This window comes from Nonomuraea sp. NPDC059007 (assembly GCF_042740555.1).
In the GTDB taxonomy this organism is placed as follows: Bacteria; Actinomycetota; Actinomycetes; order Streptosporangiales; family Streptosporangiaceae; genus Nonomuraea.
In genome coordinates this window covers 394,599-440,252 of sequence record NZ_JBHYJD010000003.1, presented here as the reverse complement: position 1 = coordinate 440,252, position 45,654 = coordinate 394,599, and the positions used below count along the sequence as shown (strand labels likewise).

Annotated in this window: 42 protein-coding genes (1 of these 42 cut by a window edge); 21 read left to right on the top strand and 21 right to left on the bottom strand. The window is 70.4% G+C overall.

What is annotated here, in order from left to right:
- Positions 1–98: 98 nt before the first annotated feature.
- Entirely contained in the window at positions 99–1,103 is a 1,005-nt protein-coding gene (locus ACFWY5_RS07370) for an aldo/keto reductase (RefSeq protein ID WP_379630813.1), read from the top strand.
- On the opposite strand, the gene ACFWY5_RS07365 is transcribed toward ACFWY5_RS07370, so the two are convergent.
- On the bottom strand, positions 1,079–1,471 hold the full coding sequence (locus ACFWY5_RS07365) for an MmcQ/YjbR family DNA-binding protein (RefSeq protein ID WP_379630812.1): 393 nt from the start codon (positions 1,469–1,471) through the stop codon (positions 1,079–1,081). The genes ACFWY5_RS07370 and ACFWY5_RS07365 overlap by 25 nt on opposite strands.
- A 33-nt stretch (positions 1,472–1,504) precedes the next feature.
- On the opposite strand from ACFWY5_RS07365, the gene ACFWY5_RS07360 reads away from it, so the two are divergent.
- Entirely contained in the window at positions 1,505–2,128 is a 624-nt protein-coding gene (locus ACFWY5_RS07360) for a hypothetical protein (RefSeq protein ID WP_379621429.1), read from the top strand.
- On the opposite strand, the gene ACFWY5_RS07355 is transcribed toward ACFWY5_RS07360, so the two are convergent.
- Positions 2,119–2,532, bottom strand: coding sequence for a PPOX class F420-dependent oxidoreductase (locus ACFWY5_RS07355; protein WP_379621427.1), 414 nt, complete (start codon positions 2,530–2,532; stop codon positions 2,119–2,121). The genes ACFWY5_RS07360 and ACFWY5_RS07355 overlap by 10 nt on opposite strands.
- Positions 2,533–2,649: 117 nt before the next feature.
- Here ACFWY5_RS07355 and ACFWY5_RS07350 point away from each other — a divergent pair, with 117 nt between their 5' ends.
- On the top strand, positions 2,650–3,210 hold the full coding sequence (locus ACFWY5_RS07350) for a DUF4291 domain-containing protein (RefSeq protein WP_379621425.1): 561 nt from the start codon (positions 2,650–2,652) through the stop codon (positions 3,208–3,210).
- Here the strand turns inward: ACFWY5_RS07350 and ACFWY5_RS07345 are convergent.
- The 6 genes from ACFWY5_RS07345 to ACFWY5_RS07320 form a co-directional block, all read right to left on the bottom strand.
- A complete protein-coding gene (locus tag ACFWY5_RS07345) occupies positions 3,207–4,079 on the bottom strand; it encodes an aldo/keto reductase (protein ID WP_379630811.1) in 873 nt (290 codons plus the stop codon). The genes ACFWY5_RS07350 and ACFWY5_RS07345 overlap by 4 nt on opposite strands.
- Positions 4,076–4,375 (bottom strand): cupin domain-containing protein, encoded by a 300-nt coding sequence (locus ACFWY5_RS07340; protein ID WP_184960603.1) that lies wholly within the window; start codon positions 4,373–4,375, stop codon positions 4,076–4,078. The genes ACFWY5_RS07345 and ACFWY5_RS07340 overlap by 4 nt, the downstream gene beginning before the upstream one ends.
- A gap of 74 nt (positions 4,376–4,449) precedes the next feature.
- Positions 4,450–5,418 carry an aldo/keto reductase gene (locus ACFWY5_RS07335; protein ID WP_379621420.1) on the bottom strand — a complete coding sequence of 323 codons (969 nt, stop codon included), beginning with the start codon at positions 5,416–5,418 and terminating at the stop codon, positions 4,450–4,452.
- Positions 5,419–5,421: 3 nt separating this feature from the next.
- Positions 5,422–6,303, bottom strand: coding sequence for a carbohydrate ABC transporter permease (locus ACFWY5_RS07330; RefSeq protein ID WP_379630810.1), 882 nt, complete (start codon positions 6,301–6,303; stop codon positions 5,422–5,424).
- Positions 6,304–6,310: 7 nt separating this feature from the next.
- Entirely contained in the window at positions 6,311–7,192 is an 882-nt protein-coding gene (locus tag ACFWY5_RS07325; protein WP_184960606.1) for a carbohydrate ABC transporter permease, read from the bottom strand.
- On the bottom strand, positions 7,192–8,622 hold the full coding sequence (locus tag ACFWY5_RS07320) for an ABC transporter substrate-binding protein (protein ID WP_379630809.1): 1,431 nt from the start codon (positions 8,620–8,622) through the stop codon (positions 7,192–7,194). The genes ACFWY5_RS07325 and ACFWY5_RS07320 overlap by 1 nt, the downstream gene beginning before the upstream one ends.
- 220 nt (positions 8,623–8,842) lie before the next feature.
- On the opposite strand from ACFWY5_RS07320, the gene ACFWY5_RS07315 reads away from it, so the two are divergent.
- Genes ACFWY5_RS07315 through ACFWY5_RS07290 form a run of 6 tightly spaced genes read left to right on the top strand, consistent with a single transcriptional unit; the run spans position 8,843 to position 15,482 of the window.
- Entirely contained in the window at positions 8,843–10,582 is a 1,740-nt protein-coding gene (locus ACFWY5_RS07315) for a glycoside hydrolase family 97 catalytic domain-containing protein (protein ID WP_379630808.1), read from the top strand.
- Between the two features lie 15 nt (positions 10,583–10,597).
- Positions 10,598–11,920, top strand: coding sequence for a BNR-4 repeat-containing protein (locus ACFWY5_RS07310; RefSeq protein WP_379630807.1), 1,323 nt, complete (start codon positions 10,598–10,600; stop codon positions 11,918–11,920).
- Complete coding sequence (locus tag ACFWY5_RS07305; RefSeq protein WP_379630806.1) at positions 11,917–13,092, top strand: hypothetical protein; 1,176 nt, start codon at positions 11,917–11,919, stop codon at positions 13,090–13,092. Before ACFWY5_RS07310 ends, ACFWY5_RS07305 begins: the two co-directional genes overlap by 4 nt.
- A 9-nt stretch (positions 13,093–13,101) precedes the next feature.
- The gene (locus ACFWY5_RS07300; RefSeq protein ID WP_379630805.1) at positions 13,102–14,667 is read left to right on the top strand and encodes a right-handed parallel beta-helix repeat-containing protein; all 1,566 of its coding nucleotides are present in this window, start codon (positions 13,102–13,104) and stop codon (positions 14,665–14,667) included.
- 57 nt (positions 14,668–14,724) lie between these two features.
- The gene (locus tag ACFWY5_RS07295; protein WP_379621405.1) at positions 14,725–15,111 is read left to right on the top strand and encodes a VOC family protein; all 387 of its coding nucleotides are present in this window, start codon (positions 14,725–14,727) and stop codon (positions 15,109–15,111) included.
- On the top strand, positions 15,111–15,482 hold the full coding sequence (locus ACFWY5_RS07290) for a VOC family protein (RefSeq protein ID WP_379630804.1): 372 nt from the start codon (positions 15,111–15,113) through the stop codon (positions 15,480–15,482). Before ACFWY5_RS07295 ends, ACFWY5_RS07290 begins: the two co-directional genes overlap by 1 nt.
- On the opposite strand, the gene ACFWY5_RS07285 is transcribed toward ACFWY5_RS07290, so the two are convergent.
- Both ACFWY5_RS07285 and ACFWY5_RS07280 read right to left on the bottom strand, forming a co-directional pair.
- The gene (locus ACFWY5_RS07285) at positions 15,469–17,256 is read right to left on the bottom strand and encodes a glycoside hydrolase family 36 protein (protein ID WP_379630803.1); all 1,788 of its coding nucleotides are present in this window, start codon (positions 17,254–17,256) and stop codon (positions 15,469–15,471) included. The genes ACFWY5_RS07290 and ACFWY5_RS07285 overlap by 14 nt on opposite strands.
- Positions 17,257–18,441 (bottom strand): ROK family protein, encoded by a 1,185-nt coding sequence (locus tag ACFWY5_RS07280; protein WP_379630802.1) that lies wholly within the window; start codon positions 18,439–18,441, stop codon positions 17,257–17,259. It lies immediately after the preceding gene.
- 71 nt (positions 18,442–18,512) lie between these two features.
- Here ACFWY5_RS07280 and ACFWY5_RS07275 point away from each other — a divergent pair, with 71 nt between their 5' ends.
- Genes ACFWY5_RS07275 through ACFWY5_RS07265 form a run of 3 tightly spaced genes read left to right on the top strand, consistent with a single transcriptional unit; the run spans position 18,513 to position 22,926 of the window.
- The gene (locus tag ACFWY5_RS07275) at positions 18,513–20,558 is read left to right on the top strand and encodes an alpha-galactosidase (protein ID WP_379630801.1); all 2,046 of its coding nucleotides are present in this window, start codon (positions 18,513–18,515) and stop codon (positions 20,556–20,558) included.
- Entirely contained in the window at positions 20,555–21,787 is a 1,233-nt protein-coding gene (locus ACFWY5_RS07270) for a Gfo/Idh/MocA family protein (protein ID WP_379630800.1), read from the top strand. Before ACFWY5_RS07275 ends, ACFWY5_RS07270 begins: the two co-directional genes overlap by 4 nt.
- Before the next feature lie 5 nt (positions 21,788–21,792).
- Entirely contained in the window at positions 21,793–22,926 is a 1,134-nt protein-coding gene (locus ACFWY5_RS07265) for an ROK family protein (RefSeq protein WP_379630799.1), read from the top strand.
- Here ACFWY5_RS07265 and ACFWY5_RS07260 read toward each other — a convergent pair.
- Entirely contained in the window at positions 22,923–23,516 is a 594-nt protein-coding gene (locus ACFWY5_RS07260; RefSeq protein WP_379621391.1) for a TetR/AcrR family transcriptional regulator, read from the bottom strand. The two genes, ACFWY5_RS07265 and ACFWY5_RS07260, sit on opposite strands and share 4 nt — an antisense overlap.
- Before the next feature lie 70 nt (positions 23,517–23,586).
- Here ACFWY5_RS07260 and ACFWY5_RS07255 point away from each other — a divergent pair, with 70 nt between their 5' ends.
- A complete protein-coding gene (locus tag ACFWY5_RS07255; RefSeq protein ID WP_379630798.1) occupies positions 23,587–24,768 on the top strand; it encodes a cytochrome P450 in 1,182 nt (393 codons plus the stop codon).
- A gap of 10 nt (positions 24,769–24,778) precedes the next feature.
- Positions 24,779–24,967 (top strand): ferredoxin, encoded by a 189-nt coding sequence (locus ACFWY5_RS07250; RefSeq protein WP_184960620.1) that lies wholly within the window; start codon positions 24,779–24,781, stop codon positions 24,965–24,967.
- Positions 24,968–24,974: 7 nt separating this feature from the next.
- On the opposite strand, the gene ACFWY5_RS07245 is transcribed toward ACFWY5_RS07250, so the two are convergent.
- Positions 24,975–26,750 (bottom strand): bifunctional metallophosphatase/5'-nucleotidase, encoded by a 1,776-nt coding sequence (locus ACFWY5_RS07245; protein ID WP_379630797.1) that lies wholly within the window; start codon positions 26,748–26,750, stop codon positions 24,975–24,977.
- Positions 26,751–27,403: 653 nt separating this feature from the next.
- Between ACFWY5_RS07245 and ACFWY5_RS07240 the strand changes: the two genes are divergently transcribed.
- The gene (locus ACFWY5_RS07240; protein WP_379621385.1) at positions 27,404–27,850 is read left to right on the top strand and encodes an SAV_6107 family HEPN domain-containing protein; all 447 of its coding nucleotides are present in this window, start codon (positions 27,404–27,406) and stop codon (positions 27,848–27,850) included.
- Positions 27,851–28,571: 721 nt separating this feature from the next.
- Positions 28,572–29,039 (top strand): protein-tyrosine phosphatase family protein, encoded by a 468-nt coding sequence (locus tag ACFWY5_RS07235; RefSeq protein ID WP_379621383.1) that lies wholly within the window; start codon positions 28,572–28,574, stop codon positions 29,037–29,039.
- A 405-nt stretch (positions 29,040–29,444) separates the two neighbouring features.
- Here the strand turns inward: ACFWY5_RS07235 and ACFWY5_RS07230 are convergent, their stop codons facing one another.
- From ACFWY5_RS07230 to ACFWY5_RS07190, 9 genes are all read right to left on the bottom strand, one after another.
- A complete protein-coding gene (locus ACFWY5_RS07230) occupies positions 29,445–29,939 on the bottom strand; it encodes a transcriptional regulator (RefSeq protein ID WP_026214021.1) in 495 nt (164 codons plus the stop codon).
- A gap of 300 nt (positions 29,940–30,239) precedes the next feature.
- Positions 30,240–31,106 carry a universal stress protein gene (locus ACFWY5_RS07225; protein ID WP_379621381.1) on the bottom strand — a complete coding sequence of 289 codons (867 nt, stop codon included), beginning with the start codon at positions 31,104–31,106 and terminating at the stop codon, positions 30,240–30,242.
- Positions 31,103–32,524 (bottom strand): amino acid permease, encoded by a 1,422-nt coding sequence (locus ACFWY5_RS07220; RefSeq protein WP_379621379.1) that lies wholly within the window; start codon positions 32,522–32,524, stop codon positions 31,103–31,105. Before ACFWY5_RS07220 ends, ACFWY5_RS07225 begins: the two co-directional genes overlap by 4 nt.
- Positions 32,525–32,564: 40 nt before the next feature.
- A complete protein-coding gene (arcC, locus tag ACFWY5_RS07215) occupies positions 32,565–33,500 on the bottom strand; it encodes a carbamate kinase (protein WP_379621377.1) in 936 nt (311 codons plus the stop codon).
- A 5-nt stretch (positions 33,501–33,505) separates the two neighbouring features.
- Positions 33,506–34,510 (bottom strand): ornithine carbamoyltransferase, encoded by a 1,005-nt coding sequence (argF, locus tag ACFWY5_RS07210; RefSeq protein ID WP_379621375.1) that lies wholly within the window; start codon positions 34,508–34,510, stop codon positions 33,506–33,508.
- A gap of 27 nt (positions 34,511–34,537) precedes the next feature.
- Positions 34,538–35,782, bottom strand: a complete 1,245-nt coding sequence (locus tag ACFWY5_RS07205; RefSeq protein ID WP_379621373.1) for an arginine deiminase — start codon at positions 35,780–35,782, stop codon at positions 34,538–34,540.
- 15 nt (positions 35,783–35,797) lie between these two features.
- Entirely contained in the window at positions 35,798–37,189 is a 1,392-nt protein-coding gene (locus ACFWY5_RS07200) for an amino acid permease (RefSeq protein ID WP_379630796.1), read from the bottom strand.
- Positions 37,190–37,297: 108 nt separating this feature from the next.
- On the bottom strand, positions 37,298–37,540 hold the full coding sequence (locus tag ACFWY5_RS07195) for a DUF3040 domain-containing protein (protein WP_379621369.1): 243 nt from the start codon (positions 37,538–37,540) through the stop codon (positions 37,298–37,300).
- A gap of 67 nt (positions 37,541–37,607) precedes the next feature.
- Positions 37,608–38,513, bottom strand: a complete 906-nt coding sequence (locus tag ACFWY5_RS07190) for a F0F1 ATP synthase subunit gamma (RefSeq protein WP_379621367.1) — start codon at positions 38,511–38,513, stop codon at positions 37,608–37,610.
- A gap of 149 nt (positions 38,514–38,662) precedes the next feature.
- On the opposite strand from ACFWY5_RS07190, the gene pyrR reads away from it, so the two are divergent.
- The 5 genes in view from pyrR to carB are tightly spaced (at most 29 nt apart) and all read left to right on the top strand, a layout consistent with a single transcriptional unit that may run on beyond the window.
- Positions 38,663–39,196 (top strand): bifunctional pyr operon transcriptional regulator/uracil phosphoribosyltransferase PyrR, encoded by a 534-nt coding sequence (gene pyrR / locus ACFWY5_RS07185; protein WP_184960632.1) that lies wholly within the window; start codon positions 38,663–38,665, stop codon positions 39,194–39,196.
- Positions 39,193–40,110 carry an aspartate carbamoyltransferase catalytic subunit gene (locus ACFWY5_RS07180; RefSeq protein WP_379630795.1) on the top strand — a complete coding sequence of 306 codons (918 nt, stop codon included), beginning with the start codon at positions 39,193–39,195 and terminating at the stop codon, positions 40,108–40,110. Before pyrR ends, ACFWY5_RS07180 begins: the two co-directional genes overlap by 4 nt.
- On the top strand, positions 40,107–41,396 hold the full coding sequence (locus ACFWY5_RS07175; RefSeq protein WP_379630794.1) for a dihydroorotase: 1,290 nt from the start codon (positions 40,107–40,109) through the stop codon (positions 41,394–41,396). The genes ACFWY5_RS07180 and ACFWY5_RS07175 overlap by 4 nt, the downstream gene beginning before the upstream one ends.
- Positions 41,397–41,425: 29 nt before the next feature.
- The gene (gene carA / locus ACFWY5_RS07170) at positions 41,426–42,523 is read left to right on the top strand and encodes a glutamine-hydrolyzing carbamoyl-phosphate synthase small subunit (RefSeq protein WP_379630793.1); all 1,098 of its coding nucleotides are present in this window, start codon (positions 41,426–41,428) and stop codon (positions 42,521–42,523) included.
- A protein-coding gene (carB, locus tag ACFWY5_RS07165) for a carbamoyl-phosphate synthase large subunit (RefSeq protein WP_379616476.1) crosses the window boundary here: on the top strand, positions 42,516–45,654 show its 5' portion. Its footprint extends 149 nt past the window's final position; 3,139 of the gene's 3,288 nt are visible here — the first part of the coding sequence; its start codon is at positions 42,516–42,518; its stop codon lies beyond the right edge, outside the window. The genes carA and carB overlap by 8 nt, the downstream gene beginning before the upstream one ends.

Here is a 45,654-nt window from a genome sequence, read left to right as displayed (position 1 = left end):
CCTGCCTCACCCGCACATCCCGATCTTGCCTCTCCAGGCTCAGCAGCGCGCTCAGCCCCTGGCGTAACGGGAGTGCCTACTCAGAAAGGTAGGGCGGCATGAGGTACCGGCTGCTGGGGCGTACCGGGCTGCGGGTGTCGGAGTTGTTCTTCGGCGCGATGGGCTTCTACGAGGGCGGCGCGGGCAAGGAGCACCGCGCGATGCTCGACGCCTACGAGGGCGCGGGCGGCAACGTGATCGACACGGCCTCGGCCTACGGCGAGAGCGAGGGCGTCCTCGGCGAACTGCTGGCCGGGCGGCGCGAGCGGCTCGTCCTGGCCACCAAGTACTCGATCTCCCGTGACCAGACGGATCCGAACGCGGCGGGCAACCACCGCAAGAACCTCGTGCACTCGCTGGAGCGGAGCCTCAGGCGGCTGCGTACCGACTACGTGGACGTGCTCTGGGTGCATCTGTGGGACCGGCGCACCCCGCTGGAGGAGACGATGCGGGCGCTGGACGACGCGGTGCGCGCGGGGAAGGTGTTGTACGTGGGGATCTCGGATGCGCCCGCGTGGGTGGTGAGCCGGGCCAACACGCTGGCGGAGTGGCGCGGGTGGACGCCGTTCGCGGGGGTGCAGGTGCCGTACAGCCTGCTCAAGAGGGACGTCGAGCGGGAACTGCTGCCGATGGCGGGCGAGCTCGGACTCAGCGTGGCGGCGTGGGGGCCGCTGGCCGGGGGCGTGCTGTCGGGCAAGTTCAGCGGCGGCGAGGGGGCGGAGGGGCCTACCCGGGTGGATCCCGCGACGCTCGGCGACCGCGATCACGCCGTGGCGCGGGCCGTGCGGGAGGTCGCGGGGGAGGTGGGCGCGAGCCCGTCGCAGGTGGCGATCGCGTGGACGCGGGCGCGGCACCCGTTCGTGCACCCGATCGTCGGCGCCCGCGACGCCCGGCAACTGGCCGACAACCTGGGCGCGGCCGAGGTCGTGCTGGACGGGGAGGCGCTCACGAGGCTGGAGGCGGCGGCCGGCTTCGAGGCCGGCTTCCCCGGGGACTTCCTGGCCGAGTGCGAGGCCGACCCCTGGGTGTTCGGCGAGGGCTACCGGCGCCTGGACGCGTCGTAGGCGGCGACGGCGGCCCTGCCGGCGATCATGCGCCAGGCCTGCTCCAGCAGGGACGCCACCTCCTGCCAGTCGGGCTCCACCTCGTGCAGCTCGACGCCCACCCAGCCCCTGACGTACTGCGGGGTGAAGTAGCGCTCGGGGTCGGCGGCGAGCAGCGTCTCCAGTTCCCCGGGCGGCGCCTTCACGCACAGCGCGAGCCGCCCGTCGCCGTGGTGGTCGACCAGCACCCAGGCGAGGCGCTTGCTGCCCAGCCGGCAGGCGACGTGGCCGAACGACTCCTCGACCACCACCCCCGGCAGCCCGGCGGCCAGCTCCGCCACCCGCTCGCTCACCCGCCCGACGTCGGCGTCGGTCCAGCTTCGCGTCATGCCGCCCACCCTAGGACATTAGGATCCGGTGCCATGCGTTTCGTGATCTTAGGCGGCGTCGCCGCCATGGTGCTGTCGGCTACGCCCGCACTGGCCAAGCCGCCGGCCCCCGCCCAGCTCGCCGAGGCCGTCCTCACCCCCGAGGACCTGGGTGACGGCTACGCCGACAACGTCAAGCGCCCGCGTGAGGCGCTCGACAAGGACTCCGCGCACACCAAGGCCTGCCGGACGGCGATAGACAGGCTGAAGCCGCTGCTCAGGAGCAAGGCGGCCGCCTTCATCGACAAGCGGGGCAAGCCGTCCGGGCTGCGGCAGTTCGCGCTCGGCGCCACCCCGGCAGGGCTGGCCTCCTGGCAGGCGGCGGGCAAGGCGATGGCGCGTGACTGCGCCGGGGTGGACAAGAGCACCAAGAAGCGCAAGGAGGGCATCAAGCGGCTGTCCGTCGGGCGCGTGGGCACCTGGGTGTACGCGATCCGCTACAGCGACCATCCCCAGGAGTTCGCCCGCCCGATCCACGCCCAGGACGTCGTGCTCATGCGGGTCGGCCAGGTCGTCACGCTGGTCGTGAGCGACGGCTACTTCGGCACCTTCGACCCGGCGCTGAGCCGGCGCGCGGCCCGCCTGGCCGCGGCCAAGCTCAAGGAGGCTCAGGGCTGATGTACGGCGCGGCGGGACGGGTACCAGCTCTCGCCGACCGGCTCGCCGGCCAGATTCCAGCTCCAGGAGATCGTGGGCGTGATGCGCAGGTACACGCCGGGCCCGACCATGCCGGTGCGTTCGAAGGGCTGCTCGGCCACGCCGTACACGCGGATGCCGCGCGCGACGAACGGGTCGGAAGACGGCATGTCATCGACCACCAGCGCGACCTTGGCGCGTCCGGCGGCGACGTTGCGGAACTTGCGGGTGTCCACCACGCTCTGGCCGCCGCCGACCCAGAAGTACGTGCCGTCGAACTCGTAGGCGACCGGCATCACGTCGGGCTGGTCGCCGGCGTCGAGCGTGGCGAGGCGGGCGAGGGACTGGGAGCGCAGGTAGGCGCGCTCCTCGTCGGTGAACGTCATGGCAGGTCTCCCTTTCTGCGGCGGTCCTCTCCCTTTACACGATCGGGCGGCCCGCGTGTCGACAGACACGGGTAAATCGCGTTGCGGGGTGGACGCCGCCTTCGCCACGCTGGGCGGATGAACGTGCCCTATCGGCAGATCCGTGCCGTCTACACCGAGGAGACGATCACCGTCTACCAGGCCTACGACCCGGCCATCGCCGTTGCGGCGGTCGCGGCGCAGCGGTTCGTGGCGCCCTTCAAACGCGAGCGGATGACGTGGATCAAGCCGTCGTTCCTCTGGATGATGTACCGCTGCGGCTATGCCACCAAGCCCGGCCAGGCCCGCGTGCTGGCCGTTGACATCAGCCGCGACGGCTTCGCGTGGGCGCTGGCCAACGCGTCGCTGAGCCACCACGGCGGCGCGGAGGTACGCGGCAGGCCGGTGCGGGTGCAGTGGGACCCTGAGCGCGACGTGCACCACAACCCGCTGCCCCACCGCTCGATCCAGATCGGGCTGTCCGGCGAGGCCGTCACCCGCTACGCCGACGAGTGGATCACCGGTATCCGCGACATCACCCCGCAGGTCAAGGCCGTGCACGCGGCGCTGCGGGCCAAGCGGGACGTCACCGGGCTGCTGCCCGCCGAGCGTCCCTACCCGCTCGGCGCCGAGCTGGCCGCCGTCGTCCAGGCCTCCTAGAGCGCGGCCCACAACCCCTCGGGGACCGGGGTACGGAAGTCCGCCACGTTGGCCAGCACCTGGGCCGGAGTGTGGGCCCCGATGAGGATCGAGCGCACGGCCGGGTGGCGCAGCGGGAAACGCATCGCGGCGCCGGCCACCGGCACCCCGTACGCGGCGCAGGCGTCCACGATCGGCCGGACCTCCGGCGGCGGATCGGCGGGCGGCTCGGCCAGCAGGCCGCGGTGGAACAGACTGGCCGCCACCACCGGGACGCCCCGCTCGGCGCACAGCGGCAGAAGCTCATCGAAGGCGGTACGGCGCAGCAGCGTGCACTGGTTGGCGGCCAGCAGCACGTCGGGATCGGCGTTCCTGACGAAGGCGGCGAGCATCGCGGGCTGGTTCATGCCGACGCCGATCGCCTTCACCACTCCCTGCGCGCGCAGGTCGGCCAGCGTCGCGAACGCCTCGTCGAGGGCCTGGGGCCAGTGATGGTCGGGGTCGTGGACGAGCAGGATGTCGACATGGCCGGTGCCGAGCCGTTCCAGCGACTCCTCCAGGCTGCGCAGGACGCCGTCGCGGGAGAAGTCCCAGACGGCGTGCCGGTCGTCGGCCACGGCGAAGATCCCCGGGCCGCCGGGGCCCGGCCGGATCAGCCGGCCCACCTTGGTCGACAGCACGTACTCCGACCGGGGCCGTTCGCGCAGCGCCGCGCCGAGACGGCGTTCGGCCAGGCCGAGCCCGTAGTAGGGGGCGGTGTCGAAGTAGCGGATGCCCGACTCCCAGGCGGCGTCCACGACCGCGCGGGCCTGCCCGTCGCTGATGGGACGCAGGTAGTTGCCGAGCGGGCCGCCGCCCAGCCCCAGCTCGGGCAGGTGGGGCAGGGTCACGGGGCGGGTTCCAGGTGGAGCCAGGTGGTGACGACCTCGGTGACGGCCTCCAGGTGGTGGTCCTCGCCGGCCTCGACGATGAGCACGTCCCCGGCGGCGAAACCGGACACCTCGCCGTCGAGGTGGATCCGGCCCGTGCCGGACAGGATGAGGAAGATCTCGGGGTCGGGATGGGTGTGCGGGCCCCGGTTGTGGCTGATCTGCCCGGGGGGCAGGGTGGAGACGCCGCCGGACTCGACCCGGTAGCCGGGTAACGAGATCCCGTCGCCGTGCTCGGCCAGCGTGCTCCTGCGCATGGGGGGCTCCTTTGCGGAGAAGGGCGCGTGCGCGCCTCTGGCACCGGGCGCGCACGCGGTCTGCGGGAACGCCGTCAGCCGAGGACGCCGCTCTCCTTGGCCGCCCGCTCGATGGCGGACAGTTCGTCGGCGGTGAAGCCGAGGCGGTCCACGGCGGCGGCGTTGGCCGCGAGCTGCTCGGGGCTGGAGGCGCCGACGAGCACGGAGGTGATCCGCTCGTCGCGCAGCGCCCAGGCGAGGGCCAGCTGCGCCACCGATTGCCCACGATCAGACGAAATTTCCGACAATTGCCGTACGAAGGACAGCACCTCCTCCGTCACCCGGTCAGCCGTCAGGAACCGCCCCTCCGCCGCCCGCGAGTCCGACGGGATGCCCGCCAGATACCGGTCCGTCAGCAACCCCTGGGCCAGCGGCGAGTACACCACGCAGCCCACGCCCTCCCGCTCCAGCACCCCGAGCAGTTCCTCCTCGATGTCGCGCCGCAGCAGCGAGTAGACGGGCTGGTGCACCAGCAGCGGCGTGCCCAGGGAGCGCAGCAGCCCGGAGATGGCCTCCGTGCGGCCGGGGGAGAAGTTCGACACGCCCACGTACAGCGCCCTGCCGGTGCGGACCATGTGGTCCAGGGCCGCGGCCTGCTCCTCCAGCGGGGTGTCCCGGTCGTCGCGGTGCAGATAGTAGATGTCGACGTGGTCCAGGCCGAGGCGGCCGAGCGACTGGTCCAGGGTGGCCAGCAGGTGCTTGCGGGAGTTGCCCTTGCCGTAGGGGCCGTCCCACATGGGGTTGCCGCCCTTGGTGGTGACCACGATCTCGTCCCGCATGCCGCGCAGGTCGAGCTGGAAGATCGAGCCGAACGTGCGCTCGGCGGCGCCGAGCGGCGGGCCGTACCGGTCGGCGAGGTCGAAGTGGGTGATGCCGAGGTCGAGGGCCGCGCGCACGATCGCGCGCTGGCTCTCCGGCGTACGGCCGTCGCCGAAGTTGTGCCAGAGCCCGAGGGAGACAGCGGGCAGCAGCAGCCCGCTGCGCCCGCACCGTCGATAGTCCACGTACTACCTTCCTGCGATTCCGGTCAGAGTGACGCCCCTGATGAAGGTCTTCTGGGCGATGAAGAAGATGATCACGATGGGCATCATGGCGATCAGGGCCACGGCCATCATCTGGTTGTACTGCGTGGCGAACTGGTCGGTGAACAGCCCGAGCCCCATGGGCAGCGTGAACTTCTCGGTCGTCCTGATGTAGATGACCGACTCCAGGTACTGGTTCCAGTTGCCCACGAAGGAGAACAGGCAGATGGCCGCCAGCGCCGGCTTCGACAGCGGCAGCATGATCCGCCACAGGATTCGCAGCTCGGAGGCGCCGTCGATGCGGGCGGCGTCGATGAGCTCCTGCGGGATCGTGGTGAAGAACTGCCGCAGGAGGAAGATGTACAGCGCCACCCCGAAGAACTCCGGCACGATCAGCGGCAGGTACGTGTCCACCCAGCCGATCTTGGAGAACAGGATGAACTTCGGCACCAGCGTGATCTCGCGCGGGATCATCATGGTGGCCAGCAGCGCCCCGAACATCAGCGTGGCCGCCCGCGCCCGCATCCGCGCGAACGCGTAGGCCGGCAGGACGCACGAGATCAGGTTGCCCGCCATCGACAGCGCCGTGATCAGCACGGTGTTGAGCATGAACCGCGTGTAGTCCAGCGACCCGAACCAGCCGCGCGAGTAGTTCTCCCAGTGGAAGGAGTCGGGCAGCCACTGCGGCGGGAAGGCGAGGTTCTCCGCGTCCGACTTCAGCGACGTCGTGATCATCCACAGGAACGGCAGCACGAACACGACGGTGCTCGCGATGAGCAGCACGTACGCGCCCGCCCGCTGCGCCCGCCGGATCCGCTTGGTCTGCGCCGGGGTGAGGGTCCTCGGCTCCGCTCGTTTCAGCAGCATCGGGACCTCACTTGAACTCGTAGTGCACCCAGCGCCTGGCCAGGGCGAACTGGATGGCGGTGACGGCGATGATGATGGCGAACATGGCCCACGACAGCGCGGCGGCGTACCCCATGTCGAAGTAGACGAAGGCGTGCCGGTAGATGTAGAGGCCGAGCACCATCGTGGCGTTGCCGGGCCCGCCCTCGGTCATGGCCAGGATGAGCACGTAGCCCTGCAGGGCGCCGATGAAGCCGGTGACCACGTTGAAGAAGATGACCGGCGACATCATCGGCACGGTGACGCTCCAGAAGCGCCGCCACCAGCCGGCGCCGTCGATCTCGGCCGCCTCGTAGAGCGACTTCGGGATGCCCTGAAGCCCGGCCAGGTAGATGACGATGGTGTTGCCGGCGCCCCACACCGCCATGAGCACCAGCGCCGGGATGGCCCACTCCTGCGAGGCCAGCCAGCCGGGGCCGGTGATGCCGACCGTGGCCAGGACCTTGTTGATCAGGCCGTAGTCGGGGTGCAGGATGTTCAGCCACAGCAGCGCCGTCGCCAGCCCGGAGACCACGGACGGCATGTACATGACGGTGCGGAACAGGCCCTGGAAGCGCAGCGGCTGGTTGAGCAGCAGCGCCATCACGAACGTGAACGTGACGCCGAGCGCGACGTAGCCGACCCCGTACTGGACGGTGTTCTCGATCGACTCCCAGAACTCGGGGTCGCCGAACATGCGCTCGTAGTTGGCCAGGCCCACCCACTGAGGCGCTTTCAGCAGGTTCCACTCCATGAAGCTGATGACGATGGCCGCGATGATCGGGCCGGCCGTGAACAGGATGAACCCCAGCAGCCACGGCGAGACGAACAGGTGGAAGCGCCGCGCCTCGCGCTGGGCGAGCGTGGCCATCACGCGATCTTGTTCTCGGCGAGCAGCGGGCCGACCTTGGCGGCGATCTCGTCCAGCGCCGCCTTGGCGTCGATCTTGCCGAGCATCGCGCGCTCCCAGATGGGCTTGGCCGTGTCGACCGCCTTCTTGGTGGCCGGCAGGCGCAGCACGCCGTCACTGGTGGCGTAGTCGGCGAGGATCTCCTTGACCAGTTCCGCCGTTTCCTTCGGGATGCCGAGCGCCTCGGCGTTGGGCAGCCATGCCGACTGGCGCGCCGGGGCGCTGATGCGGCGGAACTGGTAGCCGGAGGACGACAGGTACTCGTAGATGTAGAGCCACGCCGCCTCCTTCTGCTGGGAGGCCTCGGTGATGACCAGGGCGCTGCCGACGGCGGGGGAGAAGCGGCCCTGCGGGCCCTTCGGCACGTGCGTGGCGCCCCACTTGAACGCCTTCTGCTTGGCCAGTTCCGTCATGATCCAGGCGCCGTTGATGTGCATGGCGGCGTGGCCGGACTTCCACGGGTCGACCTTCTCCAGCAGGAGCTCCTCGGCCAGGCTCGGCGTGACGCCGTCCTTGAGCAGCAGGTCGAGCCACATGCCGAGCGTCTTGACCGCCTCGGGGGAGTTGACCTGGACCTGGGTCTCGTCGGGGGAGAGGAACCGCCCGCCGTACGGCATCAGGAAGACCGTCGACAGGTCGGGGGCGGGCTTCGGGGTCGGCGAGAAACCGAAGATCTTCGTGGCGCCGGAGCCGCTCTTGAGCTTCTTCGCGGTCTCGATCATCTTCTCGAAGGTCCAGGTCTCGTCCGGGTACTTCAGGCCGGCCTTGTCGAAGATGTCCTTGTTGAAGAAGAGCAGCTTGGGTGCCATGTCGGTGGGCAGGCCGTACAGCTTGCCGTCGCGCTCGAAGTAGGCGAGCCCGGCCTTGGGCAGGTCGTCCCTGGCGAAGTCGGGGGACCTGGCGATGAAGTCCTCCAGTGGGGCGACGATGTTGTTGGAGATGAAGTTCTGGGTCCAGGAGTAGTGGTTGTACATGACGTCGGGCAGGGAGCCGCCCGCGGCCTGGGCCATGTACTTGGTGAGGAAGCCGTCGAAGGTCGAGGTCTCGCGCTTGATCTCGATGTTCGGGTGGCGCTTCTTGAAGAAGTAGTCGAACTGCATGTTGCGCACCTCGGCGATGACGTCCGAGGTGGAGGCGATGGTGATCGTCACCTTGGCCGCGGGGTCGGCCACGTCCGACTTCGGCCACCGCAGCGAGTTGTAGAGCTTCTCGGCCTCCTCGAACGGCCAGGTGTCGTTGCCCGGCCGGTTGGGGTCGATGGTCTGGATGCCCGTCTTGACCGGCGCGGCGGCCTGCTTCTGCTGGCGCGTGTCGCCTCCGCAGGCGGCGATGACGGGCATGGACGCGGCGGCCACGGCGAGGGCCAGCATCCGGCGGCGGTTCATGTCCATGGATGACCTCTTTCAGAGGAAGATCTCGATGGCCGCACCGGCGGTCGGAGGGTTGAGGTGCCGGGCGCACACAGGCCTCACGGTCAGTCTCGCCGCAAAGGTCCGATGACTCAGGGGCATGGCCGTACCGTAGACCTGGTAATTAACTTCGTCAAGAATTGAATTGCAATCGCTTGCAACCTAGGCTCGGGCGCACTGTGAGCTAGCCATGGAGGCTTTCGTGCCCAAATGGACCTGTGCTGCCGACGATCTGGAAGCAGTGATCGAGCTCTCGCCTGACGGCGAGCTTTCATGGGAGGTACGGCACGCCGGCCGGGTGGTCGTCAGCCCGTCCCGGCTGGGCCTGAAGGCCGCCCACGCCGACCTGACCCGCGGCCTGGCGTTCGAGGGGATCACCAGCCGGGCCGTCGACGAGACCTACGAGACCGTGACCGGCAAGAGTCGCGTGCACCGCTACACCGCCACCGAATGGACCCTCTCCTTCAGCCCGGGCCTGGAACTCCAGGTGCGGGTGGGGTCGGGCGGCGTGGCGTACCGGTATCGGGTCAGCTGGACCGGCCCCGTCACGATTTGCGATGAAATTTCGGAGTATGTGGTGCCGGCGGCGGCCCGCGCCATCCTCCTGCCCTACGAGAACGGCCGCTGCGACTACGAGGAGATCCACCACCACACCACCGTCGAGCGGGCCGAGCCGATCCTGTACGGCTACCCGTCGCTGTTCCAGATCGGCGAGAGCTGGATGCTGGTCACCGAGTCGAACCTGGACAGCGGCTACGCCGGCACCCGCCTCGCCTTCGACGGCACCGCCTTCCGCCTCGACCTGCCCGACCCGTACGTCACCGCCGCCTCCCCGCTGGTCACGCCCTGGCGTACGGCGATCGTCGGCGACCTCGCCGCCATCGTCGCCGGCGACCTGGTGACCGGCCTGGCCGAGCCGTCCAAGGTGCCCGACGCCTCCTGGATCAAGCCGGGCGCCGCCGCCTGGTCCTGGTGGTCGGACGGCCCCTCCACCCGCGACCTGGAGGCCCAGAAGGTCTGGGTGGACTTCGCCGCCGGGATGGGCTGGCCGTACGTGCTGGCCGACGCCGGATGGAACAAGGAGTGGATGCCCGAGCTCATCGCCTACGCCCGCGAGCGCGGCGTCGGCATCTGGCTCTGGTCGCACTGGCAGCACGTCGACACCCCGCTGGAGCATCGCGAGAAGCTCGCCCTCTGGAAGGAGTGGGGCGCAGTCGGCGTGAAGATCGACTTCACCGAGTCCGACGGCCAGGACCGCATGCGCTGGTTCGACTCCATCCTGGAGGCCACCGCGCGGCTGGAGCTGATGGTCGTCTTCCACGGCGGCACGATCCCGCGCGGCACCGAGCGCACCTGGCCGCACTTCATGACCGCCGAGGCGGTCAAGGGCGCCGAGTGGATCAAGCCGAAACCCGGCAAGGAACCGCTCTACCCGCCTGCGCACTACCTGTCGCTGGCCTGCACCCGCAACGTACAGGGCCCGATGGACTTCACCCCCGTCACCTTCAGCGCCGTGCGGAGCATCTCGGCCGGCTTCGAGCTCGCGCTCGCCGTCCTGTTCGAGTCCGGGGTGCAGCACTTCGCCGACAGCATCGAGGCGTACGGCGCGCGCCCCGAAGCCCGGCGCCTGCTCGCCCGGGTCCCCGTCGCCTGGGACGAGACCCGCCTGCTGTCCGGCGACCCGGCCGACCACCTCGTACTGGCCCGCCGCGACGGCGAGGTCTGGTACGTGGCCTGCGGTACGGCGGGCGAACCCCGCGTGATCACGGTCGCGCTCGACTTCCTCGCGGACGGCGAGTGGACGGCCGAGATCTACCAGGACGCCCCCGGCGACGGCGTCGCGGCCGAGGAGGCCGAGGTCGCCCCGGGCGCCAAGCTCGACATCCCCGTGGCCGCCAACGGCGGTTTCACCTTACGGCTGGCCCCGCGCCGGCCGTCATGACCGGAAAGAGGACCCGTGCACCCCACCCGGATCGGCGCCGCCACGGCGGCGGCCGCCCTCGCCCTCGGTGTCTTCACCAACGCGCGGGCCGAACCCCAGCACGACAGGGGCGGCACGCTCGTCGCGCAGACCACCGCCACCCACGCCCGCGTCCACAGCGACCGCCGCCCGATGGGCGCGGGCCTGTACGACCGCAAGGCGGACCGGACCTATGTCTCCTGGATGGGCAAGGACTCCGACGCCTACTTCCAGGACTACGACCACAAGGGCGGCCGCTGGAGCACGCCGGTCAAGATCGGCTCCTCCTTCAAGGACAAGCACAACTACCCGGTCATGGTCCAGGCCGACGACGGCAAGCTGCTGGTCTTCCACGGCGCGCACAACTCGCCGCTGCGCCTGGCCACGCGGGCGGCCGACGGAACGTGGAGCGACCGCGGCCTCGGTGACGTCGCGCCCTACTACGCCTCCTACCCGATGGCGCTGAAGGCCCGCAACGGCGACGTCTACGTCTTCTTCCGCGACACGCTCAAGGAGGACGACAAGACGGCCTTCGTCGACGACCGGCCGATGCAGTACCTCATGTCCACCGACGACGGCGTGACCTGGAAGAGCTCGGGCGAGCTGACCGGCCACCCGTACATCCTCGGTTCCGAGCGCGCGGACAACATGGACGAGGTCTACGTCGCCGAGATGACCGAGTACGGCGGCCGCTTCCACATGCTCTGGACGATGGCGGGCGGCGGCAAGCCCGACGTCCACGGCCACGGCACCCAGATCCACGACGTGTTCTACGCCGTCTTCGACCCGGCCACCCGGCACTTCTCCACGGTCACCGGCGAGGACCTCGGCACCCAGCTCGACCAGGCCGAGATGCTGGACAAGGCGATCGTCTGGCGCAGCAACAGGGAACTGCTGCACGGCACCGGCTTCACCCACTCGGTCCAGGTCATGGCCGACGGCAAGCCGGTGATCGTCTTCTACGACAACCAGACCGGCGGACAGCGCGCGTGGCTGACCGCGGGCCGCTGGAACGGCCGCTCGTGGGACTTCACCCGCCTCACCCAGGAGTACGGCCTGCTCGACAGCGAGAAGACCGGCCCCCACACGCTCCGGGTCTACACCACCAGGGGCAGCGAGCCGGGCATCACCGCCTTCACCCTCGACCGCGGCCGGAACTGGCGGCAGGGACAGTACATCTGGACCGACACCAAGCTCCAGAAGGGCAACGTGATCGAGGGCGGCAAGGACCCGGTCCGCATGCTCGCCGAGACCAACACCGGCACCCAGGACCAGACCGTGCAGACCGGAAACGTCTACGCCGTGGGAGAGATTCGATGATCAGGCAGCTCGCGGCGGCGCTCGTGCTGGTGGCCGCCTTCACCCCGTCCGCGGCGCAGGCCGCGGGCGATCGCTGGGAACTGCGCTGGAACCCCAGCCCGTCGCGCGACGGCGTCAACGCCTTCGAGGCGCTGGAGGACGACCGGCGCGGCTCGCACGCCGACGGCATGCCGCACGTCTCCGCCGGCAGGAACGCCTGGCGCTTCGACATGCACACCGTGGACCGCGACGGCTCCGACCGCCAGCGCAACGAGGTACGCGGCATGCGCGACGGCCGGGGCCGCGCCCTGGAGATGCGCAAGGACGAGACCTGGCGGATCAGCTGGCAGATGTACATTCCCGACACCCTGGACGCCACCTCCAGCTTCAGCCACATCTGGCAGCTCAAGACCTCCGACATCGGCACGCCGGTCGCCCAGCTCTCCCTGCCGATCAAGAGCGGCGTGCAGAAGATCGAGGCCCGCTACTGGACGCTGGCCGACAACGCCACGCACGGCTTCGCCTCCTACGACCTGGAGGCGATCCAGAACAAGTGGGTCACCACCACGATCGAGATCAAGTCCAGCGACAAGGGCTACATGCGCTGGGTGCTGAAGGACGGCCACCGCACGCTGGTGGACCAGCGGATCGACGACATCGACTTCTACTGGACGGAAGAGCAGTACAACCGTCCGAAGTGGGGCATCTACCGCAGCATCCGCAGCACCGGCCTGCAGGACACCCACATGCTGGTCAGGGACCTCAAGGCGTGGACGCTGGGGCCGGTCAACCCGCCGGTCCGGCTGCCGGCGCCCGACCCGGCCGCGTACGAGGCCGAGCGCAAGGGCACGCTCTTCGAGGGCGCGGCGGAACCCGTCTACTGCAAGATCTGCTCCGGCGGGCTCAAGACCATCCTCATCGGCGGCAACACCTACGACTACACCACGGTCAAGGGCATCCTCTCCGAGACCACCGCGACCAAGGAGATGACCGTCCACGCCGTCGTCAACGGCGCCCAGTCCTTCCGCGTCAGCGTGAACGGCGCAGACTCCGTCGAGGTGCCCATGACCGGCACCCCCGACAAGATCACCACGACGACCGTCCAGGTGCCGCTGATCGCGGGCGTCAACAACATCCGCTTCTTCAACCTCACCGCCAGGACGCCCGAGCTCGACAAGATCGTCATCAGGTAGGAGCGGAGCATGGATCTCACCAGGCGCGGGTTACTGGCCGCCGGCGGCGCGCTGGCGTTCGCCGCCGCGGGCACGGCCCCCGCACGGGCGGGCGCCCTCTGGCAGTCCGCCCTCGTGCGCTACGACCGCCGCGGCCGCCTCGTCTACACCGCCGACGCCGAGGGCAACCGCGTCCCGGACTTCAGCCACGCGGGCTACCGGGGCGGCGAGCGGCCCATCCCGCACGTGCGCGTGGTCAAGGTGATCAGGCCCGTCGAGGGCGACAACACCGCGCACATCCAGGCCGCGCTCGACGAGGTGGCGGCGCTGCCCCGGCGGCGGCGTGGCGCGCTGCTGTTGCTGCCCGGCCTCTATCCGGTCGCGGGCACCCTGTACGTGCGCGCCGACGGCCTCGTACTGCGCGGCACGGGCGACGGGGCCGACCCCGCGTCGGACACGATCATCAAGGCCACCGGCAACACGCCCAAGGACCGCAACGTCATCGTGGTCGGCGGCGTCGCGGGCGGCGGCTGGCGGGGTGAGGTTCCCGGCACCCGTACCGGCATCACGAGCGACTTCGTGCAGGTCGGCGCGCGCGAGTTCCGGGTCGCCGACCCGGGCGCGCTGCGGGCCGGGCACAACGTCGTCATCACCCACCCCTGCACCGAGGAGTGGCTGAAGGCGATCGACCACGGCGGGCACGACGTCGGCCCGCCGTGGAAGGTGGGCGAGCACCCGCTGTACTTCAACCGCTACGTCACCGACGTCTCCGGGGACGTCGTGACGGTCGACGTGCCCCTCTACAACCACCTCGACCGCGCCCACAGCCCGTCCTTCCTCTACACCTGGGACCGGGCCGGGCTGGTCACCGAGGTCGGCGTGGAGCGCCTGCGCGTCGACATCGAGTACACGGGCGATCCCGAGCAGGACGAGAACCACGCCTACAACGCGATCTACCTGCTGCGCTGCGAGGACGCCTGGGTACGCGACTGCACCGCCCTGCACTTCACCCAGGCCGGCTTCGCCACCCAGGAGACCACCCGCGCCACCATCCAGAACTGCCGCGCCGTCGACCCGGTCAGCATCGTCACCGGCAGCCGCCGCTACAACTTCAACACCTACACCTACTCGCAGCAGATCCTGTTCAAGGACTGCTACGCCTACAAGGCCAGGCACGCCTTCGTCTCCAACGGCCACAGCACGGTCTCCGGCATCGTGTTCCTGCGCGGCGTCTCGGAGTACGCGCTCAACTCCAGCGAGGGCCACCGCCGCTGGTCGCAGGGCCTGCTCTTCGACGGCCACCGCGATCTCGACCCGCACTACGACTACACGCTCGGCCTGTACAACCGCGGTCGCTACGGCACCTCGCACGGCTGGTCGGCGGCCCATTCCGTCGCCTGGAACTGCGACGTGTCCACCAGCAGGCTGATCGTCCAGAAGCCGCCCACGGCCCAGAACTACGCCATCGGCTGCCGCGGGACGATCACCGGCGACGGCCCGTTCGCCCAGCCCGCGGGCTACATCGAGGGCGCCAACCGGCCCGGCCTGCTGCCGCCCTCGCTCTATCAGGCACAGTTCCTCGACCGCCACCGATGAGTTCCGGCTTCCTCCGGGGTCTGCATAGGAAAGCGACCCACGACCCCGGAGGAAGACATGACCAGCCCCGCCCTGGACAGCATGCTGCTGGCCAGCACCGACCCGGTCCGGCTCAGCGACTGGTACGCCGCGGCGCTGGAGCCGGCCGAGACGGCCGACCTCGGCGACTACCGCTACCTGCGCTTCGGCACGTTCGGCGTGCTCTTCGACCGGCGCGCCGACGTGAGCGGCAAGAACCCCGAGCCCGCCAGGATGATCCTCAACTTCCAGGTGGACAATGCGAGAGAGGTCACGGCCCGCATGGAGGGCCTCGGGGTGACCTGGCTGGCTCCGCTGGAGGACCGCGACGGCAGCCTGTTCGCCACCGCGATCGACCCCGACGGCAACTACGTCCAGATCATCCAGCTCAGCCCCGAGCACCGCGCGGAAATGGAGGCGAAGTGATGTTCGGCCAGACCAAGGCGTTCAGCGGATTCTCCGTCGACGACGTGCCCAAGGCCAAGGCGTTCTACGAGGGCGTGCTCGGCCTGCGGGTCTCGGAGGAGAACGGGATGCTCACCCTGCACATCGCCGGTGATCGTGACATCCTCGTCTATCCCAAGGGGGAGGCGCACGAGCCCGCCGGCTACACCATCCTGAACTTCCCCGTCGACGACATCGACAAAGCCGTCGAGCAGCTCGGCGAGCGCGGCGTGGAGTTCGCCCGCTACCCGGGTTTCGAGCAGGAGGCCAACGGCGTCATGCGGGCCGGCGGGCCGCCGATCGCGTGGTTCACCGACCCGGCCGGCAACGTGCTGTCGGTCATCCAGATCTGACCAGCTGCAGCAGGCCGCCGGTGGGCACCGTGATCTGGTGCGTGCCGGCGGCCTCGAACGCGTGCGCGCCCCGGCCCACGACCTCGCCGCGGCAGTCGTAGACGGTGGCGCGGGCCGTACCGGCGAGGGCGGAGGTGAGCAGGACGGCGGTGTCGTCGTCGGCGTTGGCCAGCCACAGCGTGCCCGAAGAGGGCGCCGCGACCGGCACCGGCGCGTAGCGCGCGGCGATCACCACGCCGTCGCCCCGCGCGGTGACCAGCGGATACTGCAGGTCGGGCCGCGACGGCCGCAGCTGTCCACGCTGCAGCACCTCGGCGTGCTCCTTCACGAACGCCAGCCAGAAGCGCAGCGCCGCCGTCTGCGCGGCGCTCTGCGCGGTGAGGTCCACGGAGATCTGCGGCACCGCGAACAACACGTTGATCAGCTGCACGGCGACGCGCTCGGCGCTCTCCGCCGGGTGCCACATCATCATGTCCGCGTGTACGGCCAGCGGCCCCGCGACCAGGCGCAGGTCGATCGTGCGCTGGCGGTTGTGCAGCGCGCTGAGCGGGCAGTCGGAGGCGCGCACCATCGCGGCCTGCCCCCAGAGCCCCGGGCTGACGTACGGCTGCCGCAGCTCGATCGGCGCGTCCGCGGGCAGGCGCGCGCCCAGCTCGGCCAGCAGGAGGCGCACGCCCTCGTTGACGGTGGCGCAGTCGGCCTCGGGGCCGGGCTCCGGCGGGTCCTCGACGGCGAACTGGTCGATAAAGTCGATCTTGAGCCCGTCCATGCCCCACTCCTCGACGGCGCGGGCGAGGTTGTCGGTGAGCAGGTCGCGGATGTGGGGGTAGCGGGGGTCGACGACGACGGCGTTCATGTGGGGCTTGTAGGTGAGGCTGTAGTCCTGGACCTGGTCCCAGAGCGGGGTGTGGCGGCCGACGAAGGGGAGCGCGTACCAGAGCAGGTAGGCGAGGCCGTGGGCACGGACCTTGGCGACGTGTCCGGACATGTCGGGGAATGCGGTGGGGGAGGGGAGCCACTCGCCCACGTAGCCGTAGCCCCGGCCCCGGTCGTCGCTGTGCCAGCCGTCGTCCACGATGATCGCCTCGCAGCCCAGGGCGGCGGCCGCCGCCGCCTGGCGTTCCACGCTTTCGGCGCTCACGTGCTGCTGCATGGCGTACCAGGTGGAGTAGGCGGGCATCCGCGCGGCGCGCGGCACCTCCCGCGCGCCGCGCCCGGCCGACCACCAGGCGGCGACGCCGGCCAGCGTGTCGGCGAAGTGCCGGCCGCTGAGGTCGAGCCGCAGCACGAGGCCGGCCCCCGGGGCGGCCCGGTGCTCGGCCCAGAAGCCGAAGTCACCCGTCTCCTCGACCACGCCCGTGCGGATCAGCACCGGCCGCACGACCTCGGCCACCGCGTACGTGCACACCGACACGTCGCCCGCCCCGATCAGCGCGCCCACCGGCGCGCCCTTCTCCAGCGAGGTCTGGCGCGGGCGGCGCCAGAACGGCGGCAGGCCCCGGTGCTCGCCGCTGTCGGGCACCCAGAAGGCGGTCACGTCCACGCACGGCACCCGCCACGCCACGCGCACCGCCGCCGGCGCCCCGGGTGTCACCCGCACCTCCACCACGCCGTCGCCGGTGGGCACGACCTCCCACGCCAGCTCGACGGGCGCGCCGGCGGCGTCCGCCGCCACCGCGCTCGCCTGGGCCACCAGGCCGCCGAGGCCCAGGGGGATCTCCACCACGCCCGAGGCCGCGGCGGTGTCGTGGGGCTGCCAGATGGTCGCGGTCACTCATCTCTCCTGGAGGGTGAAGAGGGTCTGGATGGCCACCGCGGCGGCGCCGCGGGCCCACTGCTCGAACGGCGAGGGCCGCAGGATCAGGCGGCAGTCGGCCGCCGCGCCGAAGGCCTGCTGGGTGAAGGCCGTGCGGAGTTGGTCCTCGAACAGTTCGTAGGCGGCCAGGCCCGGCATGTCGCCGCTGACGATGATGCGCTCTGGGCCGATGAGGTTGGCCATGGCCGCCATCGCCCGTCCGATCGCCTCGCCCGCGCGGGCGAAGACCGCCATGGCGGCCGGTGAGCCCGAGCGCGCCGCGGCCATGGCGCCGTCGAGCGTCAGCGTGTCGTCGCCCAGCGCCGCGCGGGCCGCCGCGACGACGGCCGGGGTGCCCGCGATGGCCTCCACGCAGCCGTGGCCGCCGCAGTGGCACGGAGGGCTGTCGCCGCCGACCGGCACGTGCCCGATCTCGCCGGCCACGCCGCGCGCCCCGGCCACCAGGCGATCGTCCACGACGACCGCGCAGCCGATGCCGAGCCCGACCGTGACCAGCGCGAACGACGAGGCGCCCACGCCTTCGCCGAACCAGTGCTCTGCCACGGTGAGCGCCTTGACGTCGTTCTCCACGGTGACGGTCAGGCCGGTCGCGGCCCCGGCCAGCTCGCCGAGCGGCACCTCGTGCCAGCGCAGGAAGGGGGAGTAGCGCACCAGCCCGGTGTTCTTGTCGACGTCGCCGGAGATGGCCAGGCCGAGGGAGTGGCAGCGCTCGCGGTAGCCGGGCGCGCGGCCGAGCAGTTCGTCGGCGAGCGCTTTGAGCTCCGTCACCACGTGCTCGGGCGTGCGCGCGGTCAGCGGCCGGTGGGCCTCCTCGACGACCTGGGCGCGCAGGTCGGTGACGACGCCGATGAGGTCGTCGTCGGTGATCTTCACCCCGACGAAGAACTCCCGGTCGGGGCGGATGGCCAGGGGGCTGGCCGGGCGGCCCGCGCCGGGGCCGGTACGCTCGGTGGCCGCCATCTCGAAGAGATATCCCGCGTCGATGAACGGCCTGGCCGCCTTGGTGACGGCCGCCGACGACAGGCCGGTGCGCCTGGCGATCTCCACGCGGGAGACCGGACCCTGCGTCAGGACCATGGTGAAGACGGTGGCGGAGGCCGGGCTCGTGATCGTCGCCGCCCGCCCGCGCGAGGGATCCAGCATGGCCGCATAGTAGCAGTAATTAACTTCGTCAAGAATTGAATTCGCGAGAGGCCGTGCCTAGGCTCCAGATCATGAGCCTCATCGCTTTCGATCCCGCGCGACGCCGCTGGTCGCTCACCACTCCACGCACCAGCTACGTCATCGGGCTCACCGACGACGACGTGCCCGCCTGCCTGCACTGGGGGCCGAGGCTCACACCCGAGCAGGCCGCCGCGCTGCCCGGGGCCGTGCCGTTCAGGGCCAGTAGTTTCGACGAGTCCGGCGTGGCCGAGGAACTCCTCACCGAGGCCGGCGCCCGCTACGGCGCCGCCTCCCTGCAGATCCGCTTCGCCAACGGCGACACCGGCGTCGAGTGGCAGCACACCGGGCACGAGATCGAGGACGGCCACCTGACGATCCTGATGCGCGACCGCGCCCACCCGGTGGAGGTGGCGCTGCACTACCGCGTGCGCGCGGGCTGCGACGTCGTCGAGCGCTGGACGGAGATCCGCTCGGAGGAGCCCGTCACGCTGCTGCGCTGCGACTCGGCCGCCTGGAACCTGCCCCCGCTGCCCGGATACCGGCTCAGCCACGCCAGCGGCGGATGGGCCGCCGAGAACTCCGTGCGCCGCGTGGAGTTGCCCGTCGGCGAGACCGTGCTGACCAGCCGGCGCGGCATCACCAGCCACCAGGCCAACCCCTGGGTCATGGTGGACGCCGGCGAGGCGGGCGAGGAGCACGGCGAGGTCTGGAGCGCCGCCCTGGCCTGGAGCGGGAGCTGGCGCGTCACGCTCGGCCGGACCCCTTCCGGGCGCACCGGCTGGACCGGCGGGTTCGGCCACGAAGGGGTGTCCTGGCAGGGGACCGCGTGGAGCACGCCGGTCTTCGCCGGGCTCTACTCCGACGGCGGGTTCGGGGGCGCCAGCCGTACCTGGCATCGGTATGTCAACGAGCACGTCCGTCCGGCCGCCGGCGAGCTGCGGCCCCTGCTCTACAACTCGTGGGAGGCCGTCGGCTTCCACGTCGGCGAGGAGAGCCAGAAACGCATGGCGGCGCTGGCCGCCCGGGTCGGCGCGGAGGTGTTCGTCATGGACGACGCCTGGTTCGGCGGGCGCACCAGCGACCGGGCCGGGCTCGGCGACTGGTGGCCCAATCCCGAACGTTTCCCGCACGGGCTGACGCCGCTCATCGAGGAGGTCCACCGGCTCGGCATGAAGTTCGGGCTGTGGGTGGAGCCCGAGATGGTCAACCCCGACAGCGACCTCTACCGCGAGCACCCCGACTGGGTCGTGCACATGCCGGGACGGCCGCGCACCGAGCTGCGCCACCAGCTCCTGCTCGACTTCTCCCGCCCCGAGGTGGCCGACTGGGCGCACAAATGGCTGCACCGGCTGGTCAGCGAGCACGCCATCGACTTCCTCAAGTGGGACTGCAACCGCACCTTCACCCAGGCCGGCCCGGGCGACCTGCTGGTCGGCCACGTGCGGGCCGTCTACTCCATCCTCGACCGGCTGCGCGCCGACCATCCGCACCTGCGCGTGGAGGCCTGCTCGGGCGGCGGCGGGCGTACCGACCTCGGCATCATGGCCCGCACCGACCAGGTCTGGACCTCCGACAACACCGACGCCGCCGACCGCCTGTCCATCCAGCACGGCTTCACCCAGATCTACCCGGCCGGCGCCATGGCCGCCTGGGTCACCGACAGCCCCAACCCGATCACCGGCCGGCGCGTGCCGCTCGCCTTCCGCTTCCACGTGGCCATGGCCGGCGTGCTCGGACTCGGCGGCGACCTGCCGAACTGGAGCGAGCGGGAGCTCGACGAGGCCGCCGAGCTGGTCGCCGTCTACAAGGACATCCGCCCGGTCGTCCAGCACGGCGAGCTGCACCGGCTGCGCGAGGCCGTGCAGTACACGCTCGGCGACCGGGTCGTCGTGCTCGCCTTCAGGCGCCGCGGCGCGTTCGGCGCGCCCGGCGTGCCCCTGCGCCTTTCCGGGCTCGACCCCGACGCCCGCTACCGCGACGAGGACACCGGCGCCGTCCACCACGGCGTGCTGCTGACCTCACGCGGCCTGCTGCCCCCCTTCCCCAGCGACGACTACGCCAGCGCCCTCATCCGCCTGCGCAAGGAGCAGCCTTGACCCGCCGCTACGCCATCGTCGGACTCGGACACCGCGCCGGGATGTACGTCAACGCCCTGAGGGGCGACTGGAGCCACACGGGCGACCTGGTCGCCTTCTGCGACACCAACGCCTCCCGCATGGCCTCCTACGGCGCCGACGTGCCCGCCTACCGGGACTTCGGCCAGATGCTCGACCGGGCGCGCCCCGACGTCGTCATCGTCACCAGCCCCGACCGCACCCACCACGTCTACGCCGTCGCCGCCCTGGAGCGCGGCTGCGCCGTCATCGTCGAGAAGCCCCTCGCCACCACGGCCGAGGGCTGCCGGGCCATCGCCAAGGCCGCCGGCGACGTGACGATCACCTTCAACTACCGCTACTCGCCGCGCAACTCCACGGTCAAGCGCCTGCTCGCCGAGGGCGCCATCGGCGAGGTCACCTCCGTGCACTTCGAATGGCTGCTCGACACCATGCACGGCGCCGACTACTTCCGCCGCTGGCACCGCGACAAGGCCAACTCCGGCGGCCTGCTCGTGCACAAGTCCGGCCACCACTTCGACCTGGTCAACTGGTGGCTGGCCGCCGATCCGCGGACCGTCTACGCGCAAGGCGACCTGCGCTTCTACGGCCCCGCCAACGCTCCCGGCCCGCGCCCGCCCCGCAGCCGGGACTCCGGCCTCATCGGCGCCGACCGCTTCTCCATCGACCTCGCCGCCGACCCCCGCCTCGAAACCCTCTACCTCCAGGCCGAGCACGAGGACGGCTACCACCGCGACCAGGACGTCTTCGCCCCCGGCGTCACCATCGAGGACAACATGGCGGTGCTCGTCCGCTACGACTCCCGGGCGCTGCTGACCTACTCGCTGCACGCGCACGCGCCCTGGGAGGGCTACCGGGTCGCGCTCAACGGCACGCTCGGCCGGATCGAACTCGACGTCGTCGAACGCGAATGGGCCGACCCGGACTCGGCCGCCAAGCTCGGCAAGGGCGCCAGACGGCTCACCGAGGGCCGGGTACGCGGCGAGCGCCTCGTCCTGCAGCGCCACTGGGAACCCGCCGAGGAGATCGAGATCCCGACCGGCTCCGGCGGGCACGGCGGCGGCGACCGGCTCCTGCTCGACGACCTGTTCGGCACCCCGGCCCCCGACCCGCTCGGCCGCCGCGCCGACTACACCGACGGCATCCGCGCCGCCGGGATCGGCATCGCGGCCAACACGTCCATCGAGACGGGCCTGCCGGTGCGGGTCTGAGTCGCATGGACCGCGTCACGCTGACGCCCGCGGCCACCGCCGTCTTCGCCACCGTGCTCACCCGCGGGCCGATCTCCAGGACCGAGGTGTCGCGGGTCACGGGATTGTCGACGGCGGCCGTCACCAAGGTGGTCAGGCCCATCCTGGCCGCCGGGTACCTGGACGAACTGCCCGTCGGGCCGGCCTTGGCCGGGTCGGGGCGGCCGGCGGCGCCGCTGGCCGTACGGGCCGATCGGGAGTTCTTCGCCGGGGTGTGGCTGCGAGCGGGGGAACTGGTCGTGGTGCTGGCGGACCTGCGGGCCGGGGTGCGGGCGGCGCACCGGGTTCCCCTGCCCGGCGCGGACGTGGCCGCCGCGGTCGCCGCCATCGCCCGTGCCGTCGCCGTCGTGGGCGCGCCCGGCGCCCTGGTGCGGCGGGTGGGGGTGGCGGTGCCGGGGGAGGTGGACCGGCGCTCCGGCACGGTGCGGCGCGGGCCGTACCCGGGCTGGCACGACGTGCCGCTCGCGGCGCTCGTGCGCGAGGCGACCGGCCTGCCGGCCACCGTCGAGAACGACGTGAGGGCGCTGACCGTCGCCGAGCAGTGGTTCGGGGAGGGGGCGGGCACCCGCTCGTTCGCGCTGGTGACGGTGGGCGAGGGGGTCGGCTGCGGGCTCGTGGTCAACGGCACGCTGGTCGAGGGAGGGTACGGCGTGGCCGGCGAGATCGGCCACGTCCCGGTGGACGACGCCGGCCCGCGCTGCCACTGCGGCGGCCGGGGCTGCGTCCAGGCGATCGCCGCCGAGCCCGCCGTCGTGGCCCGGATCCGCGCCGCGACCGGTCGGGCCGCCCTGGACCTGCCCGGCGCCATCGCCCTGGCTCAGGCGGGCGAGCGGGCGGCGCTGGAGTCGTTCGCCGCGGCCGGACGGGCGGTGGGACGGGGCATCGCGGCCATGGTCAACATGTTCGGGCCCGAGAAGGTCGTGGTCACCGGGGACAGCGTGGCCGTACTGGAGAGGGATCTGCGCGCCGCCTATGGTCCGCAGGCGTTCGGCGCGGCGGGCGGCTGCCCGCTGATCGTCGAGCCGCTGCCCCCCGAGTCGTGGGCGCGCGCCGCGGCGGCGGTCACGATCATGGCCCTCATCGGCCTGGGCCCCGGTTAGCTCAACCGGCTGATGGTCACGGCGGCGGCGGTGCGGGCGGCCTGCCAGACCTCCTCCAGCGAGTCGCCCCGGTCCATGGCCGCCATCACGGTCAGCTTGGCCGCCCCCACCAGCGAGCCGACGATCGTGGCCGCCTCCAGGAGGTCGAGCTCGTCCGCGTAGGCCTCGTGCAGCGCCTTGGCCAGCCGCAGCTGGCTGTCGAACAGCAGGTGCAGCGCCTTGGCCTGCAGGGCGGGCACGCTCATGATCAGGTGGGCCCGCTCGGGGCTCAGGTCGAGCGCGAGGTCCTCCTTGGCGGTCCAGTTCAGGCTGGTCTCGGTCACCCGCAGCAGAAGCTCGCCGATCGGCTCGCCGGGGCGGCGCTGCCTGACCATGTCGAGCACGGTCTCCAGCCGCAGGCCGCCGTCATGGAAGAGCACGTCTTCCTTGCTGTCGAAGTAGCTGAAGAACGTGCGTGTCGACACGTCGGCCGCCGCGGCGATCTCGGCCAGCGTGGTCTCCTCGTAGCCCTTCTCGGCGAAGAGCCGGAGCGCAGCCTCGATCAGCGCGTGCCTGGTGCGCACCTTCTTGCGCTCGCGTAGCCCCGTCATGGCGAAACTCTACACTGCCTTATGATTTGCATCCATTGAAAAATTACATCAATTGAGGTTTTCTGGACTCATGACAACCTTTCCCATGCGGCGGCAGCGGCCGCTCGACCCGCCCGACGAGTTCGGCGTCCTGCGCGAGCAGGGTTCCGTGCACCGCATGACCTACCCGGACGGCCACGAGGGCTGGCTCGTCACCGGATACGGCGCCGCCCGCGCCATCCTCGCCGACAACCGCTTCAGCAACCGCATGGAGCTCCAGCACCAGGCCATCCCGTCGCGAGCGGCGATCGCGGAGAAGTTCAAGAAGCAGATGCCGGACAGCAAGCCGCAGCCGGGGATGTTCCTGCGGATGGACCCGCCCGACCACACCCGCTTCCGCAAGCTGCTGACCGGCCAGTTCACGGTCCGGCGGATGAAGGGGCTGGAGCCGCGGATCGCCGAGATCACCGAGGAGCGGCTCGACTTCATGACGGCGCCGGCCGACCTGGTCAAGGACTTCGCGCTGCCGATTCCGTCGCTGGTCATCTGCGAGCTGCTCGGCGTGCCGTACGAGGACAGGGAGACTTTCCAGCGCGACTCGGCCACGCTGCTGTCGTTCGACGGCGAGGCCGACACGCTGATCGCCGCCTACCAGGATCTGGCCGGGTACCTGTACGGGCTCATCGCGAAGAAGCGCGCCCAGCCCGACGAGGCGCTGCTCAGCGGGCTGCTCGACCTGGAGGACGACGAACTGCTCGGCGTGGCGTTCCTGCTGCTCATCGCCGGCCACGAGACCACCGCGAACATGCTCGGCCTCGGCACCTACGCCCTGCTCACCAACCCCGGCCAGCTCGCGCTCATGCGCGATGACCCGTCGGCGGTGGACAACGGGGTCGAGGAACTGCTCCGCTACCTCACGATCATCCACGCCGGCCCGATCAGGGCGGCGCTGGAGGACGTCGAGATCGAGGGCCACCGGATCAAGGCGGGGGAGTCGGTCACGATCTCGCTGTCCTCGGCCAACCGCGACCCCGCCCACTTCGAGGCGCCCGACCGGCTCGACCTCACCCGCGCCACCGCCGGCCACCTGACCTTCGGGCACGGCATCCACCAGTGCCTCGGCCAGCAACTGGCCAGGATCGAGATGCGCATCGCCTTCCCCGCGCTGCTGCGGCGCTTCCCCGGTCTACGGCTGGCGTGCGCGCCTTCGGAGGTGCCGATGCGCTCGGACATGGCCATCTATGGTGTGCACCGCCTCCCCGTGACCTGGTAGAGAGGTAGGCATGGAGATCAAAGCGGACACGGACGTCTGCATCGGAGCCGGCATGTGCGCGCTGACCGCGCCCGAGGTGTTCGACCAGAGCGAGGAGGAGGGCACCGTCGTGGTGCTCGTCTCACCCGTTCCGGAAGGGCAGGAGGCTCTGGTACGGCGGGCCGTACAACAGTGCCCTTCGGGCGCGATCAGCGTCTGAGCACGAGTCAGGAAGCGGCGTTCACGGCGACGGCGCGGTCCAGGGCGGGCGGGGAGACGGGGCCCTTCGCGAGGAAAGCACGGAAGGCCTCGTAGTCCCGGCTGCCGCGGACCGCGCCGGTGTACCCGGCGAAGGCGCTGTAACCGTCGGCGCCGATCAGGGTGTAGGCCAGGGCGGCGAGACGGTAGCCGCGGGCCGGGTCGAGCGGCTTGCCGTCGATGAGCACGTTCTCGACGCGCTCGCCGACCGGCTTGCTCACGTCATACGAGAAGCGGACATTTCCTGATACGGCAAGCGGGGCGAAGCGCACTGTCCCGTTGGGCTGCGTCTGCCACTGCTGCTCAAGCGCCTGGTCGATCTGGCTGCCCTTGACGGTCGCGGTGACCACCGGGTTGGCGTAGCCCCAGGTGTTCCACGCCTCGCCGAACAGCACCTTGCCGTCACCGTCGGCCGGATCCGCGCCCTTGGCGAAGCGCAGGTCGCCGCGCAACGAGTTCGAGCCCTTCACCGGCGCCACCGCCACCATGGCCAGGTCGGCGTCGGCACTGTCGGCGCGCTCGGCGTCGGCGAGCACGTTGCCGAGCGTGCTCTCGCCGTCGGCGTCGCGGGTCCTGGTCAGGTCGCCGGTGATCGTACCGACCTGGCGGGCGGAGACGCCCTTCTCGGCGGCCACCCAGTGGTCGACCAGCTTGACCATCGCCGGGTCGGCGGGGACGTCCCTGGTGACCGGGTGGTTCGTGGAGACCGTGGCCGAGCGGATCACCTCGCGGGTGCGGCGGTCGATCTTCAGGTTGATCTCGTTGATCAGCTTGCCGTGGAAGGCGGCCTCGACGACCGGGCGCGGGTTGCCCTCCGGGTCGGGGATCGAGCAGTTGAACGGCGCGTGCCAGTGGCCCGTCACGATCGCGTCGATCTCGGCGGAGGCCTGCCGGGCGAAGTCGATGACCGGGCCGGTGGGGTTGGCGTTGCACCGGTCGTAGACGTCGCCGGCCGTACCGCCCTCGTGGACGTTGGCCACGATCGCCTCGACGCCGCGCCGCTTGAGCTCGGCCACGTACTTGTCGGCCGTCTCCACCAGCGGCAGGTTGTCCAGCGACGGCTGGAACGAGGTCGAGCCGTCCACCGTCGTCGTGGTCGTCAGGTTGATGAACCCGACCGGCACGCCCTGGAAGTACTTGATCACATAGGGCTTGAGCACCGGCCGCGTGCTGCCCTTGCGCGTCACGTTGGCCGCGGAGAAGTCGAAGCGCGCGCCGCGGAAACGGCGCCCGTCGGAGTCGGTGAAACAGCTGTCCAGGCCGCGCTGCCCGAAGCACTTGCCGCGGCCCATGTGGTCGCGCAGGAACTCCAGCGAGATGTCCAGCTCATGGTTGCCCACGGCCGAGAAGTCCACGCCGATCTTGTTCAGGAACTCGATCGTCGGCTCGTCGGCCAGCCTGGCCACCTCCGGCGGCCAGCCGCTGAAACTGTCTCCCGTGGTGAAGGTGACGGTGTTGCGCCTGCCCTGGCGCAGGTTGTTCAGATGCGTCGCGATGTACGGCGCGCCGCCCACCACGATGGTGTTGCCCTGGGCGTCCTTGATGGTGCCGTTGCCGGCGTCGGTGTGGGGACGGATGTAGCCGTGGAAGTCCGTGAGGGACAGCAACTGCACGTCGACGGACCTGCGGCCGGAGGCCGAGTCCGCCGTGGGGGGTTCGGCGGCCCGCGTATCGGCGAAGGCTTGGGTCCCGCTGAGGACGGCTATGGCCGCGGCGATGACCGCGCCTCGAAGGGGGAATCGCACGCAATGCTCCTATTGTCGGTAATTGCGTGCCAGATCCTCCGGGTCTCGCCCCTACGTCCGGTAAAGCGTTCCCCAACCCCGGGCAAACGATCACCAACGGTTCTTGCTCCCGAAGATCCACCCTTGGCGCGGTGCTTCGCTCGGGCGTTCGTGGCCGGCCGGCTTGTGGGTGGCGTGCTTAGGAGGTTGTGGCGCGGCTCTTCTTCGCCGTGCGCAGTGCAGTTCTTCGACCCTGTGGGGTGAACCCCTGAAGGGCGGATCCCGCCTCGTGGTTGGGCTGTGGGCCGGAAAGAGCACGATCCCCCAGTGTGGCCGCCTCCGCCGGTCGCTGATCGAACCCGTGTTCGCAGAATCGGTTGACATCCAAGGTGATCGAAATTATGTTCGATGCTGGACGCGGGGCTCGCGGCTCGCGTCTGCAGGTCCTGGTCGCGGGCGAACCGCCTCCCCCATGGCGGAGGTCCGCGATCAGGGTCCACGGGCGAAGGGCGTGTCCTCGTCGTCGGCGGAGACGAGTGGGCGCGTCCCGGCCGGACGGGGTGAGGGGAAGCTCCTCGTCCGGCCGCCCGGCGGAAATGTCGGTGGGCTCTGAAATTGTTAGCACCACCGGTGGAAACGCCGGCAGCCCCCATAACCCCAAGGAGGCGCGCAAGATGTCCCGACGGCAGACAGACAACACCGGCCCCCGGCTGTCGCCCGCGGTGCGGGCACACCTGGCGGATGCACGTGCCTGCCTGGCTGAGGCGATGACGGCCCGCACCCCGGCGACACGATATGTGGCGGCCCACATGGCGGCGCTGAGAGCGTCCGCCGCGATCCTGGCCGCCCACCCGAGGCCGATGGAGGGCCGCAGACGCCGCCTGCGCAGCGCCTGGGAGCTCCTGCCCGAAGCCGAACCCGACCTTGCCCCGTGGGCCGCCTACTTCGCGCAGAGCGCCGCCAAGCGCGCCGCTGCCGAGGCTGGCGTGGTCCGCGGCATCACCTCGGCCGACGCCGACGAACTCCTGGCCGAGGCCGAGACGTTCGTCACCACGGCCGAGTCCCTCCTGGGCGTCCCCGCCCAGCCCCAACTCCCCATGGACATCCCCCTCGCCGGCTAGCACGAGCCACCACGGCATGGCCTTCCCCCATGCCGGCTCCCACTACCGGCGAGGGGGCACCCCCCCACCACCACCCCAGCGCGCCCCGGTCCGCCCCGGGCGCCCACACCTGCCCCAGGCGACAATCCCCGGCGAAGTGGATCGCCCTGACCAACGAGCCACCCACCGCCCACCCAAGCCGCCCGGGACAACAGCGCCCCGCGAAGGGCGGCAGCCGCATGCCCAGAGGCACCAGCGACCACCCTCATCACCTGCGACCCTGCCCAACGACAGCGCACCACCCGGCGGCGACAGCACGCCATCCGGCACCGTCTGCCTGCCGGCCACAGCGCATCATCCGGCACCTGGCGCCTGGCGGCGACCGCCCGCCATCAGGAGGCGTGGCCTGGCCGGGGTAGGCACCCCATAGGGCGGGGGACGCCCCGCAGGGCCTGCGGTGCCCGGGGGCGGGGGCGGGCCCCCCCCCGCCTGGGGGGGGGCCCGCGCGGCGGGCCCCCCCCCCCACGGGCCCCCCCCCCGCCGCGCTGGGCATGCGGTGACGGTTGGCGGATGTGGCCGAAGCCTGGTGTGCCGGGCAGGGCTCGGTGGTTTCGCTGTGGGCCGATCTGGCCTGGGGTGAGCATCTTCATGCCTGGTCGGTGCGGTCACCGATGTCGTTGACCGCACCGGCCGCAGCGTCCGGGACGGGCCGCCAGGGCCGGGCCGGGTCTATCGTCGCCGGATGAACGATCGACTCACCGGCGCGATCCGACTGCCGGACGGAGGCTGGGTGCGTGGGCGCGGGCTGCGTAACCCCGCACCCGAGGGGCCGGACCCCGGCTACGGCCTCTATCTCGGCACCTCCAAGCTGCGACGCAAGCACGAACACACCTGGCCACACGACTGGATCGACTGGCCGGACTTCCTGCTGCCACGCGACACGGGCGAAGCGGTCCGCCTGATCCGAGCCCTGCACGAACGGCTCCAGGCCGGCGAACGTGCCGAGGTCGCCTGCGGGGGCGGAGTGGGCCGCACCGGCACGGTCCTGTCGTGCCTGGCTGTGCTGTCCGGCCTCGCCCCCGCCGACGCGATCGCCTGGACCCGCGCCCACCATCACCCCCGCGCCGTCGAAACCCCCTGGCAGCGTCGGTGGGTGTCGAGGTTTTCATCCGTTACGGCACAGCCGCCCCCACGCCACCCGCCGTCGTGAGCGGGCGCCGATCGTGGGGATCGCTTCTCACGTCGGACGTGGTACCCGCCGCAACGGCGCCCCGTTGACCGGCCAAGCGCACAACCAGCCCCATCACATGGCACCCTCACGACCCAAGTGCCGCCGGCAAGCCTGTGCGCCTCGACCGATGTGGTCCTCAAGTCCCGACCGAGGCCGAGCGCCCGCCACCGAGCTTGTGCGCTTCGCCCGAGGCGTGCCCTACAGGGTCTGTTGGTCAGGGCGATGTGTCCCTGAGCCTGCGTGTCCGCGTGCGTGCGGGTTCCTGCTGGATGCGACGCCTGAAGAGCCGCTGAGACCCCGCGGGACCACGGACACCACCAAAGGCCCGGGGAAGCGCGAAAGGCGCGCCTGAGGTGTTCAGGCGCGCCCTCCTCACGAACCAGGTCAGAACGACTCGACCGCCCGCCGGGCCTCGGCGTCGAGTACGCCCCAGCTGATCAGTTCCTCGGTCAGCTCACTCGGCGACTTGTCATAGATCACGGCAAGGGAGCGCAGGTCCTCCTGCCGGATCGAGAGCACCTTGCCGTTGTAGTCACCGCGCTGCGACTGGATCGTCGCCGCGTACCGGGCGAGTGCCCCGGCCTTCTCCTTCGGCAGCGTGGCCAGACGTTCGAGGTCGATCACAAGCTTGGGTGTCGGGCCGAGAGGGCTGGGGGCGGCGCCGCCCGGCAGCAGCTCGGACACCGGTACCCCGTAGAAGTCGGCAAGCTCGGCAAGCTTCTGCACCGTGACGGCCCGGTCGCCGCGCTCATAGGAGCCTACGACCACGGCTTTCCAGCGTCCGCGCGACTTCTCCTCGACTCCGTGCAGGGAAAGCCCCTGCTGGGTGCGGATCGCGCGGAGTCGTGCACCCAGCGACTTTGCGTACTCAGACGGCATCGTTGTGGCCCCCCGGCTCGTGTTATGTACTGCTCTCAGTAGATTGTGCGCCTTTGCGACGATTGACCCGGCCACCGGGGGGTCTGGTGCCAAGCTCGGCACCATCGGTAGCCATGGCCCCGGGTTTACCCCAGAACGCCGCGCAAAGTGGTTACGCACAGTGACGGTAAAGGGGGTTAAGCCGAAGGTCAAGCTGATTGGAAAAAAGATGCCGAATCCGGTCCGGTATGGATCGCCTCAAACGCCCCTCTTGTCCCGTTGATAACAGTACTTCGTCATAGTTTGACGAGGGATATCCAGCTATGGCTCTCGAGTCAGGATCATCACGGGGCATGTCGCAGCCTTGACGATTTTGATGGAGGTGTCGCCCAGAAAGACCCGGCGCAGCGGCCCGGAACTACTTGACGCGCAGATGATCAGCTCGCCGTCCAGCCACGTGGCCGCGCCCAGGGCCTGGGCCACGTTCCTGCCCTCCAGGATCTCCACGTCCACCTGCAGCCTGCGGCGCTGCCCGCGCGCGGCCGCCTTCAGGTCCGCCGCCGCCTGCTCGCGCAGCCGTTCGGACATCTCCTGCTCGATCTTCGCCTTCCTGCCGCTGCTGAGGACCAGCGTGACCAGCCGCAGCGGCACGTCCAGGCTCACCGCCGCCCGCGCCGCCTCGGCGACCGCGTGGTCGCAGCCTGGGCCGCGCCGGTAGGCGACCGTGAGGCGTTCGAACTCGGCCGGAGGCTCCTCCGACCAGCCCTTGGGCGCCAGCAGTACCGGAACCGACGAGGAGTGCAGCAACTGGTCGGCGGTGCTGCCCAGGGAGATGCGGCCCTTGGCGCCCGAGGGAGCCGAGCCGATCACGACCACGTCCGCCTCGCGCTTGCGGGCCAGCTCCACCAGGCCGCGCCCGCTGCCCTTGTTGGTGTGGACGACGTAGTCCGCCTCGTCGCCGGCCAGCTCGCGGGCCTGCTCCAGCGTCGCGTCCGACTGCTCGCGCAGGTAGGCGCGCCAGGCGCTCTCGTCGGCCTTGGCGGGTCCCGGCGTGTTCCAGGCGGGCGGCTGCACGGTCGCGACCGTCAGTTTCGCCCTCGCCTGCCTGGCCAGGAGTACGGCGAGCGCCAGCCCGTCACGTCCACGGGGCTCGGCGATGAAGCCGGTCAGCACGTTCTCGATCTTCATCGGGGCACCTCCGTGCGGAGCCTGGAGTGGCGGTAGCCGTACAGGAAATAGCAGATGAAACCGACGGCCATCCACAGCGCGAACGCCAGCCACGTGACGCCCTGCAGGCCCGCCATCACGACCACGCACATGATCACGCCGAGGATCGGCGTGATCGGGAACAGCGGCGTCTTGAAGTTGCGCGGCAGGTCGGGCCTGGTACGGCGGAGCACGATCACGCCGACGTTGACGATCGCGAACGCGAACAGGGTGCCGATGCTGGTGGCCTCGGCCAGTTGCCCGAGCGGGATGAGCCCGGCCAGGACGCTGATGAACAACGTCACGATCAGCGTGTTGGCGACCGGGACCTGGCGGCGCGGGTTGACCTTCTGGAACACCTTGGGGATCAGCCCGTCGCGCGACATCGCGAACAGGATGCGGGTCTGGCCGTACATGACGGTGAGCACGACGCTGGCGATGGCGATGACGGCGCCGAAGGAGACGACCAGGCCCGGCCAGGTGGCGCCGGTGGCCATGTCGACGATGACGGCGAGGCTGGCCTCGGTGTTCTCGGGGTCGAAGTCGGTCCACGGCATGGCGCCGATGGCGGCCACCGCGACCAGGACGTAGATCGCCGTCACGATCACCAGGGAGAAGATGATCGCCAGCGGCAGGTCGCGCTTGGGGTTCTTGGCCTCCTCACCGGCGGTGGAGGCGGCGTCGAAGCCGATATAGGAGAAGAAGACCTGCGAGGCGGCGGCGGTGATGCCCAGGACGCCCAGCGGGGCGAACGGGGTGAAGTTCTTCGACTGGAAGGCGGTGAACGCCACCACGCAGAAGAACGCCAGCACCGCGACCTTGATGAGCACGAAGACCACGTTGGCGGTGGCCGACTCGGAGGAGCCGCCGAGCAGCAGCCAGGTGGCCAGCAGCACGATGAGGATGGCGGTCACGTTGACGACGCCGCCCTTGTCGCCGGGGGAGTGGGTGATCGCGGCGGGTAGCTGCCAGCCGAACAGCCCCTGCAGGAACGTGTTGAGGTACTCGCCCCAGCCGACGGCCACGGCCGCGACCGACACGGCGTACTCCAGCATGAGACACCAGCCGCAGACCCAGGCCACGATCTCGCCGAGCGTGGCGTAGGCGTAGGAGTAGGACGAGCCGGACACCGGGATGGTCCCGGCCAGCTCGGCGTAGCTCAGCGCGGAGAACAGGGCCGTGATGGCGGCCAGCACGAACGCCAGCACCACCGCCGGGCCCGCCTTCGGCACGGCCTGGCCGAGGATGACGAAGATACCCGTGCCGAGTGTGGCGCCGACGCTGAAGAGGGTCAGCTGCCACAGGCCCATCGTGCGTCGTAGCTCGCCGCCCTCGCCCCGGCCGGCCTCCGAGACGATCTCGTCCGTCGGCTTGATGCGGAACAACTGTGTCAGTGCCACCGGCACCTCCCCAAAGAAGGGGCCACCGGCCCCGATGCGACTAAAGCGTGCTCGTCAACGGCCAGGTGGCGCTCGGCGTGATGATCGTGCCCGCCTTCCCCTTGAGGATCTCGACGGCCTGGTCGAGTTTGCCGATCGCGGCCATGTCACCTGTGGTCTCCACGAACCTGCACACGGCTTCCACCTTCGGCCCCATCGAGCCGGCGGGGAAGTCGATGGAGCGCAGTTCGTACGGAGTGGTGTGCCCGATCTCGCTCTGCTGCGGCGTGCCGAAGTCCTTCATGACCCTCGGCACGTCGGTGAGGATCAGGAACGCGTCGCAGTCCAGCGCCTCGGCCAGCATCGACGCGGTCAGGTCCTTGTCGATGACGGCCTCGACCCCCGACAGCCGGCCCTGGGCGTCGCGGACGACCGGGATGCCGCCGCCGCCCGCGCAGACCACCACGACGCCGTCGCGTACGGCCTTGCGGATCAGCCGGGTCTCCACCACGCGCTGCGGCGCGGGAGAAGGCACCACGCGGCGCCAGTACGGGCCGTCCTGCCGGACCACCCAGCCGTTCTCCCTGGCCAGCTTCTCGGCCTCGGCCTGCTCGTAGACCTGGCCGACGAACTTGGTCGGGTTGTCGAAGGCCGGGTCGACCGCCGAGACGAGCGTCTGGGTGACCAGCGCCATGACCTGCCGGCCGGGCAGGGCGTTCTGCAGGGCCTGCAGCATCCAGTAGCCGATCATGCCCTGGGTCTCGGCGCCGAGCGTGTCGAAGGAGTAGGCCCGGGTCAGGCTGGTGTCGGCGGCGCTCTCCAGCGCCAGCATCCCGACCTGGGGGCCGTTGCCGTGGGTGATGATCAGCTCGTGCTCTTCCGCCAGCTTGGCCAGCGTCTTCACCGCGATGTTGACGTTGGCGATCTGGGTGTCGGCGTCCGGCCGGTCCCCGCGCTTGAGCAGCGCGTTGCCCCCGAGGGCGACGATGACGCGCATCGCGGTCAGTCCCCGAGGGTGGCCACCATGATGGCCTTGATCGTGTGCAGGCGGTTCTCGGCCTCGTCGAAGACGATCGAGCGCGGCGACTCGAAGACGCTCTCGGTCACCTCCAGCGCGTCCAGGCCGGTCTTCTCGTAGATGTCCTCGCCGACCTTCGTCTCCCGGTTGTGGAAGGCCGGCAGGCAGTGCATGAACTTCACCTTGGGGTTGCCGGTGGCCTTCACCACCTTGTCGTTGATCTGGTACGGCTTCAGCAGCTTGATCCGCTCGTCCCAGACCTCCTTGGGCTCGCCCATCGACACCCACACGTCGGTGTAGAGGTAGTCGACGCCCTTGACGCCCTTGGCCACGTCGTCGGTGATGGTGACCGTGGCCCCGGTCTGCTTGGCGAGGTCCTTGGCCGGCTTGACGACCATCTGCCGGTCGGGCTGCAGCGCCTTGGGGGCGACCAGCCGTACGTCCATGCCGAACATCGCGCCGGTGACCAGCAGCGAGTTGCCCATGTTGTTGCGGGCGTCGCCGAGGTAGGCGAAGGAGATGTCGTGCAGCGGCTTGTCGCTGTGCTCCTTCATGGTGAGCATGTCGGCGAGCATCTGCGTGGGATGCCACTCGTCGGTGAGCCCGTTCCACACCGGTACGCCCGAGTACAGGGCCAGCTCCTCCACGTTGGACTGGGCGCTGCCCCGGTACTCGATGCCGTCGAACATCCGGCCGAGCACCCGGGCGGTGTCCTTGACCGACTCCTTGTGCCCCATCTGCGAGCCGGACGGGTCCAGGTAGGTGACGTGCGCGCCCTGGTCGTGGGCGGCCACCTCGAACGCGCACCGGGTGCGGGTCGAGGACTTCTCGAAGATCAGGGCGATGTTCTTGCCCTTGAGCCGCTGCTGTTCGACGCCGGCGTACTTGGCCGCCTTCAGGTCGGCCGCCAGGCGCAGCAGGAACCCGAACTCCTCTGGCGTGAAGTCCAGTTCTTTGAGAAAGCTGCGCCCGCGCAGGTTGAATGCCATGAAGTTCCCCCCGAGAACCTGAAAAGGTCAGATGCCGTCGCGTTCCAGCGGGCAGCTCATGCAGCGCGGGCCGCCGCGCCCCCTGCCGAGCTCGCTGCCCCTGATGGTGATCACTTCGATGCCCTCCGAGCGGAGGAAGTTGTTGGTGGTGGTGTTGCGCTCGTAGGCGACGACCACGCCGGGCTCGATGGCCAGCACGTTGCAGCCGTCGTCCCACTGCTCCCGCTCGGCGGCGTAGACGTCCTGGTGGGCGGTCAGGACCTTGATGTCGTCCAGGTCCAGGGCGCGGGCGATCGCCTTGTGCATGTCCTCGGGGCGGTGGTCGGTGACCTTGAGCTCCTTGTCGTTGTCGCCGGGCTCGATCGTGTAGGAGGGCAGCATGCCGAGGCCGGCGTACTTGGTGAACACGCCGACGTCCACGTTGGTCATCACCGTGTCGAGGTGCATGAAGGCGCGGGCCTTCGGCATGTTGAGCGCCACGATCTTCTTGGCGCCGTTGTGCTTGAAGAGGTTGCGCGCGAGCATCTCGACCGCCTGCGGCTGGGTGCGCTCGCTCATGCCGATGAGTACGGCCCCGCGCCCGATGACCAGCACGTCCCCGCCCTCCATCGTGGCCGGGGCGACCGCGGTGCCGGGCATCCACACGTTGAAGCCGCCCGCCTCCGGACGGCGGAACCCGGCGGCGAAGACCGGGTGGTAGCGGTAGACGGCCTCCAGGTTGATCGTCTCGGCCTGGCGGGCCTTCTTCTTCATGGCGTTGATCGAGACGCCGTTGTAGATCCAGCAGGAGGTGTCGCGGGTGAACAGGTGGTTGGGCAGCGGCGGCAGGACGAAGTCGGACTCGTCCAGCACGTGGTAGGCGACGCTCTTGGGGTCGACCCCGCGCTCCATCAGCTCGCCCTTGGTGATGCCGCCGGTGAGGAACTGCTGGAGCTCGGCCGACGGCATGGCGTCCAGGACGTTGCGCACGGCGTCCACGGCCAGCGGGCCGATCCAGCGCTCGTCGACCACGTGCTCCAGCACGTGCTTGCGCGCCTCGGGGATGTCGAGGGTCTCGCGCAGGAGGTCGGCCAGCATGTAGACGGTGATGCCGCGGTCGCGCAGGACCTGCTGCCACTCCTCGTGCTCCTCCAGCGCCCGCTGCACCCACAGGACGTCGTCGAAGAGGAACTCGTCCTTGTTGGTGGGTGTGAGGCGCTTCAGGGCCAGCTCGGGCTTGTGCAGCATCACCTGGTGGAGCCTGCCCACCTCGGAATCGACGTGAAAGGTCATTTCTTCTCTATCCCCTCAGGAAACGCGGGCGTCACGCGGGCCGTACTCGCCCCTCTTGGACTTGACCCAGATGTAGACCGGAACACCCACGAGGAGCATGAGCGTCCCGCCGAGCACCGCCTCGGCGCCGGAGCCGAAGGCCATCCAGAACGCGAACAGCAGCGCGATCACCGCGATGATCATGTCCCTGGCCAGGCGGCGCTTGTCGACCAGGCGCCCTCCGGTGGCCAGCCAGAAGATCTGGGCGGCGGCGGAGAAGAAGTACGGGATGACCGTGGTGAAGGAGGCCAGCAGCACGATGGTGTTGAAGGCGTTCTCCGAGGCGTAGCCGACCAGCAGCATCACCGAGGTCAGGATGGTGCCGGCCAGGATGCCCGCGGCCGGTACGCCCCGGCGCGAGACCCTGCCGAAGACCGGCGGGAACATGCCGTCCTTGGCCGCGGCCAGCGGCATCTCGGCCACCAGCATGGTCCAGCCGTTCAGCGCGCCGATGCCGGAGACGATCGCGCAGGCGGCCATGAGGATGCCGCCGGCCGAGCCGCCGAACATGTTGTTGAGCGCGTCGGCGAACGGCGCCGTGGAGTTGACCAGGCGCTCGTGCGGCACGGTGCCCATGACGGCGACGGTGCTCAGGATGTAGAGCACCGCGCAGGCGAGCACGCCGATGACGCTGGCCCTGCCGATGTTGCGCTCGGGGTTCCTGATCTTCTCGGCGGCGATGGACACGCTCTCGACGCCGGAGTAGATGAACAGGGCGACGGCGCCCGCCATCGAGACGGCGCCGACCCAGTTGCCGTCGGTGGCGTTGAACGCGCCGAAGTTGGCGCCCTGGATGAAGAAGAGCCCGATGACGCCGACGAACAGCAGCGGGGCGAACTTCAGGATCGTGGTGACGAGCTGGAAGGCGGCCATGTTCCTGGCGCCCATCAGGTTGACGACCGCCGGGATCCACAGGCCGACCAGCCCGATGGCGATGGGCACGCCGTTCCAGTCCAGGCCGAATACCTGCTGGGCGAAGTACTGGACGTAGCCGACCCAGGCGACGGCGATCGCGGCGTTGCCGATCCACGCCGTCAGCCAGAACGACCAGGCGTTCCAGAAGCCGGCGAACTCGCCGAAGGCGCTGCGCGCGTAGGCGTAGGGGCCGCCGCCGGCGGGGATGCGCTCGCCGAGCTTGCCGAAGACCATGGCCATGGCGACGGCGCCGATCGTGACCACGACCATGGCGACGAGGCTGACGGTGCCGAAGGCGGCCAGCGAGGCCGGCAGCAGGAAGATCCCGGTGCCGACGACGTTGCCGATGATGAGCGCGATGGCCGAGCCGAGCCCGAGCCCGCCGGAGCCGGGAGCGGTCTCGGTGGGAATCGCGGTCGTGACACCGCCCTCGGGCGGTCGTGGTTCCCCCATGCGGTGCCCCCGTGCACGTCGGTCCGCGGAAAGCCGCAGGCGGAACGCGTGCGACTCACGGTGACGTGCCCGGCACTCAGAGTGCTGACACGGGGCCTTGTCCGGAAATTACCTGATCACGGCGTGCGGCAGATCGGACGGTGAACCGCTCAGCAGCAGTACGACCGTGAAGACCGCGAGGCAGAGCGCGATCAGCGCCACGGGCCAGGCGTCCCAGGCCTGGGGGATGCGCTCGGCCGTCACGACCCCGCTGCCGTGCTCGGAGAGGTCCTTGACCAGCGCCGGGTCCTCCACCGCGATCTGGCGGGCGATCGCGTCCAGGACCGTTTGCTCGCGCGCGGACAGCGCCATGATGAAACCTCCCCCAAGAGACCTTGAAGGAGGTTTTATAATGCTTTGTCCGATTGTGCCAAATCCGTCAGGAGTGCTTGAGCGCCTCCGCGCCGCCGACGATCTCGGTGATCTCCGTCGTGATCTCCGCCTGCCGCGCCTCGTTGGCCTCGCGCGTGAGCTTCTCGATGAGCTCGTGCGCGTTCTCGGTCGCCGCCATCATCGCGGTACGGCGGGCCGCGTGCTCGGCCGCCGCCGACGACAGCAGCATGTACCAGATCCGCGAGCGCACGTACTTCTGCAGCATCTCGTCCAGCACCGCCTCCGGCGAGGGATCGAACTCGTAGGGCGCCTTGGGCGGCCCCGAGGCCGTCCCCGCCTCGCCCTCGACCTCCTCCACCTGCAGCGGCAGGATTCTGGTGACGCGCGGCGCCTGCGTCAGCATCGTGACGAACTCCGTGTAGACCACGTGCACCTCGCCCACGCCGCCGTCCCTGGTCGGCATGTCGAACGCCGAGATGAGCGTCTTGCCGATCTCGGCGGCGGTGTCGTAACCCGGCTGCCCGCTCATCCCCGCCCAGTGCCCGGCCATCTCCCGGCCGCGGAAGCGGAACCAGTCGACCCCCTTGCGGCCCACCACGTAGAAGACCGGCTCCTTGCCCTGCGCCTCGAACATGGCGTGCAGGGCCTGGCCGTTCTTGATGACGTTGTGGTTGTAGCCGCCGGCGAACCCCCGGTCGCTGGTCAGCACCAGCACCGCCACTCGCGAGGTGTCCGGCCGCTCGTTCAGCAGCGCGTGGTTCATCTTCATGTGGTGGCTGACGAGCGCCGAGACCGCCGCGGAGATCTCCCGCGCGTACGGCTGCGCCGCGTCGGCGCGGTCGCGGGCCTTGCCCACCCGCGACGACGCGATCAACTCCTGAGCTCGTGTGATCTTCGCGGTCGACTTCACGGACTTGATCCGCTGCCTGATCAGGCGTAGCTGAGCACCCAATGTGACCCCCCGACTACATGGTGTGCGCGATCAGGCTAACGCGCCGAGGGGGCGCCGCATCGTGGCTGGTGGCGCCTGGTACTGTGTGTCCCGACCGACACCCTTTTAAGTCCCGTCCCGTGAGGCGGGGAAGGTGGTGATGATTTCCCATGTCCGAATCAAGGGCCGTTCTCGAAGGCCCGGACATCCACCGGGCGCTGACCCGAATCGCGCACGAGATCCTCGAGCGCACCAAGGGCGCCGACGGCGTCGTCCTCCTCGGCATCCCGACCCGCGGCGTGACTCTGGCCCGCCGGCTCGGTGAGCGGATCGAGCAGTTCGAAGGCGTGAAGATCCCCGTCGGCTCGATCGACATCACGATGTACCGCGACGATCTGCGGCTCAAGCCCGCCCGCCCCCTCGGCCACACCGAGCTTCCGCCGGACGGCGTCGACGGCAGGACCGTCGTGCTCGTCGACGACGTGCTCTACTCCGGCCGCACCGTCCGCGCCGCGCTCGACGCGCTCAACGACCTGGGCCGCCCGACGGCCGTGCAGCTCGCCACGCTGGTCGACAGGGGTCACCGCGAGCTCCCCATCCGCGCCGACTACGTCGGGAAGAACCTGCCGACCGCCAAGAGCGAGAAGGTCAAGGTCTTCCTCGACGAGATCGACGGGCGCGACGCAGTGGAGTTGATCAAGTGAACAAGCACCTCATTTCCGCCGCGGACCTGTCCAAGGACGACGCGCTGCTCATCCTCGACACCGCCGAGGAACTGGCGGCCGTCTCGGAACGGTCCATCAAGAAGCTGCCGACGCTGCGCGGCCGTACCGTGGTCAACCTGTTCTTCGAGGACTCCACCCGCACCCGCATCAGCTTCGAGGCCGCGGCCAAGCGCCTGTCGGCCGACGTCATCAACTTCTCCGCCAAGGGCTCCAGCGTCTCCAAGGGCGAGTCGCTCAAGGACACCGCGCTGACCCTGGAGGCCATGGGCGCCGACGCGGTCGTCATCCGCCACGGCGCCTCCGGCGCGCCGCACCGCCTGGCCAACTGGGTGCGCGGCAGCGTCGTCAACGCCGGCGACGGCACCCACGAGCACCCCACGCAGGCCCTGCTCGACGCCTTCTCCATGCGCCGCCGCCTCGGCTCGCTGGAAGGCCGCAAGATCACCATCGTGGGCGACGTGCTCCACTCGCGCGTGGCCCGCTCGAACGTGCTGCTGCTGGCCACGCTCGGCGCCGAGGTGACGCTGGTCGCCCCGCCCACGCTGCTGCCGGTCTCGGTCGGCACCTGGCCCTGCGAGGTCTCCTACGACCTCGACGCGGTGCTGCCCAAGTCGGACGTGGTCATGATGCTCCGCGTGCAGAAGGAGCGGATGAACGCCGCCTACTTCCCCAGCGAGCGCGAGTACTCCCGGCGCTACGGCCTGGACCGCGACCGCTTCGCCAAGATGCCGGACGACGCCATCGTGATGCACCCCGGCCCGATGAACCGGGGCATGGAGATCGCCGCCGACGTGGCGGACTCCCCGCGCTCGACCATCGTCGAGCAGGTCGCCAACGGCGTGACCACCCGCATGGCCGTCCTGTACCTGCTCCTCGGGGGAGAGTCCGCATGATCATTCGCAACGTCCGCGTCCTGGGCGGCGAGCCCGCCGACATCCGCGTCTCCGGCGGAACCATCACCGAGATCGGCGCGGGGCTGCAGGGCACCGAGGAGATCGTCGACGGCCGCGGCGCGATCGCGCTGCCCGGCCTGGTCGACCTGCACACCCACCTGCGCGAGCCCGGCCGCGAGGACGCCGAGACCGTCCTGACCGGCACCCAGTCGGCCGCCCGCGGCGGCTACACCGCCGTGCACGCCATGGCCAACACCTCGCCCGTCGCCGACACCGCCGGCGTCGTCGAGCAGGTCTACCGGCTCGGCCAGGAGGGCGGCTACTGCGACGTGCAGCCCGTCGGCGCCGTCACCGTCGGCCTGGAGGGCAGGCAGCTGGCCGAGCTCGGCGCCATGGCCGACTCCGCCGCCCGCGTGCGGGTCTTCTCCGACGACGGCCACTGCGTCGACGACGCGGTGCTCATGCGCCGCGCGCTGGAGTACGTCAAGGCCTTCGACGGCGTCGTCGCCCAGCACGCCCAGGAGCCCCGCCTCACCGGCGGCGCCCAGATGAACGAGGGCGTCATCTCCGGCCGCCTCGGCCTGGCCGGCTGGCCCGCCGTGGCCGAGGAGGCGATCATCGCCCGCGACTGCCTGCTCGCCGCGCACGTCGGCTCCCGCCTGCACATCTGCCACGTCTCCACCGCCGGCTCGGTGGAGATCCTGCGCTGGGCCAAGTCCAAGGGCTGGAACGTCACCGCCGAGGTCACCCCGCACCACCTGCTGCTGACCGACGAACTGGTCGAGGAGTCGCCCAACGGCTCCTACAACCCGATCTACAAGGTCAACCCGCCGCTGCGTACCCGCGCCGACGTCGAGGCGCTGCGCGCGGCCCTGGCCGACGGCACCATCGACGTCGTCGCCACCGACCACGCGCCGCACCCGGTCGAGGACAAGGAGACCGAGTGGGCGGCGGCGGCCATGGGCATGATCGGCCTGGAGACCGCGCTCAGCGTCGTCCAGGAGGCCATGGTCGACACGGGCCTGCTCGACTGGGCGGGCGTGGCCGAGCGCATGTCGCTCAAGCCCGCCGAGATCGGCCGCCTGTCCGGCCACGGCAACCCGATCGAGGCCGGCGGCCCGGCCAACATCACCCTGTACGACCCGGGCGCCCGCACCGAGGTCGACCCGCGTGCCTTCGCCTCCAAGAGCCGCAACACCCCGTACGAGGGGATGACCCTCCCGGGCCGGGTCGTCGCCACCTTCCTCCGGGGCAAGCCGACCGTCCTGGAAGGGAAGCTGGTTTGACACCCGTGCACGACCAGAGGGAGCCACATGTGAACGCGGTGCTTGTCCTGGAGGACGGTCGTGTCTTCCATGGAACCCCCTACGGCGCCGAGGGTGAGACGTTCGGCGAGATGGTCTTCAACACCGGCATGACCGGCTACCAGGAGACCCTCACCGACCCCTCCTACCACCGGCAGATCGTCGCGATGACCGCCCCGCACATCGGCAACACCGGCGTCAACGACGAGGACCCCGAGTCGTCGAAGGTGTGGGTCGCCGGATATGTCGTGCGTGAGCCGTCCCGCGTGGTCTCCAACTGGCGCGCCGACCGCTCCCTCGACGCCTACCTCAAGGAGCAGGGCGTGGTCGGCATCGCCCTGCGCGGCACCCGCGCGCTCACCCGCCACCTGCGCGAGCGCGGCGCGATGCGGGCGGGCGTCTTCAGCGCGCCCACCGTCCCGGTCGAGGAGCTCGTCGAGCGCGTACGGCAGGCCCCGCAGATGACCGGAGCCTCCCTGGCCGAGCAGGTCTCCACCGGTGAGACCTACGTGATCCCCGCCCAGGGCGAGAAGCGGTTCACCGTGGCCGCCGTCGACCTGGGCATCAAGGGCATGACGCCGCACCGCATGGCGGAGCGCGGCTGCGAGGTGCACGTGCTGCCCGCGACCGCCACCTTCGAGCAGATCATGGCCGTCGAGCCGGACGGCGTCTTCTTCTCCAACGGGCCGGGCGACCCGGCCACCGCCGACGTCGGCGCGCTGAAGAAGGTGCTGGAGGCGCGGGTGCCGTTCTTCGGCATCTGCTTCGGCAACCAGCTGTTCGGCCGCGCGCTCGGGCTCGGCACCTACAAGCTGGCCTACGGTCACCGCGGGGTGAACCAGCCGGTCCAGGACGTGCGTACCGGAAAAGTGGAGATCTCCGCGCACAACCACGGCTTCGCGGTGGAGGCGCCGCTCGACGGCGCCTTCGACACCCCGTACGGCCCGGCAGAGGTCAGTCACGTCAATCTCAACGACCGTTGCGTGGAAGGACTGCGCCTGCTCGACGGGCGCGCCTTCAGCGTGCAGTACCACCCGGAAGCCGCGGCGGGCCCGCATGACGCCGCGTACCTCTTCGACGAGTTCTGCGAGGTCATGCAGCGTGCCTAAGAGAACAGACATCCAATCGGTCCTGGTCATCGGCTCGGGGCCGATCGTGATCGGGCAGGCGTGCGAGTTCGACTACTCCGGCACCCAGGCCTGCCGCGTGCTGCGGGCCGAGGGCTTCCGGGTGATCCTGGTCAACTCGAACCCCGCGACGATCATGACGGACCCGGAGTTCGCCGACGCCACCTACGTCGAGCCGATCACCCCCGAGTTCGTCGAGAAGATCATCGCCAAGGAGCGGCCCGACGCGCTGCTGCCGACGCTCGGCGGGCAGACCGCGCTCAACACCGCGGTCGCCCTGCACGAGGCGGGCGTGCTGGAGCGCTACGAGGTCGAGCTGATCGGCGCCGACTTCGACGCGATCCAGGCGGGGGAGAACCGCGAGCGGTTCAAGGAGATCGTCGCCAAGGTCGCCCGCGAGCAGGGGCTCAACGCCTCCAGCGCCGAGTCGGTGATCTGCCACACCATGGACGACTGCCTGGCCGCCGCGGGGACGCTCGGCTACCCGCTGGTGGTGCGGCCCTCGTTCACCATGGGCGGCGTCGGCTCCGGCTTCGCCTACGACGAGTCCGACCTGCGGCGCATCGCCGGAGCCGGGCTCGACGCCTCGCCGACCACCGAGGTGCTCCTGGAGGAGTCCATCCTCGGCTGGAAGGAGTACGAGCTCGAGGTCATGCGTGACAAGCACGACAACGTGGTCATCGTCTGCTCCATCGAGAACATCGACCCGATGGGCGTCCACACCGGCGACAGCGTCACCGTCGCGCCCGCGCTGACCCTCACCGACCGCGAGTACCAGAACATGCGCGACGTGGCCATCGCGGTCATCCGCGAGGTCGGCGTCGACACCGGCGGCTGCAACATCCAGTTCGCCGTCGACCCGGCCAGCGGCCGCATGATCGTCATCGAGATGAACCCGCGCGTGTCCCGGTCGAGCGCCCTGGCCTCCAAGGCCACCGGCTTCCCGATCGCGAAGATCGCCGCGAAGCTGGCCATCGGCTACACGCTCGACGAGATCCCCAACGACATCACCCGGGTCACCCCGGCCTCCTTCGAGCCGACGCTCGACTACATCGTGGTCAAGGTGCCGCGCTTCGCCTTCGAGAAGTTCCGCGGGGCCGACCAGACGCTCACCACGCACATGAAGTCCGTGGGCGAGGCCATGGCCATCGGCCGCTCCTTCACCGAGGCGCTGCAGAAGGCGCTGCGGTCGCTGGAGAAGAAGGGCTCGTCGTTCTCCTGGGTCGGGGAGTACACCGGCAAGGCGGAACTGCTGGACGCGTGCCGTACCCCCCATGACGGACGGCTGCGCACGATGCAGCAGGCCATCAGGGCGGGCGCCACGGCGGAGGAGCTCTTCGAGGCCACCCGCGTGGACCCGTGGTTCATCGACCAGCTCTTCCTGCTGCAGGAGGAGGCGACGGCGCTGGCCGCCGCGCCCGAGCTCACCCGCGAGACGCTGGAGCGGGCCAAGGGGCACGGCTTCTCCGACGTCCAGATCGGCGAGATCCGCGGCCTCGACGAGACGCGCGTGCGCGACCTGCGCCACGCGCTCGGCCTGCGCCCGGTCTACAACACCGTCGACACCTGCGCGGCCGAGTTCGCCGCGACCACGCCCTACCTCTACTCGACCTACGACGAGGAGAACGAGGTCCCCTACGGCGAGCGGTCCAAGGTCCTCATCCTCGGCTCCGGGCCCAACCGCATCGGCCAGGGCATCGAGTTCGACTACGCCTGCGTGCACGCCAGCTTCGAGCTGTCCAGGGCCGGGTTCGAGACCGTCATGGTCAACTGCAACCCGGAGACCGTCTCGACCGACTACGACACCTCCGACCGGCTCTACTTCGAGCCGCTGACGCTGGAGGACGTCCTGGAGGTCGTCCACGCCGAGCAGCAGACCGGCCCGGTCGCGGGCGTCATCGTACAGCTCGGCGGGCAGACGCCGCTGGGCCTCGCGCAGGCGCTCAAGGACGCGGGCGTGCCCGTCGTCGGCACCTCTCCCGAGTCGATCCACCTGGCGGAGGAACGCGGCGCGTTCGGGCGCGTCCTGGCCGAGGCGAACCTGCCCGCGCCCAAGCACGGCACCGCCACCACCGTGGCGGAGGCGCTGGCGGTGGCCGAGGAGATCGGCTACCCGGTGCTGGTGCGGCCCTCGTACGTGCTGGGCGGGGCCGGCATGGCGATCGTCTACGACGACGAGACCCTCACCACCTACATGTCGGCCCAGGAGGGCGGGCATCCGGTGCTGGTCGACAAGTTCCTGGACGAGGCCATCGAGATCGACGTGGACGCGCTCTTCGACGGCCACGAGCTCTACCTCGGCGGCGTCATGGAGCACATCGAGGAGGCCGGCATCCATTCCGGCGACTCGGCGTGCGCGCTGCCGCCGATCACGCTCGGCGGGGCCGACATCAAGCGCATCCGCGCCGCCACCGAGGGCATCGCCCGCGGCGTCGGGGTGCGCGGGCTGCTCAACGTCCAGTACGCGATGTCGGCCGGCGTGCTCTACGTCCTGGAGGCCAACCCGCGCGCCAGCCGTACCGTGCCGTTCGTGTCCAAGGCGACGGCGGTGCCGCTGGCGAAGGCGGCGGCCCGCGTCATGCTCGGCGCCACGCTGAAGGAACTGCGCGACGAGGGCATGCTGCCGGCCGAGGGCGACGGCGGCACGCTGCCGCTGGACGCCTCGATCGCGGTCAAGGAGGCGGTGCTGCCGTTCAACCGGTTCAGGGGCGTCGACACCGTGCTCGGCCCGGAGATGCGCTCGACCGGCGAGGTCATGGGCATCGACGAGTTCTTCGGCATCGCCTTCGCCAAGTCGCAGGCCGCCGCGTACGGCGAGCTGCCCGTCAAGGGCCGCGCGTTCGTCTCGGTGGCCAACCGCGACAAGCGGGCGATGATCTTCCCGGTGCGGGCGCTGGCCGACCTCGGATTCGAGATCCTCGCCACGGAGGGCACCGCCGAGGTGCTGCGCCGCAACGGTGTCCATGCCAAGATCGTGCGCAAGCAGAGCGACGGCACGGGACCCGGAGGTGAGCCCACGATCGTCCAGCGCATCCTGGACGGTGAGGTGGACCTGATCGTCAACACCCCGTTCGGCAGCCCAGGCCAGTCCGGGCCGCGCCTGGACGGCTACG

What these genes read in the sequence shown, in the direction of transcription:
- ACFWY5_RS07370 (WP_379630813.1), top strand. Translation starts at nt 99, where the DNA reads ATGAGGTACCGGCTGCTGGGGCGTACCGGGCTGCGGGTGTCGGAGTTG.
- ACFWY5_RS07365 (WP_379630812.1), bottom strand. Translation starts at nt 1,471, where the DNA reads ATGACGCGAAGCTGGACCGACGCCGACGTCGGGCGGGTGAGCGAGCGG.
- ACFWY5_RS07360 (WP_379621429.1), top strand. Translation starts at nt 1,505, where the DNA reads ATGCGTTTCGTGATCTTAGGCGGCGTCGCCGCCATGGTGCTGTCGGCT.
- ACFWY5_RS07355 (WP_379621427.1), bottom strand. Translation starts at nt 2,532, where the DNA reads ATGACGTTCACCGACGAGGAGCGCGCCTACCTGCGCTCCCAGTCCCTC.
- ACFWY5_RS07350 (WP_379621425.1), top strand. Translation starts at nt 2,650, where the DNA reads ATGAACGTGCCCTATCGGCAGATCCGTGCCGTCTACACCGAGGAGACG.
- ACFWY5_RS07340 (WP_184960603.1), bottom strand. Translation starts at nt 4,375, where the DNA reads ATGCGCAGGAGCACGCTGGCCGAGCACGGCGACGGGATCTCGTTACCC.
- ACFWY5_RS07330 (WP_379630810.1), bottom strand. Translation starts at nt 6,303, where the DNA reads ATGCTGCTGAAACGAGCGGAGCCGAGGACCCTCACCCCGGCGCAGACC.
- ACFWY5_RS07325 (WP_184960606.1), bottom strand. Translation starts at nt 7,192, where the DNA reads ATGGCCACGCTCGCCCAGCGCGAGGCGCGGCGCTTCCACCTGTTCGTC.
- ACFWY5_RS07320 (WP_379630809.1), bottom strand. Translation starts at nt 8,622, where the DNA reads ATGGACATGAACCGCCGCCGGATGCTGGCCCTCGCCGTGGCCGCCGCG.
- ACFWY5_RS07305 (WP_379630806.1), top strand. Translation starts at nt 11,917, where the DNA reads ATGATCAGGCAGCTCGCGGCGGCGCTCGTGCTGGTGGCCGCCTTCACC.
- ACFWY5_RS07300 (WP_379630805.1), top strand. Translation starts at nt 13,102, where the DNA reads ATGGATCTCACCAGGCGCGGGTTACTGGCCGCCGGCGGCGCGCTGGCG.
- ACFWY5_RS07295 (WP_379621405.1), top strand. Translation starts at nt 14,725, where the DNA reads ATGACCAGCCCCGCCCTGGACAGCATGCTGCTGGCCAGCACCGACCCG.
- ACFWY5_RS07290 (WP_379630804.1), top strand. Translation starts at nt 15,111, where the DNA reads ATGTTCGGCCAGACCAAGGCGTTCAGCGGATTCTCCGTCGACGACGTG.
- ACFWY5_RS07280 (WP_379630802.1), bottom strand. Translation starts at nt 18,441, where the DNA reads ATGCTGGATCCCTCGCGCGGGCGGGCGGCGACGATCACGAGCCCGGCC.
- ACFWY5_RS07275 (WP_379630801.1), top strand. Translation starts at nt 18,513, where the DNA reads ATGAGCCTCATCGCTTTCGATCCCGCGCGACGCCGCTGGTCGCTCACC.
- ACFWY5_RS07265 (WP_379630799.1), top strand. Translation starts at nt 21,793, where the DNA reads ATGGACCGCGTCACGCTGACGCCCGCGGCCACCGCCGTCTTCGCCACC.
- ACFWY5_RS07260 (WP_379621391.1), bottom strand. Translation starts at nt 23,516, where the DNA reads ATGACGGGGCTACGCGAGCGCAAGAAGGTGCGCACCAGGCACGCGCTG.
- ACFWY5_RS07255 (WP_379630798.1), top strand. Translation starts at nt 23,587, where the DNA reads ATGACAACCTTTCCCATGCGGCGGCAGCGGCCGCTCGACCCGCCCGAC.
- ACFWY5_RS07250 (WP_184960620.1), top strand. Translation starts at nt 24,779, where the DNA reads ATGGAGATCAAAGCGGACACGGACGTCTGCATCGGAGCCGGCATGTGC.
- ACFWY5_RS07240 (WP_379621385.1), top strand. Translation starts at nt 27,404, where the DNA reads ATGTCCCGACGGCAGACAGACAACACCGGCCCCCGGCTGTCGCCCGCG.
- ACFWY5_RS07235 (WP_379621383.1), top strand. Translation starts at nt 28,572, where the DNA reads ATGAACGATCGACTCACCGGCGCGATCCGACTGCCGGACGGAGGCTGG.
- ACFWY5_RS07230 (WP_026214021.1), bottom strand. Translation starts at nt 29,939, where the DNA reads ATGCCGTCTGAGTACGCAAAGTCGCTGGGTGCACGACTCCGCGCGATC.
- ACFWY5_RS07225 (WP_379621381.1), bottom strand. Translation starts at nt 31,106, where the DNA reads ATGAAGATCGAGAACGTGCTGACCGGCTTCATCGCCGAGCCCCGTGGA.
- arcC (WP_379621377.1), bottom strand. Translation starts at nt 33,500, where the DNA reads ATGCGCGTCATCGTCGCCCTCGGGGGCAACGCGCTGCTCAAGCGCGGG.
- argF (WP_379621375.1), bottom strand. Translation starts at nt 34,510, where the DNA reads ATGGCATTCAACCTGCGCGGGCGCAGCTTTCTCAAAGAACTGGACTTC.
- ACFWY5_RS07205 (WP_379621373.1), bottom strand. Translation starts at nt 35,782, where the DNA reads ATGACCTTTCACGTCGATTCCGAGGTGGGCAGGCTCCACCAGGTGATG.
- ACFWY5_RS07200 (WP_379630796.1), bottom strand. Translation starts at nt 37,189, where the DNA reads ATGGGGGAACCACGACCGCCCGAGGGCGGTGTCACGACCGCGATTCCC.
- ACFWY5_RS07195 (WP_379621369.1), bottom strand. Translation starts at nt 37,540, where the DNA reads ATGGCGCTGTCCGCGCGCGAGCAAACGGTCCTGGACGCGATCGCCCGC.
- pyrR (WP_184960632.1), top strand. Translation starts at nt 38,663, where the DNA reads ATGTCCGAATCAAGGGCCGTTCTCGAAGGCCCGGACATCCACCGGGCG.
- ACFWY5_RS07175 (WP_379630794.1), top strand. Translation starts at nt 40,107, where the DNA reads ATGATCATTCGCAACGTCCGCGTCCTGGGCGGCGAGCCCGCCGACATC.